60 protein-coding genes (1 of these 60 cut by a window edge) are annotated in these 56620 nt (G+C 59.0%); 19 read left to right on the forward strand and 41 right to left on the reverse strand.

From position 1 onward, the window contains the following. Positions 1-203: 203 nt before the first annotated feature. From ABEA08_RS20115 to zapE, 8 genes are all read right to left on the reverse strand, one after another. Positions 204-680 (reverse strand): ClpXP protease specificity-enhancing factor, encoded by a 477-nt coding sequence (locus tag ABEA08_RS20115; protein ID WP_345337219.1) that lies wholly within the window; start codon positions 678-680, stop codon positions 204-206. Then, positions 677-1306, reverse strand: coding sequence for a stringent starvation protein SspA (gene sspA, locus ABEA08_RS20120; protein ID WP_345337220.1), 630 nt, complete (start codon positions 1304-1306; stop codon positions 677-679). Before sspA ends, ABEA08_RS20115 begins: the two co-directional genes overlap by 4 nt. 97 nt (positions 1307-1403) lie before the next feature. Next, on the reverse strand, positions 1404-2099 hold the full coding sequence (locus ABEA08_RS20125; RefSeq protein WP_345337221.1) for a cytochrome c1: 696 nt from the start codon (positions 2097-2099) through the stop codon (positions 1404-1406). Further along, positions 2099-3310 (reverse strand): cytochrome b, encoded by a 1212-nt coding sequence (locus ABEA08_RS20130; protein ID WP_345337222.1) that lies wholly within the window; start codon positions 3308-3310, stop codon positions 2099-2101. The genes ABEA08_RS20125 and ABEA08_RS20130 overlap by 1 nt, the downstream gene beginning before the upstream one ends. After that, positions 3307-3900: a ubiquinol-cytochrome c reductase iron-sulfur subunit gene (gene petA, locus ABEA08_RS20135; protein ID WP_345337223.1), complete on the reverse strand. Its 594-nt coding sequence runs from the start codon at positions 3898-3900 to the stop codon at positions 3307-3309. The genes ABEA08_RS20130 and petA overlap by 4 nt, the downstream gene beginning before the upstream one ends. Before the next feature lie 359 nt (positions 3901-4259). Continuing rightward, positions 4260-4652: a 30S ribosomal protein S9 gene (gene rpsI, locus ABEA08_RS20140; RefSeq protein WP_345337224.1), complete on the reverse strand. Its 393-nt coding sequence runs from the start codon at positions 4650-4652 to the stop codon at positions 4260-4262. A gap of 7 nt (positions 4653-4659) precedes the next feature. Further along, positions 4660-5088 (reverse strand): 50S ribosomal protein L13, encoded by a 429-nt coding sequence (gene rplM / locus ABEA08_RS20145; RefSeq protein WP_345337225.1) that lies wholly within the window; start codon positions 5086-5088, stop codon positions 4660-4662. Positions 5089-5290: 202 nt separating this feature from the next. Then, entirely contained in the window at positions 5291-6400 is a 1110-nt protein-coding gene (zapE, locus tag ABEA08_RS20150) for a cell division protein ZapE (protein WP_425557391.1), read from the reverse strand. Between the two features lie 124 nt (positions 6401-6524). Here zapE and ABEA08_RS20155 point away from each other — a divergent pair, with 124 nt between their 5' ends. The 4 genes from ABEA08_RS20155 to ABEA08_RS20170 all read left to right on the forward strand — a co-directional run bounded on the left by ABEA08_RS20155 (position 6525) and on the right by ABEA08_RS20170 (position 10291). After that, complete coding sequence (locus ABEA08_RS20155) at positions 6525-6923, forward strand: Z-ring associated ZapG family protein (RefSeq protein ID WP_345337227.1); 399 nt, start codon at positions 6525-6527, stop codon at positions 6921-6923. A gap of 73 nt (positions 6924-6996) precedes the next feature. Beyond that, on the forward strand, positions 6997-8367 hold the full coding sequence (locus ABEA08_RS20160; protein ID WP_345337228.1) for a DegQ family serine endoprotease: 1371 nt from the start codon (positions 6997-6999) through the stop codon (positions 8365-8367). Positions 8368-8481: 114 nt separating this feature from the next. Next, positions 8482-9561, forward strand: coding sequence for an outer membrane-stress sensor serine endopeptidase DegS (gene degS / locus ABEA08_RS20165; RefSeq protein ID WP_345337229.1), 1080 nt, complete (start codon positions 8482-8484; stop codon positions 9559-9561). A gap of 61 nt (positions 9562-9622) precedes the next feature. Next, positions 9623-10291, forward strand: coding sequence for a ParA family protein (locus tag ABEA08_RS20170; protein WP_345337230.1), 669 nt, complete (start codon positions 9623-9625; stop codon positions 10289-10291). A gap of 74 nt (positions 10292-10365) precedes the next feature. Here the strand turns inward: ABEA08_RS20170 and murA are convergent, their stop codons facing one another. Genes murA through ABEA08_RS20205 form a run of 7 tightly spaced genes read right to left on the reverse strand, consistent with a single transcriptional unit; the run spans position 10366 to position 14928 of the window. Beyond that, on the reverse strand, positions 10366-11625 hold the full coding sequence (gene murA, locus ABEA08_RS20175) for a UDP-N-acetylglucosamine 1-carboxyvinyltransferase (protein ID WP_345337231.1): 1260 nt from the start codon (positions 11623-11625) through the stop codon (positions 10366-10368). A gap of 15 nt (positions 11626-11640) precedes the next feature. Continuing rightward, complete coding sequence (locus ABEA08_RS20180) at positions 11641-11898, reverse strand: BolA family protein (protein WP_345337232.1); 258 nt, start codon at positions 11896-11898, stop codon at positions 11641-11643. Beyond that, positions 11879-12214: an STAS domain-containing protein gene (locus ABEA08_RS20185; RefSeq protein ID WP_345337233.1), complete on the reverse strand. Its 336-nt coding sequence runs from the start codon at positions 12212-12214 to the stop codon at positions 11879-11881. The genes ABEA08_RS20180 and ABEA08_RS20185 overlap by 20 nt, the downstream gene beginning before the upstream one ends. Next, entirely contained in the window at positions 12211-12846 is a 636-nt protein-coding gene (locus tag ABEA08_RS20190) for an MlaC/ttg2D family ABC transporter substrate-binding protein (RefSeq protein ID WP_345337234.1), read from the reverse strand. The genes ABEA08_RS20185 and ABEA08_RS20190 overlap by 4 nt, the downstream gene beginning before the upstream one ends. A gap of 12 nt (positions 12847-12858) precedes the next feature. Continuing rightward, a complete protein-coding gene (mlaD, locus tag ABEA08_RS20195) occupies positions 12859-13329 on the reverse strand; it encodes an outer membrane lipid asymmetry maintenance protein MlaD (RefSeq protein WP_345337235.1) in 471 nt (156 codons plus the stop codon). 4 nt (positions 13330-13333) lie between these two features. Then, positions 13334-14116 carry a lipid asymmetry maintenance ABC transporter permease subunit MlaE gene (gene mlaE, locus ABEA08_RS20200; protein WP_345337236.1) on the reverse strand — a complete coding sequence of 261 codons (783 nt, stop codon included), beginning with the start codon at positions 14114-14116 and terminating at the stop codon, positions 13334-13336. Then, on the reverse strand, positions 14113-14928 hold the full coding sequence (locus ABEA08_RS20205; protein ID WP_345337237.1) for an ATP-binding cassette domain-containing protein: 816 nt from the start codon (positions 14926-14928) through the stop codon (positions 14113-14115). Before ABEA08_RS20205 ends, mlaE begins: the two co-directional genes overlap by 4 nt. 159 nt (positions 14929-15087) lie before the next feature. Between ABEA08_RS20205 and ABEA08_RS20210 the strand changes: the two genes are divergently transcribed. From ABEA08_RS20210 to ABEA08_RS20260, 11 genes are all read left to right on the forward strand, one after another. Then, complete coding sequence (locus ABEA08_RS20210; RefSeq protein ID WP_345337330.1) at positions 15088-16050, forward strand: calcium/sodium antiporter; 963 nt, start codon at positions 15088-15090, stop codon at positions 16048-16050. 15 nt (positions 16051-16065) lie between these two features. Next, the gene (locus ABEA08_RS20215; protein WP_345337238.1) at positions 16066-17040 is read left to right on the forward strand and encodes a KpsF/GutQ family sugar-phosphate isomerase; all 975 of its coding nucleotides are present in this window, start codon (positions 16066-16068) and stop codon (positions 17038-17040) included. After that, positions 17040-17594 carry a 3-deoxy-manno-octulosonate-8-phosphatase KdsC gene (kdsC, locus tag ABEA08_RS20220; RefSeq protein WP_345337239.1) on the forward strand — a complete coding sequence of 185 codons (555 nt, stop codon included), beginning with the start codon at positions 17040-17042 and terminating at the stop codon, positions 17592-17594. Before ABEA08_RS20215 ends, kdsC begins: the two co-directional genes overlap by 1 nt. Continuing rightward, entirely contained in the window at positions 17591-18142 is a 552-nt protein-coding gene (gene lptC, locus ABEA08_RS20225) for an LPS export ABC transporter periplasmic protein LptC (protein ID WP_345337240.1), read from the forward strand. Before kdsC ends, lptC begins: the two co-directional genes overlap by 4 nt. 58 nt (positions 18143-18200) lie before the next feature. After that, positions 18201-18728, forward strand: a complete 528-nt coding sequence (lptA, locus tag ABEA08_RS20230; RefSeq protein WP_345337241.1) for a lipopolysaccharide transport periplasmic protein LptA — start codon at positions 18201-18203, stop codon at positions 18726-18728. After that, positions 18725-19459, forward strand: coding sequence for an LPS export ABC transporter ATP-binding protein (lptB, locus tag ABEA08_RS20235; protein WP_345337242.1), 735 nt, complete (start codon positions 18725-18727; stop codon positions 19457-19459). The genes lptA and lptB overlap by 4 nt, the downstream gene beginning before the upstream one ends. Positions 19460-19520: 61 nt before the next feature. Then, the gene (locus tag ABEA08_RS20240) at positions 19521-21017 is read left to right on the forward strand and encodes an RNA polymerase factor sigma-54 (RefSeq protein WP_345337243.1); all 1497 of its coding nucleotides are present in this window, start codon (positions 19521-19523) and stop codon (positions 21015-21017) included. Positions 21018-21037: 20 nt separating this feature from the next. Continuing rightward, positions 21038-21325, forward strand: a complete 288-nt coding sequence (gene hpf / locus ABEA08_RS20245; RefSeq protein WP_345337244.1) for a ribosome hibernation promoting factor — start codon at positions 21038-21040, stop codon at positions 21323-21325. Then, positions 21325-21771 (forward strand): PTS IIA-like nitrogen regulatory protein PtsN, encoded by a 447-nt coding sequence (ptsN, locus tag ABEA08_RS20250; protein ID WP_345337245.1) that lies wholly within the window; start codon positions 21325-21327, stop codon positions 21769-21771. Before hpf ends, ptsN begins: the two co-directional genes overlap by 1 nt. Beyond that, positions 21768-22619: an RNase adapter RapZ gene (gene rapZ / locus ABEA08_RS20255; RefSeq protein WP_345337246.1), complete on the forward strand. Its 852-nt coding sequence runs from the start codon at positions 21768-21770 to the stop codon at positions 22617-22619. Before ptsN ends, rapZ begins: the two co-directional genes overlap by 4 nt. Further along, positions 22597-22881, forward strand: coding sequence for an HPr family phosphocarrier protein (locus ABEA08_RS20260; RefSeq protein ID WP_345337247.1), 285 nt, complete (start codon positions 22597-22599; stop codon positions 22879-22881). Before rapZ ends, ABEA08_RS20260 begins: the two co-directional genes overlap by 23 nt. 9 nt (positions 22882-22890) lie before the next feature. Here ABEA08_RS20260 and ABEA08_RS20265 read toward each other — a convergent pair whose 3' ends face one another. Continuing rightward, positions 22891-23319, reverse strand: coding sequence for a group I truncated hemoglobin (locus ABEA08_RS20265; RefSeq protein WP_345337248.1), 429 nt, complete (start codon positions 23317-23319; stop codon positions 22891-22893). An 88-nt stretch (positions 23320-23407) separates the two neighbouring features. On the opposite strand from ABEA08_RS20265, the gene ABEA08_RS20270 reads away from it, so the two are divergent. Continuing rightward, positions 23408-23680 (forward strand): DUF2845 domain-containing protein, encoded by a 273-nt coding sequence (locus tag ABEA08_RS20270; protein ID WP_345337249.1) that lies wholly within the window; start codon positions 23408-23410, stop codon positions 23678-23680. 15 nt (positions 23681-23695) lie between these two features. On the opposite strand, the gene ABEA08_RS20275 is transcribed toward ABEA08_RS20270, so the two are convergent. Beyond that, on the reverse strand, positions 23696-24175 hold the full coding sequence (locus tag ABEA08_RS20275) for a YehS family protein (protein ID WP_345337250.1): 480 nt from the start codon (positions 24173-24175) through the stop codon (positions 23696-23698). Between the two features lie 218 nt (positions 24176-24393). Here ABEA08_RS20275 and ABEA08_RS20280 point away from each other — a divergent pair, with 218 nt between their 5' ends. Continuing rightward, positions 24394-25854: a methyl-accepting chemotaxis protein gene (locus ABEA08_RS20280; protein WP_345337251.1), complete on the forward strand. Its 1461-nt coding sequence runs from the start codon at positions 24394-24396 to the stop codon at positions 25852-25854. Between the two features lie 128 nt (positions 25855-25982). Here ABEA08_RS20280 and pmbA read toward each other — a convergent pair whose 3' ends face one another. Then, positions 25983-27320, reverse strand: a complete 1338-nt coding sequence (gene pmbA, locus ABEA08_RS20285; protein ID WP_345337252.1) for a metalloprotease PmbA — start codon at positions 27318-27320, stop codon at positions 25983-25985. A 192-nt stretch (positions 27321-27512) separates the two neighbouring features. Between pmbA and yjgA the strand changes: the two genes are divergently transcribed. Next, a complete protein-coding gene (yjgA, locus tag ABEA08_RS20290; protein WP_345337253.1) occupies positions 27513-28025 on the forward strand; it encodes a ribosome biogenesis factor YjgA in 513 nt (170 codons plus the stop codon). A 65-nt stretch (positions 28026-28090) separates the two neighbouring features. Here the strand turns inward: yjgA and ABEA08_RS20295 are convergent, their stop codons facing one another. The 4 genes from ABEA08_RS20295 to ABEA08_RS20310 are packed head-to-tail and all read right to left on the reverse strand — an operon-like array spanning position 28091 to position 32617. Further along, positions 28091-29233: an ABC transporter permease gene (locus ABEA08_RS20295; RefSeq protein WP_345337254.1), complete on the reverse strand. Its 1143-nt coding sequence runs from the start codon at positions 29231-29233 to the stop codon at positions 28091-28093. Next, the gene (locus ABEA08_RS20300) at positions 29230-30285 is read right to left on the reverse strand and encodes an ABC transporter permease (protein ID WP_345337255.1); all 1056 of its coding nucleotides are present in this window, start codon (positions 30283-30285) and stop codon (positions 29230-29232) included. Before ABEA08_RS20300 ends, ABEA08_RS20295 begins: the two co-directional genes overlap by 4 nt. A gap of 2 nt (positions 30286-30287) precedes the next feature. Further along, positions 30288-31262 (reverse strand): HlyD family secretion protein, encoded by a 975-nt coding sequence (locus tag ABEA08_RS20305; RefSeq protein ID WP_345337256.1) that lies wholly within the window; start codon positions 31260-31262, stop codon positions 30288-30290. Next, positions 31259-32617: a TolC family protein gene (locus tag ABEA08_RS20310; RefSeq protein WP_345337257.1), complete on the reverse strand. Its 1359-nt coding sequence runs from the start codon at positions 32615-32617 to the stop codon at positions 31259-31261. The genes ABEA08_RS20305 and ABEA08_RS20310 overlap by 4 nt, the downstream gene beginning before the upstream one ends. Positions 32618-32847: 230 nt before the next feature. On the opposite strand from ABEA08_RS20310, the gene ABEA08_RS20315 reads away from it, so the two are divergent. Continuing rightward, a complete protein-coding gene (locus ABEA08_RS20315) occupies positions 32848-33468 on the forward strand; it encodes a DUF2799 domain-containing protein (protein ID WP_345337258.1) in 621 nt (206 codons plus the stop codon). 491 nt (positions 33469-33959) lie between these two features. Here the strand turns inward: ABEA08_RS20315 and tldD are convergent, their stop codons facing one another. The 19 genes from tldD to ABEA08_RS20410 all read right to left on the reverse strand — a co-directional run. Further along, on the reverse strand, positions 33960-35408 hold the full coding sequence (gene tldD / locus ABEA08_RS20320) for a metalloprotease TldD (RefSeq protein ID WP_345337259.1): 1449 nt from the start codon (positions 35406-35408) through the stop codon (positions 33960-33962). After that, positions 35405-36241 carry a carbon-nitrogen hydrolase family protein gene (locus ABEA08_RS20325; RefSeq protein ID WP_345337260.1) on the reverse strand — a complete coding sequence of 279 codons (837 nt, stop codon included), beginning with the start codon at positions 36239-36241 and terminating at the stop codon, positions 35405-35407. Before ABEA08_RS20325 ends, tldD begins: the two co-directional genes overlap by 4 nt. After that, the gene (locus tag ABEA08_RS20330) at positions 36174-40160 is read right to left on the reverse strand and encodes a YhdP family protein (RefSeq protein ID WP_345337261.1); all 3987 of its coding nucleotides are present in this window, start codon (positions 40158-40160) and stop codon (positions 36174-36176) included. The genes ABEA08_RS20325 and ABEA08_RS20330 overlap by 68 nt, the downstream gene beginning before the upstream one ends. Then, positions 40157-41671, reverse strand: coding sequence for a ribonuclease G (gene rng / locus ABEA08_RS20335; RefSeq protein ID WP_345337262.1), 1515 nt, complete (start codon positions 41669-41671; stop codon positions 40157-40159). Before rng ends, ABEA08_RS20330 begins: the two co-directional genes overlap by 4 nt. Further along, positions 41672-42259 carry a Maf family protein gene (locus tag ABEA08_RS20340; protein WP_345337263.1) on the reverse strand — a complete coding sequence of 196 codons (588 nt, stop codon included), beginning with the start codon at positions 42257-42259 and terminating at the stop codon, positions 41672-41674. Beyond that, positions 42259-42750 carry a rod shape-determining protein MreD gene (mreD, locus tag ABEA08_RS20345; RefSeq protein ID WP_345337264.1) on the reverse strand — a complete coding sequence of 164 codons (492 nt, stop codon included), beginning with the start codon at positions 42748-42750 and terminating at the stop codon, positions 42259-42261. Before mreD ends, ABEA08_RS20340 begins: the two co-directional genes overlap by 1 nt. Next, positions 42747-43568, reverse strand: coding sequence for a rod shape-determining protein MreC (gene mreC / locus ABEA08_RS20350; RefSeq protein WP_345337265.1), 822 nt, complete (start codon positions 43566-43568; stop codon positions 42747-42749). Before mreC ends, mreD begins: the two co-directional genes overlap by 4 nt. A gap of 13 nt (positions 43569-43581) precedes the next feature. After that, on the reverse strand, positions 43582-44625 hold the full coding sequence (locus tag ABEA08_RS20355; protein WP_345337266.1) for a rod shape-determining protein: 1044 nt from the start codon (positions 44623-44625) through the stop codon (positions 43582-43584). A gap of 170 nt (positions 44626-44795) precedes the next feature. Further along, the gene (locus ABEA08_RS20360; RefSeq protein WP_345337267.1) at positions 44796-48248 is read right to left on the reverse strand and encodes a DUF6701 domain-containing protein; all 3453 of its coding nucleotides are present in this window, start codon (positions 48246-48248) and stop codon (positions 44796-44798) included. A gap of 778 nt (positions 48249-49026) precedes the next feature. After that, positions 49027-49503, reverse strand: coding sequence for a hypothetical protein (locus tag ABEA08_RS20365; RefSeq protein ID WP_345337268.1), 477 nt, complete (start codon positions 49501-49503; stop codon positions 49027-49029). Next, positions 49487-50323, reverse strand: coding sequence for a prepilin-type N-terminal cleavage/methylation domain-containing protein (locus tag ABEA08_RS20370; protein ID WP_345337269.1), 837 nt, complete (start codon positions 50321-50323; stop codon positions 49487-49489). The genes ABEA08_RS20365 and ABEA08_RS20370 overlap by 17 nt, the downstream gene beginning before the upstream one ends. Then, a complete protein-coding gene (locus tag ABEA08_RS20375) occupies positions 50323-50856 on the reverse strand; it encodes a type IV pilus modification PilV family protein (RefSeq protein WP_345337270.1) in 534 nt (177 codons plus the stop codon). The genes ABEA08_RS20370 and ABEA08_RS20375 overlap by 1 nt, the downstream gene beginning before the upstream one ends. A gap of 55 nt (positions 50857-50911) precedes the next feature. Then, positions 50912-51331 carry a prepilin-type N-terminal cleavage/methylation domain-containing protein gene (locus ABEA08_RS20380; RefSeq protein WP_345337271.1) on the reverse strand — a complete coding sequence of 140 codons (420 nt, stop codon included), beginning with the start codon at positions 51329-51331 and terminating at the stop codon, positions 50912-50914. 19 nt (positions 51332-51350) lie between these two features. Beyond that, on the reverse strand, positions 51351-51860 hold the full coding sequence (locus tag ABEA08_RS20385; RefSeq protein ID WP_345337272.1) for a type II secretion system protein: 510 nt from the start codon (positions 51858-51860) through the stop codon (positions 51351-51353). Positions 51861-51908: 48 nt separating this feature from the next. Continuing rightward, positions 51909-52526, reverse strand: coding sequence for a prepilin-type N-terminal cleavage/methylation domain-containing protein (locus ABEA08_RS20390; RefSeq protein WP_425557392.1), 618 nt, complete (start codon positions 52524-52526; stop codon positions 51909-51911). Between the two features lie 105 nt (positions 52527-52631). Further along, the gene (locus ABEA08_RS20395) at positions 52632-53066 is read right to left on the reverse strand and encodes a hypothetical protein (protein ID WP_345337273.1); all 435 of its coding nucleotides are present in this window, start codon (positions 53064-53066) and stop codon (positions 52632-52634) included. After that, the gene (locus tag ABEA08_RS20400) at positions 53066-54283 is read right to left on the reverse strand and encodes a type II secretion system F family protein (RefSeq protein ID WP_345337274.1); all 1218 of its coding nucleotides are present in this window, start codon (positions 54281-54283) and stop codon (positions 53066-53068) included. The genes ABEA08_RS20395 and ABEA08_RS20400 overlap by 1 nt, the downstream gene beginning before the upstream one ends. Position 54284: 1 nt before the next feature. Beyond that, positions 54285-56030: a GspE/PulE family protein gene (locus ABEA08_RS20405; protein WP_345337275.1), complete on the reverse strand. Its 1746-nt coding sequence runs from the start codon at positions 56028-56030 to the stop codon at positions 54285-54287. After that, positions 56027-56620: the 3' portion of a hypothetical protein gene (locus ABEA08_RS20410; protein ID WP_345337276.1), read on the reverse strand. 567 nt of this gene lie beyond the right edge of the window; 594 of the gene's 1161 nt are visible here — the last part of the coding sequence; its start codon lies off the right edge, out of view; it ends in the stop codon at positions 56027-56029. The genes ABEA08_RS20405 and ABEA08_RS20410 overlap by 4 nt, the downstream gene beginning before the upstream one ends.

Raw genomic sequence — 56620 nt, forward strand, 5'->3', positions numbered from 1 at the left:
AGCTATGACCACATTGTCGACCAGGTTGCAGATGCTTGGAACAGCTTTCGAAAAGATGCAGAACAAGTGCGGCATCTGTGCAGCAGGGAATGGGCCAGACTGACCAAATAGATAATGGAATTGGTATAAGGGGTCAAAGGGGCTGAAGTCAGACGCAAAAAAGGCGCTCCTAGGAGCGCCTTTTTATCTCAAAAGCCGGACGGTTACTTAACAACCGTTAAGGTGGGTCGACCACTGGGACGTTGAACCTGTGCAGGCTCTGAACCCTCGGCGACCGCAGCCAACTCAGGCTGAAACCCGCGAGGCTCCGCGTCGGACTCGAACTCGGCAATATCATCGACCGCTTCGTCTTCGTACTCAGCCTCAGGCGGGAACACAGTACCCGCGCCATTTTCACGGGCGTAGATCGCTTCTACCGCCGCCATAGGGACATACAATGCGTGGGGTTTGCCGCCAAAACGGGCATTAAACAACACCGCATCATTCCCCAACTGCAGATTGCCAACCGCATGCGGCGCAATATTCAGTACGATCTGGCCATCCTGAATAAACTGAGTCGGCACCTGCACGCCAGACACCTCAGCATTCACCACCAAGTGCGGCGTCAGATCGTTATCCTGCATCCAGTCATAAAACGCCCGCAACATGTAGGGACGGGTCGCGCTCACTTCCTGACTCATACGCCGATGCGCAGCTCACGTTCCGCTTCGGTCAGAGAGGCTTTGAAAGCTTCACGCTCGAAGATCCGGGTCATATAAGCTTTCACTTCCGCGCTGCCACGACCGGCCAGCTCGATACCCAGCGTCGGCAGACGCCAGAACAGCGGGGCCAGATAGCAATCCACCAGGGTGAACTCTTCGCTCATAAAGTAAGGGGCTTCGGCAAAGACAGGACCCAGAGCCAAGATGCTCTCGCTCAACTCTTTACGCGCAGCCGCCGCACCATCACCATTCGCGATACGCTCAGCCAGGGCATACCAGTCGTTTTCGATGCGGTGCATCATCAGACGGCTCTGGCCACGGGAAACCGGGTACACCGGCATCAGTGGTGGGTGGGGGAAGCGCTCATCCAAGTATTCCATGATGATGCGGGCGTTGTACAGTACCAGCTCGCGATCAACCAGAGTTGGAACGCTGTTGTACGGATTCAACTCGGCCAGATCCTGTGGCAGCTGGTTTGGATCCACCTGCATAACTTCAACACCGACCCCTTTTTCCGCCAGGACAATGCGAACCTGGTGGCTGTAGAGATCACTGGCACCGGAATACAGGGCCATGACAGAGCGTTTATTGGCAGCGACAGCCATTGGTACCCTCCGAAAAATTCAGATAGCAGAGACAGCAAAGGGGGGCATCAAGCCCCCGCATTTGCACAAGAAACAGATTGTAACCTGTTATTGGTGATTAGTGTACATCTCGCCAGTATTCGCGCTTAAGCAAATAGGAAAGGATCAGGAAGATAAACAAGAATCCCAGCACCCATTTGCCCATCGCCTGACGCTTAAGCTTAACCGGCTCCGCTGAATAGGTCAGGAAGTTGGTCATATCCAGCGCAAACTGCCGGTACTCCTCATCGGTCAAGCTGCCACCAGTAGCGACGATACTGCCATCCTCCTGCAGCACAGGTCGCCCTTGCAGGCCCTCCAGCACATGCGGCATGCCGACGGCAGGAAAGACCAGGTTATTGACGCCGAAGGGGCGACTCTGATCGACATAGAACGCCGTCAGGTACGAATACAGCCAATCTGAACCTCGCACCCGGGCAACCAACGTCAGATCCGGTGGCGGCGCACCAAACCACTTGGCGGCTTGCTCTTGTGGCATCGCGCTCACCATCAGCTCGCCAACCTTAGTGTCGGTATGGATCAAGGCATTCATCTCGTCGAGGGTAAAGCCCAGATCGTCCGCGACCCGCTCATAGCGCTGATATTGGGTACTGTGACAGCCCATACAGTTGGCCATAAACGCCCGTGCTCCACGCTGAAGCGAGGCCTGATCATGCAGATCGATGTCGGCATGCACTACGTGCGGGTTATTGCCACCTGCAGCGAAACCGAGCGCCGGCAGGCAGGCCAAAATTGCAATGATGAATCTCTTCATTAGCCTGTCACCCTTTCTGGAACCGGTTTGCACTTCTCGTTCTTGCTGTAAACAAACAGCAGCACAAAGAAGCCGAAGTAACCGAGAGAGAACAGCCGTGCCAGGTTGGTTTCCACCGGACCGGCAGGCAATGCGCCCAGCACACCCAAAGCGACAAAGCACACCACAAACTGCGCGATGTTAAGCTTGTGCACCAGACTACGATAGCGGACCGACTTGACCTTGCAGCGATCCAACCAAGGCAGGAAGAACAGCACCACGATCGCCGCCCCCATGCCGATCACACCAAACAATTTGTCCGGCACGGCTCGCAAGATGGCGTAGAACGGGGTGAAGTACCACACCGGAGCGATATGTTCAGGGGTCTTCAACGGGTTGGCCGCCTCGAAGTTGGGTGGCTCTAAGAAGTAGCCCCCGCCCTCTGGCATAAAGAACAGCACATAGCAGAACACGATCAAGAACGCGGCGGTACCAAAGATATCCTTCACCGTGTAATAAGGGTGGAAAGGAATGCCGTCCACCGGCCAACCATCCGGCCCTTTGTTCTTCTTGATCTCAATGCCATCCGGGTTATTGGAGCCCACTTCATGCAGCGCAATGATATGCAGGAACACCAACACCACCAGCACCAAGGGCAAGGCGATCACGTGCAACGCAAAGAAGCGGTTCAGGGTCGCGCCGGATACCACGTAATCACCGCGGATCCACAAGGTCAGATCGTCGCCGATCACCGGAATGGCCCCAAACAGCGAGATGATCACCTGAGCGCCCCAATAGGACATCTGGCCCCACGGCAGCAGATAGCCCATAAAGGCTTCCGCCATCAGCACCAGGAAGATCAGCATGCCGAAGATCCACAGCAACTCGCGCGGCTTCTGGTAAGAGCCGTACAGCACGCCGCGGAACATGTGCAGATAGATCACCACAAAGAACGCCGAGGCCCCGGTGGAGTGCATATAACGCAGCAACCAACCGTACTCAACGTCGCGCATGATGTACTCAACGGAGGCAAACGCGCCTTCGGCACTGGGGACATAGTTCATGGTCAGCCAGATCCCCGTGAGGATCTGATTCACCAGCACCAACAGCGCCAAAGAGCCAAAGAAATACCAGAAATTAAAGTTTTTCGGTGTTGGGTACTGACCGACGTGCTTGTTGTACGTCGCGGTCATGGGGATCCGTTCGTCGATCCAATCAATCACCTTTTTCATGACGCGGTTCCCCCATCGAGCCCGATGACCACCGTGCGCTCATCCACATACTGATGGGGCGGCACCTCCAGGTTCAGTGGTGCTGGCACACCGGCAAACACCCGTCCCGCCATATCAAACTTGGAGCCATGACAGGGACAAAAGAAGCCCGACTGGATCCCCTGCACCTGCTGCTGAAATGAATCTGGCATATAGGTTGGAGAGCACCCTAGATGGGTACACAAGCCAACGGCGATAAAGAATTCTTCGTTGATCGCCCGTGACGCATTCTGCGCATAAGGCGGCTGCTGAGGCTCTTCCGAGTTGGGATCCCGCAACTGGCCATCAAGGCCTTGCAGTTGTTGCAGGATCGCCTCCGTCCGGCGAACCACCCATACCGGTTTGCCACGCCATTCCACGCGTAGCAATTGTCCCGGCTCTAACTTTCCAATGTTAACTTCTACTGGTGCGCCGGCAGCTTTCGCCTTGGCGCTTGGGTTCCATGACTTGATGAAGGGAACCGCAGTAGCGACCGCGCCAACCCCGCCAACGGCCGCGGTGGCCAGGGTCAGAAATCTGCGACGTCCAGTATCGACAGGCGCATTGCTCATCCACTTATCTCCCGTAGGGGTTCTGCGTTTTTGCGTACCTTGGGCTTCTTCTTTTTGCCAACACCATATTTTTGATAGTTAGCCAAGGCCGAGGCGGCCCCATTATATAGAAAAACCAGACGCAGTTCATAGTTTTGCGTTAGCCATTGACCTAAATCACAACAACTAAATCACATTCACAGGGAAACAAGTTGATAAACAGCCCTCCCACAAACAACCAGGAGAGAACATCTCTCTTGTGATAGGTTTTCAGACCTTGCTGGATCGCCAGCTCTTCGCGAGGAAGCGTGACAAAATGAAGGCGAAAAAAAACCCGGCCATAAGGCCGGGTTTTCTGTAAGAACCAAAGTCCCAGCGTATTAACGCTTGGAGAACTGTGGCTTACGACGTGCTTTACGCAGGCCGACTTTCTTACGCTCAACTTCACGAGCGTCACGGGTAACGAAACCAGCTTCGCGCAGAGTTGGACGCAGAGACTCGTCAAACTGCATCAGGGCACGGGTGATACCGTGACGGATAGCACCGGATTGACCAGTGATACCACCACCGGAAACGGTCGCGTAGATGTCCAGTTTACCCAGCATCTCGGTCAGTTCCAGCGGCTGACGAACTACCATGCGAGCAGTTTCACGGCCAAAGAATTGCTCCAAAGAGCGCTTGTTGATGGTGATCTCGCCGGAACCCTGCTTGATGAAAACACGAGCAGTGGAGGTCTTGCGGCGGCCAGTACCGTAGTATTGAGTCATTGGCATATTCCCCTTAGATGTCCAGAACCTGAGGCTGCTGTGCAGCGTGCTTGTGCTCGGCACCAGCGTACACTTTCAGCTTGCGGAACATGGCACGACCCAGAGGGCCTTTCGGCAGCATGCCCTTAACGGCCTTCTCGATGATCATTTCAGGACGACGGTCCTGCAGATCAGAGAAGTTGATTTCCTTGATGCCGCCTGGGTAACCAGAGTGGCTGTAGTACATTTTGTTTTGCGCCTTGTTACCGGTAACGGTAACTTTTTCAGCGTTGATGATCACAATGTAATCACCGGTATCCACGTGCGGGGTGTATTCCGCTTTGTGCTTACCGCGCAGACGACGAGCTACTTCAGTAGCCATACGGCCCAGGGTTTTACCCTCGGCATCAATGATAAACCAGTCGCGTTGTACGGACTCTGGCTTAGCAGTAAAAGTTTTCATCAGATTTGAAACCTAATTTGCAGTTACATATCCGCCCTGCTTAAGTAAGCAAGACTACCGTGTTTGGTCTTCCACCTATCCCTTCGAATAGGACAAGACGCTGGTTTTGGTCGTAAAACGACCGTCCGTAACGTAGGCAGGGCGCGAATTATAATGCAGGGCGATGCAAAAATCACCTGCTTTTTTGTGTTCTTGTCTCTTTTTAAGGGAGGTGCGGGCGCGCCAGATAGTCATGACTCTGCATTTCCGCCAATCGACTGAGGCAGCGTTTGAACTCAAACGCTAACAGGCCGCCGGTATACAGCTGCATCATCTCCACCTCGGCAGAGATGATGAGTTTTACACCGCGTTCATAGAACTCATCGACCATGGCAATAAATCGCCGTGCCACGTCATCGCCGGCATGCTCAGCTCCCATTTGGCGCACCCCGCTCAAGAGCACGGTATGGTACAGGCGGGCCAACTCCATGTAATCACTCTGACTGCGCGGCCCGTCACATAACGCTAGAAAATCCGCCAACAAGACGCCGTCCGCCTCTCTGCGAATGGCAATGGCTCGGCCAAGCAGCTCGATCTCGCCGCCCTGATGGCCGGGCTCTGGCGCCAGTTGTGTGAAGTAGTGATGCAAGTTGGCGTCGGCGGCTTGATCCAGCGGCGCATGGTAGATCTCGGCCTGCTCTAACGTCCGTAACCGATAATCGACGCCACTGTCGACATTCACCACCTCGCAGTGTTGCTTAACCAGGGCGATGGCTGGCAGGAAACGGGCCCGTTGCAGACCATTTCGATACAGCTCGTCTGGCGGAATGTTCGAGGTCGCCACCAACACCACCCCCAAATCGAACAATTGCTCAAACAGGCCACCGAGGATCATGGCGTCGGTAATGTCCGAAACAAAGAACTCGTCGAAACAGATCACCTCCGCTTCGTCGGCCCAGCCCCGCGCGATCAGCGCCAACGGATCTGCCTGGCCCTGCAACTGAGTCAACTGCTGGTGGACACGGTGCATAAAACGATGGAAATGGATGCGGATCTTACGTTGCAGTGGCAGGCAGTCGTAGAAGGTATCGACCAGGTAGGTCTTACCGCGACCGACGCCGCCCCAAAAATAGAGCCCCTTTACCCTTGGTTTGAGTATTGGCTTATTGCCGAGCCGAAACCAGCGCTGCCGCAGACTCGGTTGCCAATCTTGCCGCAGGTTCAGCTCATCATAGAGTCGCTGCAACTGCTGCACGGCGTGCTGCTGAGCCGGATCAAATTGAAAATCGGTACGGGTAAGATCCTGTTCATACCGTTCGAGCGGAGTCGCCATCCTCACTTCCTTGGACAATGCTTATAGCTAGACAAAACCTGTATTCTCGGGCCGCAAGTGTATCATGGCCCAATGAGCCGATGTATATTGAGCCTGTATCAATCAGGGATCTATAGGAGAGTTTATGACCTGGCTACCGAGCCTCTTTTTCTTGTTGGTTGGCATCGGGATCGGCTACGCGATCCGCTGGCACTTCAAGGATGGCAGTAACGATAAGCAGCACTTACAGCGGGAATTGGCTCAGGCCAAGTTCGATCTGGACCAACAACGCCAAGAAGTGGCCGACTACTTTGAGCAGTCCCGTGAGCTGATGTCACAAGTAAGCACCAGCCTGGATAAAGCCAATCAATTTTGGAATAACTCGGCCCAAGGGCTGCTGGGTGAGAACAAGATGGCGCCGCTACCAAGCCACCCACCGCAACTGGAAGAGCATCTCGAGACCATCGAGGCTCTGCCACCCAACGACTACGTCAAAGGCTCACACGGGATCATTAACGAACCGCCAAAAGCTGCCAACGGCTAGGGAACTTTCGTTAGAGTCCTCAGTCGCATAGTTAAGGAAGACCCGCGAAATCATTGCAGGAGTTTGATCGCAAATGAAATTAAATACCCCTTTGTTGTCAGCCGCTGTGCTGTGTGCCTCTCTAGCCGCTGTATCACCTAGCCACGCCGCTTGGCCATCCTCGATTGATGGTCAAGCGTTGCCTAGCCTCGCCCCGATGGTCGAGCAGATCTCGCCTGCCGTGGTTTCGGTGTCTGTCGAAGGCACCCAAGTCGCCCGACAAAACATCCCTGAGCCATTCCGCTTCTTTTTTGGCCCCAACTCGCCGCAAGGACGCGAACAAAGTCGACCGTTTCGCGGACTGGGCTCCGGCGTCATTATTGATGCGAAAAAAGGCCATGTGATCACCAATCACCACGTTATCGACAACGCCGACAAGATCCTCATCAACCTCAGTGATGGCAGAGAATATGAAGCGAAGTTGATCGGTTCCGATCCCGCCACCGATGTCGCGGTACTCAAGATCGAGGCCGATGATCTGACGGCCGTTACGCTGGCCGACTCCGACACGCTCAAGGTGGGTGATTTCACCGTGGCGATCGGCAACCCGTTTGGGCTCGGCCAGACCGTCACCTCCGGCATCGTTTCCGCCCTTTCTCGTGGCCTTGATGGCGACGGCTACCAAAACTTCATCCAGACCGATGCGGCCATCAACTCCGGCAACTCCGGCGGCGCACTGGTCAATCTCAACGGCGAACTGATCGGGATCAACACCGCCATCATCGCCCCCAGTGGTGGCAATGTCGGCATTGGCTTTGCTATCCCGGTTAATATGGTGCAAAACCTGACCAATCAGATCCTCGAGTTCGGTGAAGTGCGCCGCGGTGTCCTAGGGATCATCGGCGGCCCATTGAATAATGAAACCGCGAAGCTGTTCGGCCTCGACACTAAGCACGGCGCCTACATCAGCCAAGTGTTGCCGGATTCGGCTGCGGCCGAGGCGGGGATCGAAGCCGGCGACATCATCACCAGCCTCAATGGTAAAAATATCCGCACCTTCCAGGAGCTACGAGCCAAGATCGCCACCATGGGTGCCGGAGCAACGGTCAAGCTGGGCGTGTTCCGCGACGGCGACCGCAAGACCATCAAGGTCACCCTGAATGAAGCGCCGGGTGAGAACATCCAAGCCAGCATCATCCATCCGGCCCTAGAGGGCGCCAAACTCTCCAGCTATAACGAGGGTGGGATCCGTGGGGTACGTGTCTCTGAGCTGGATGAACGCTCGCCAGCCGCACGCAATGGCCTGCAATCCGGCGATGTGATCATCGGCATCAGCCTGCTCAACCGTGGGCGTGTGCCGGTACAAGAGCTGGGCCAACTTCGGGAGATGCTCAGCGAATACGACGGGGCCTTTGCCGCCACCGTCCATCGTGACGGCAGCAACCTGATGGTGATCCTACGCTGATCTTGCCCAAACTCGAGAGAAGGCGACCATCCGGTCGCCTTTTTTATTTAAGTCAGTCAGTTGTTACCTTTTCCACTCAGAGTTAGGATCGGTCTATCACGGAACTCTTTACTAATGAATATGCTGTCCATGCTGCGATACATCCTCAAACCTGTGCTGATCGGCCTCGCCGTGGCTGCCGTGATCATTGTCACCACGCCCAGTCTGAGGGAGCACCTGCCTCGCCTGGATCGCAGTATCAGTCACGTCGAGCGTGCCAGCTTTGCCAGTGCAGTACGTCGCGCCGCGCCCGCGGTGGTGAATGTCTACTCCCACCGTCAAACCCGGGGCAACTTCAGCCAGTTGGCACCACAAGGGCTGGGCAGTGGCATCATCATGCATGATGAGGGCTATGTCCTGACCAACTACCACGTGGTCAGCGCCGCCGATCAGATCTTCCTCGCCCTGCAGGACGGTCGGTTGGCCAATGCCGAGATGATCGGCTCCGATCCCTATACCGATCTGGCGGTGCTGAAGATCGACGAGGACAACCTGCCGGTGATCCCGCTGGATCTCAGCCGTAAGCCTCAAGTCGGTGATATGGTGCTGGCCATTGGCAATCCCTATAACCTGGGACAAACCATCACCCAGGGGATCATCAGCGCCACCGGCCGCAACGGCCTCAGCTCCAGCTATCAAGATTTCATCCAGACCGATGCCGCCATCAACCAAGGCAACTCCGGCGGGGCGCTGGTCGACGCCGATGGCATGTTGATCGGGATCAACACCGCCAACTACCAGCAGTTAGGCGATGCCGGAGTGGGCCTCAACTTTGCCATTCCCATTGAGCTGGCCTACAAAATCATGGGCAAGCTGATCCGCGACGGTAGGGTGATCCGCGGACACTTGGGACTCAGCGGCAGCCCGGTGAATGCCACCATCGCACGCCTGTTGCGATTACCTGAGGTCATGGGCGTCGCCGTCACTGAGGTCGATGCCAACGGCCCGGCGGCGCGTGCTGGCTTGCGGCCTAACGACGTCCTGACCGCGTTCAACGGCGATCCGATCAGCGGCAGCGACATGTTGATGGACCGCATCGCCGAAACGCCGCCGGGCACTGAGATCAACATGACTCTGATCCGCCAAGGTCGCCGCTTCAGTGTACCGATCACCATCGCCGAAAAGCCCCCGATGAGCACACAACCGAGCCGCTAACTTCAAAACGCAGGATCCGCAGTCGCCTTGCTTAGGCATACGCTTTGTTTGGATCCTGCCCATGTCGACACTCGCTTACGCGACCTCAGTGACGCCCCCGCACGCCGGGTTGATCAGCCTAAAGGCCTACCGAGGGCCCAAGATCCTACTGCTCAATAACAAAGGGGGCGTCGGCAAATCCACCCTGACCACTCAGCTACTGCTGCGGCTGCAACAGCGGGGTCAACATCCGGCGCTGGTGGATTTTGATCCCCAATGCTCCAGCCTACAGTGGGCCGAGCAGCACGGCGCCATCTGGGCCGTCGATGACGACGCGCGGCGGGCCCCGTTGGAGTCGATGCGCCTGCGCGTGCCGGCCAACGCCAGCTGCGTGCTGATGGACTCCCCGGCAAACCTGACGCCGGAGCTGCTGGTGCGGGTGCTGCGATACGCCGATAAGATCCTACTGCCCAGCCAAGCGAATCCAATGGATGTCCGCGCGCTCGGTCGCTTCCTGCCGGAGCTGTTGTTCCATCCTATGTATCGCAGCCGCCAACCCAAGATCGGCGTGGTCGCCAACCGGGTGCAGGATGGCAGCCAAACCGAACTCCTGAAGCGATTCCTCACCCACCTCGATATGCCGCTGCTGGCCGAGCTGCCAGAGCGTAGCCAATATCAACAAGACCATGCTGCCAGCAAGCTCAGTGATAACGGCGTGTGGGCTCGCTTGCTGGAATGGCTCGATCAATGAGCCCCCCGACTGTGAGCGGCATAAAAAAACGCCCGTCGGATGACGGGCGTTTTCGTTAGCATCGGCTCAAAGGGTTACTTAACCCGGACCACATCCGCGCCCAGACCCGCCAGCTTGTGCTCGATCTGCTCGTAACCGCGATCCAGGTGATAGATCCGATCCACTACAGTCGTCCCGGTCGCCACCAAGCCCGCGATCACCAGACAGGCGGACGCGCGCAGATCGGTCGCCATGACCTGAGCGCCTTGCAGCTGCTCGATCCCCTGGATCAGGCAGGTATTGCCTTCCAGATCCATCTTGGCGCCCATCCGCTTCAGCTCAGGGACGTGCATAAACCGGTTCTCGAAGATGGTCTCCGTCACCTTAGCACCGCCACTGGACAGGGCATTCATGGTACAGAACTGCGCCTGCATATCGGTCGGGAACGCCGGGTGTGGCGCCGTTTTGATCGACACAGGCTTCGGCTGACGGCCCTGCATATCCAGGCTGATCCAGTCGTCACCGCGCTCGATCACTGCGCCCGCTTCTTCCAGCTTCAACAACACCGGCTCCAGCGTCTCAGGCGCCGCCTGACGACACACGACCGAACCGCGCGTCGCGGCTGCTGCCACCAGATAGGTTCCGGTCTCGATCCGATCCGGCATGACGTCGTAACGCACACCGTGCAGCTTCTCAACCCCTTCAATGCGGATCACATCGGTACCCGCCCCCGAGATCTTGGCCCCCATGGCGTTCAGGCACGACGCCAGATCCACCACTTCCGGCTCACGCGCCGCGTTCTCGATGTAGGTCACGCCGTCGGCCAACGCCGCCGCCGCCATCAGGTTCTCGGTGCCCGTCACGGAAACCACATCCATCAGGATGGTGGCCCCCTTTAGGCGGCCATTCATGCGCGCCTTAACGTAGCCCTCTTCCACCTTCACATCCGCCCCCATGGCTCGCAGGCCCTGGATATGCAGATCCACCGGACGAGCGCCAATGGCGCAGCCCCCCGGCAAAGAGACATCGGCCTTGCCGTACTTGGCCAGCAACGGCCCCAGCAGCATGATGGACGCGCGCATGGTTTTCACCAGCTCATATTCCGCCACGCAGGTGGTAATGGTGGAGGGATCGATGGTCAACAGGCTGTTGTCCAGATCACTCACGGTGGCACCCAGCTGACGCAGCAGTTGAATGGTTGTATTCACGTCACGCAACACCGGCACGTTGCCCAGTGTCATGGTGTCTTCCGCCAAAACGGCCGCCATCAAGATCGGCAGAGCCGCATTTTTGGCGCCAGAGATGGTGACTTCGCCGGCTAAGGGGCCCGCAGCCCGTACTTGCAATTTATCCACTTAAGCTCCGCCAGATCAGCTAGGCATATTGAAAATCTTTTCTCGTTGCCACTCCGCTGGCGTAAATGCCTTGATGGTCAAGGCATGCAAGGTTCCATCTGTGATCTTATCCATCAAAGGTGCGTAGACCGCCTGTTGGCGCTTCACCTTTGATTGGCCATCAAACCCCTCGCCAACCGCTACAATCGTGTAGTGGCTGCCGTCGGATCTTACGTCCACTTCGGTCAGTTGCAATGCATCCTGCAGTCGCTGTTCAATCTCTTTCAGATCCATCGCTTTTCTCCTCGATGTCGGTGCTTGAGCGCAATTGCTCGCCGTCCAGGCCTAAATCGTACAATGCCATCAATCGACGCAGTGACGCCGGACAATGGCACCAAGCCAGAGCCGCGCCCTGCGGCTGCCGCTGCTGGGTTTCCAGCTCCAGCAACCAAGCCAATCCCGCACTGTCCACCGAATCCAGCGCCTGCAGATCCAAGCGCTGCACCCCCCGCCACTCGTCACGGTGTGCGGCCAGATCCGGCACCGAGTGCAGATCCAGCCGACCTTGCACGATCAGCGTTTGGTCGTCGCGAGTGACCGTCAAGCTCACGAGGCTCCCCTCGCAGGCACCAGCGCCTTGCTACTTTGCTCCGCCAGCATATCACTGACCAGATCAATGCCCTGGCGCCGGATCAGGCCGCCGATCTCCGCCTCTTTGGTCGCCAACAGGCTGACACTTTCGGCGATAAGATCAATCGCTTTCCACTCACCTGTCTTCTTGTTGCGACGGGCTTTGAACTGGACTGAAATCGGAGGCCTTCCGGGCTCAATGATATTCACCCCGACCGTCACGATCTGTTGATCCTTGAGCGGTTGCGCAGGTTGGAAGGCCACGGTTTGATCCGTGTACTCGGTGAAAGCCTGAGCAAAGGTGGCAATCATATACTGCTTAAATACGTCCGTGAACCTCTGAACCTGCTCTTTGCTCAATTGACGGGCTCGCGGCCCCACCACTTTCAGTGCCGCAAAGCGGTGATCCACATACGGCATCAACTCCTGCTCCACGATCAGCTTGAGATGGTCAGGATCGGCGGCGATCAGCGCCTTATCCTCGGCAAACCGGTCAAAGGTGGCCGCCGCAACCTGCTCCACCAAGCGATAAGGATCGCTGCTGTCCACCGTTGCCAGCGCTGGACTGCACCACAGCATTGCCAACCATAACCACACACCCATGCGTTTCATATCACCCACTCCTTATTCACCCTGTCCCACACTATAGAGGAACTGGCCGATCAACTCCTCCAGCACCATGGCACTGCGGGTATCTTCGATCCGATCACCGTCCACCAATAGCTCACCCTCTTCGTCATAAAAGCCGGGGGTCAAGCCAATGTACTGCTCCCCCAACAACCCCGAGGTCAGGATGGAGAGGCTACTGGTGTCGGGAAACTGATCGAACCGAGCATCGATCGCCAGCGTCACCTCCGGCAGCAGCGATTCAGGATCCAAATCGATCGCCAGCACCCGGCCCACCACCACGCCACCGACCTTCACCGGTGAGCGCACCTTCAGACTGCCGATATTCTCAAACCCGGCGTTGAGCCGGTAACTGGGGCCATTGCCGCGCGGATCGATGTCCGCCACCTTTAAGATCAACACCAATAACGCCACCAGACCCGCCAATAAAAAGGCGCCGACGGCCAACTCGATTTTGCGTGAATTCATCCTGTTACCCAAACATCAGTGCAGTCAAAACAAAGTCCAGTGCCAACACCGCCAGTGAAGCATGAACCACGGTTTCGGTGGTGGCCCGGCTGATCCCTTCTGCCGTCGGCATCGCGTCATAGCCTTTGAACAGCGCGATCCAGATCACCACAAAAGCAAACACACCACTTTTAATCAAACAATTGAGAATGTCTTTCTGCCACTCGACCGAGGCATTGAGGATCGACCAAAACGCACCGGGATCGATCCCCTTCCACTCGACGCCGATCAGATGTCCGCCCCAGATCCCGACCGCCGTAAACATCAGCGCCAGTAGCGGCATGGCGATCAAGCCCGCCCAAAAGCGCGGCGCGACCACCCGGCGCAAGGGATCCACCGCCATCATCTCCATCGACGCCAACTGCTCGGTCGCTTTCATCAGGCCGATCTCCGCCGTTACCGCCGAGCCGGCGCGACCGGCAAACAGCAGCGCCGTGACCACCGGGCCCAACTCCCGCAGCAAGCTCAACGCCACCATGGGGCCGAGGCTCTCCTCGGTGCCAAAATCCGCCAGAATGATGTAGCCCTGCAGGCCCAGCACCATGCCGATAAACAGACCGGAGACGGTAATGATCAACACCGACAACACGCCGATCTGGTACAGCTGCTTGATCAGCAACGGCGCCATCTTGGCTGGCTGTGGCCGGGCCAACAAGGCGCCCAGCAGCATCAACAGTGCCCGGCCCAACCCGGCAACCCAGGCGATCCCACCGCGACCCAGCCGGGCCACACTCTGCAACACACTCACTGTAACAACTCCTCCAGATAGTCCGCAGCAGGATGATGGAACCGCACCGGCCCATCGGGTGCGCCCTGTAAAAACTGGCGCAGCTGGGCGCTGTCGAGGCTGCGGATCTGCGCCGGTGTGCCCTGCCCCACCACGCGGGCATCGGCGATCACATAAACATAATCGGCGATCTGCAACACCTCATCGACATCGTGCGATACCACGATGGAGGTCAGATCCAGCGCCTGCCCCAACTCCCGGATCAGCTTCACCAGCACCCCCATGGAGATGGGATCCTGACCGGCAAACGGCTCGTCGTACATCACCAGCTCGGGCTCCAGTGCGATCGCCCGCGCCAAGGCCGCCCGTCGCTGCATACCACCAGAGAGCTCTGCCGGCAGCAAAGACGCCGCCCCGCGCAGGCCGACGGCCTCCAGTTTCATCAACACCAAACGGCGGATCAGGGGCTCGCTCAATTGGGTGTGCTCACGCAGAGGAAAGGCCACGTTGTCAAACACGGACATATCGGTAAACAGGGCGCCGGACTGGAATAGCATGCTGATCCGGCGCCGCTGCCGATACAGCTGTGCCCGCGACAATCGATTCAGATCCTGACCATCAAAATGCACGCAGCCACTGTCGGGCTGCAACTGTGCGCCAAACAGCTTAAGCAGGGTGGTTTTACCGATGCCACTGGGGCCCATAATGGCGGTGATCCCGCCGCGGGGGATCTGCATGGAGAGTCGATCGAAGATGGTCCGTTCGCCGCGACGAAAGACCAGATCCTGCACCTCGATCAAGGGTGAGGATGAGCTATCTGATTGATTTTGCATGTCCTCAACAGACGCCTGACGGCGCCTGGAAACTCCTTTTCTTGGGCCAGCAAGACCCACATAGTACGTGCCAAACAGCCACTTAACAATCTACGCCACTTTTCTTTTCCCCTGGTTCAAGCGACAATGCGCGCCAATGCATTGACCCATGGCACCGGCATGATATTGAATCTGGTTTTATTGTTGCTTGGCCTGGCCTTATTGGTCTGGAGCGCCGACCGTTTTGTCTACGGCGCCGCCGCACTGGCCCGCAATCTGGGGCTACCACCACTGATCATCGGTCTGACCATCGTCTCCATGGGCTCCTCCGCACCCGAAGCCATGGTCGCCGCCAACGCCGCCATCGAGGGCCGACTCGATACCGCCATCGGCAATGTCATCGGCTCCAACATCGCCAACATCACCCTGATCCTCGGCGCCACCGCGCTGATCCGCCCGCTACTGGTGGGCTCCTCTACTCTGATCAAAGAGCTGCCATTGATGTTGGCCGCCACCGTACTGGCCGGCTACCTAATGCACGATCTGCACCTAAGCCGCACCGATGGGCTGATCCTGGCACTGGCGTTCATTTTGGTGATGGGTGTCCTGATCGCCTCAGCACTGCGTACCCGCAGCAGCGATCCCCTTATCGCCGAAAGCGACGACGAGATCCCCAGCGATGTCCCCATGGCCAAAGCCCTGCTGTGGCTGGCCGTCGGCATGCTGCTGCTGCCGTTGGCGGCGGATCTCATGGTCAACAACGCCGTGGTCATCGCCCAATTCTTTGGCCTGTCCGATCTGGTGATCGGCCTGACCATCATCGCCGTCGGCACCAGTCTGCCCGAGTTAGCCGCCTGCCTCGCCGGCCTGGCCAAGGGCGAGGATGATCTGGTGATCGGCAACGTGGTGGGCTCCAACCTGTTCAATATCTTGGCCGTGTTGGCGATCCCCACCCTGATCGCCCCCGGCACCATCGATGCCGCCGCTGCGGGCCGAGACTACTACATTATGCTGGCTACCAGCCTGGCCCCGCTGCTGTTACTCTTGCTCAAACGCAGCCGCAGCATCGGCCGCCTTGAAGGTGGCTTGCTGCTGGTCGCCTTCATTGCCTACCAATTTACCCTGTTTACTCAGGCCGCGTGATCCACAGGAGAGCCGATGTCTACCGCATCACAATGGCATCAATGGGCAAAGCGCGTCATCGATATCGAGACCGCCGCCATCCAACATCTGCACCGCTTCATCGACGACGAATTCGTTGCGGCATGCGAAACCTTACTGGCCTGCAAAGGCAAAGTTGTCGTGATGGGGATGGGCAAGTCCGGTCACATCGGCAATAAGATCGCCGCCACCCTCGCCAGTACCGGCACCCCGGCGTTTTTTGTCCATCCCGGCGAAGCCAGCCATGGCGATCTGGGCATGTTGGCCCCACAGGACGTGGTGATCGCCATCTCCAACTCAGGTGAAGCCCACGAGATCCTCACCCTGATGCCGGTGATCAAACGGATGGGGCTGGCGGTGATCGCCATGACCGGCAACCCGAACTCCAGCATGGCCCAATTGGCACAACACCATCTGTGCATCAAGGTCGAAGAGGAAGCCTGCCCACTGGGTCTGGCCCCCACCTCCTCCACCACCGCCACGCTGGTGATGGGGGACGCCATCGCCGTTGCCTTGCTCCAGGCCCGGGGCTTTACCGCCGATGACTTTGCCCTGTCCCACCCCGGCGGGGCGCTGGGCCGCAAACTGCTGCTGCGTGTGGCCGATCTGATGCACCGCGATGACCGGCTGCCCCAGGTCCGGCAGGATGTCACCATCTCCGCCGCCTTGCTGGAGATCTCCGCCAAAGGCCTCGGCATGACCGCCGTGACCACTGCAGACGACAAACTGAGCGGGATCTTCACCGATGGCGATCTGCGACGCGTGCTGGATGCTAAAGTGGATATTCACAGCACCGCCATTGGCGATGTCATGACCCAAGATCCCGTCACCATCTCCAGTCATCTGCTGGCCGCAGAAGCCCTGCAGATGATGGAATCGCGCAAGATCAATGGCCTGATCACCGTCGATGAGCAAGGCCGACCGGAAGGGGCACTGAATATGATGGACATGCTCAAAGCAGGAGTCTTGTAATGGAGCCGATCGTGACGCTTTACGGCCCGGTCAACGCCGAAGTGATGGAACGCGCCAGCACCATTCGCCTGCTGATCTGCGACGTCGATGGCGTATTTTCCGACGGGCGGATCTATCTGGGCAACGACGGCGAAGAACTCAAAGCCTTCCACACCCGCGACGGCTTTGGCGTCAAAGCGCTGCAACACGCCCAGATCCCGATGGCCGTGATCACCGGCCGCCGCTCGGCCATCGTCCAGCAACGAATGACCGATCTTGGGGTCAAACATATTATTCAGGGCTGCGAAGACAAACTGTCGGCCTTTGAACAGCTCAAGCAACAACTGGCGCTGGAAGACAGCGAGTGCGCCTACATCGGCGACGATCTGGTCGATCTGGCGGTCATGCGACAGGTGGGACTGGCGGTGGCCGTCAATGACGCCCACCCCGCCCTGCTGCCCCATGCCCACTACCGCACCTCATTGCGTGGCGGCTTTGGCGCCGTCCGTGAGCTGTGCGATCTGCTGCTGCAAGCTCAGGGCAAACTGGCGGACGCCAAAGGGCTGTCGGTATGAAACGTGAATACTGGATCGGTCTGATCCTTCTGGCATTGGCCGCGGGCCTGTATTGGCGCAGCGTGCAGCTCGAAGAGCAAGCGCCGGCGTTTGACGCCAGCTCCGAGCCCGACTTCGTTGCGCGCGCCCTGCGCACCCGCAGCTACGACGCCAACGGCCGGCTGGCCGCGGAGATCGCCGCCGACAGCATGCAGCACTATCAGCAAGAGGCGCTGACCGAGTTCGATCAACCGATCTACCTGATCTATCCCGAGGATCAGCCCGGCGTCTGGAAAGTCCAGGCCACCAGCGGCCGCCTGCAGCAAAACCGCTACCTGCTGCTGCAGCAACAGGTGGTGATCACCGCCATCGAGCCGGAGGAGCCGCTGCGCACCATACATACCGATCATCTCACCCTGGATCTGGAAACCATGGTGATGACCTCGGACGCGCCAATCCGGGCCGAAGGCGAGCTCTTTACCCTTAATGCCACTGGGCTCTGGGCCGATCTCAACCACAACAAGATTGAATTACAACACGATGTCAACGCGACCTATCAAGTGCAATAACGGCGCCCAACGCCCGAACGCACCCACCCGCGCGATGACCAATAAGGTAAGTAACCACATGACATGTAAAAAACTTCTGGTTTGGGGCCTGTTGCTGCTGACGCCCGGCCTGCAAGCCACCGAAGCCGACTTCACTCAGCCGGTGACCGTCTCCGCCGATCGCTCCAGTGGCGATTTCACTAACCGCACGCTGGAATACATCGACAATGTGCAGATCACCCAGGGCAGCCTTAAGATCCTAGCCGATCGCCTCACCCTAGAATCCAGTGAAGACAAAAGTCATCAGGTGATGATCGCCACCGGCAACCCCGCCACCTATCAGCAGATGATGGACAACGGCTTGCTTGCCAAGGCGCAGGCCAACGAGATCCGCTATGACATCAATACTCAGGATCTGATCATGACCGGCGACGCCGAGTTGAGCCAGGAAGGCAGCTTGGTGCGCGGCGAAACCATCAGCTATAACGCCCGCCTGCAACGCCTAACCGCGCAAGGCAGCGCCGACGAGCAGATCACCACCATTTTTATGCCGACCGAGCGTAATAACGACGAACAAGAGCAACAGCAAACAGAGCCACAACCATGAGTAAGGTAAGCATTCTCAAAGCCGAACAACTGGCCAAGACCTACAGCGGACGCCAGGTCGTCAAGAGCGTTGGTTTGGAGGTCAAGACCGGTCAGATCGTGGGCCTGCTCGGCCCCAATGGCGCCGGCAAGACCACCACCTTCTACATGGTGGTCGGCCTGGTGCAAAACGACAAAGGCCGGATCAGCATTGATGACGAAGAGATCACCCTGCTGCCGATGCATTCCCGCGCCCGCAAAGGGATCGGCTACCTGCCACAGGAATCGTCCATCTTCCGCAAGCTGACCGTGTTCGATAACCTGATGGCGGTGTTGCAGACCCGTAAGGATCTCAACAAAACCCAGCGGCTGGAAAAACTCGAGCAGCTACTGGAAGAGTTCAACATTACCCATATCCGTGAAAGCCTGGGCATGGCGCTGTCCGGCGGTGAACGGCGCCGAGTCGAGATCGCACGGGCACTGGCCGCCGATCCCCAATTCATTCTGCTGGACGAGCCGTTTGCTGGGGTCGATCCGATCTCCGTGATCGACATTAAGAAGATCATCCAACACCTCAAGTTGCGCGGTCTAGGCGTCTTGATCACCGACCATAATGTGCGCGAAACTCTGGATGTGTGCGAATACGCCTACATCGTCAGCCACGGTGAAATGATCGCGCAGGGCGCACCAGAAGAAGTGCTCAACGACAAACTGGTTCGCTCCGTCTATCTGGGCGATCAGTTCAAACTCTAGTGTTGCTCCCTACCGCCCCAATACAGGGACGCCAGAGACACACAACAAGGATCGGGTACCAATGAAGACCTCCCTGCAACTAAAGCTGGGTCAGCAGTTAACCATGACGCCGCAACTGCAACAGGCGATCCGCCTGCTGCAATTGTCCACCTTAGATCTCCAGCAGGAGATCCAAGAGGCGCTGGAATCCAATCCTTTGCTGGAAAGCAGCGACGAGTTTGAACAACAGACTGAGAACAACGACAACAACACCGATGGCACGGCCAGCGACAACAACACAAGCAGCGAGACGAGCTCGGACGAGGGCTTTGAACCCACCGAGCAAGCCGCCATCGAGACACCCGAGGCCCTGTCTCAAACCGATATGTCCGACGATCTGCCACTCGACAGCACCTGGGACGACGTCTATAGCGCCGCCCCTGCCCCAATGGCCAGCGCGATACGGGACGACGACAGCCAGTATCAAGGCGAAACCAGCATGGATCTGCAAAGCCACCTGATCTGGCAGATGGAATTGACGCCGATGACCGACACCGATCGGGCCATCGCCACCACCATCATCGATGCCATCGACGAGCACGGGTACCTCACCGTCAGTGCCGAGGAGATCCTGGAAGCCCAGGGCGCCGACGAGATCGAGCTGGACGAAGTGATCGCCGTCCTCAAGCGGGTACAACAGTTTGATCCCGTTGGCTGCGCCTCCCGCGATCTGGCCGAATGCCTGCAGATCCAGCTGGCCCAGTTACCCGCAGAGACCCCATGGAAGGCAGAAGCCATTATCCTGTTACAGCAACATATGGATCTATTGGCCAACCGCGACTTTCGTACCTTGCTGCGGCGCACTAGACTCAAAGAAGATGAGTTACGAGATGCCATGGCCTTAATCCAATCACTCACTCCCCGCCCCGGCAGCAGCATCGCCGCCAGCGAGAGCCAATATGTGATACCAGACGTCTCGGTCAGCAAGAAACAGGGGCGCTGGGTCGTGGAGCTCAATCCCGATGCGATGCCAAAGCTGCGCATCAATGAGCAATACGCCGCCCTCAGTCGCGGGGCGCGCAACAATGGCGATAGCCAGTTTGTGCGCGGCCATCTGCAGGACGCAAAATGGTTTATTAAGAGCCTAGAGAGCCGAAACGACACCTTAATGAAAGTGGCCAATTGCATCGTTCAGTATCAACAAGGCTTCCTCGAATACGGCGATGAGGCCATGAAACCTATGGTACTCAACGACGTCGCCGAAGCGGTAGACATGCACGAGTCCACCATCTCCCGCGTCACCACCCAGAAGTACATGCATACCCCACGTGGGATCTTTGAGCTAAAGTATTTTTTCTCCAGTCACGTCAGTACCGACGGCGGCGGCGAGTGCTCCTCGACCGCGATCCGCGCGCTGATCAAAAAACTGGTGGCCGCTGAGAGCCCCAAGAAGCCGCTCAGCGACAGTAAGATGGCACAGCTTCTCGCGGAGCAGGGCATTCAGGTTGCACGGCGTACCATCGCCAAATACCGGGAAGCCCTCTCCATCCCCCCCTCGAACCAGCGCAAAACCCTTTAACGCGCAATGGAGGTCACCTTATGCAGATCAATCTTACCGGGCACCACGTCGACGTTACCGAAGCCTTAAGAGACTATGTGCATGAAAAATTTGAGCGATTGGAACGCCATTTCGACCACATTAACAATGTACATGTGATCCTCAATGTACAAAAATTGCAGCAGATCGCCGAAGCGAAGCTGCATCTGAATGGGGGGGAGGTGTTTGCCACCCATGAACATGAGAACATGTACGCCGCCATCGACGGTCTCGTGGACAAGCTAGACCGACAAGTAATTAAACATAAAGAGAAAATTTCCAGGCACTGATGGAGATAACAACAATACTCTCGCCGGAGCGTACCCGCTGTGTTGCGCCCGGCCTCAGCAAAAAGCGGGCGCTGGAGATGATCAGCGAATTGGCTGCCAGCCAGTGCCCAGAGCTGCCTCAACACGAGCTGTTCGAAAGCCTAATGGCCAGGGAAAAAATGGGCAGCACCGGCATAGGCAAAGGGATCGCCCTGCCGCACGGACGGCTGGGCCGCATCAAACACCCGATCGCCGTGCTGCTCAAGTGCGCTCAACCCATTGAGTTTGACGCCATCGATCAGCAACCGGTCGATCTGCTGTTCGCCCTGTTTGTGCCCGAGCAAGAGCACGCTCAACACCTAGCGACCCTGCGCACGGTTGCCGGCAAACTCAGCCAGAAGGAGCTGTGCCGCGCCCTGCGCAAGACCGAAGACAACCACCATCTGTATGAGCTCGTGACCCAGTGAAGTTAATCATCTTATCCGGCCGATCCGGCGCAGGTAAAACCGTTGCACTGCGGATCATGGAAGATCTGGGCTACTACTGTGTCGATAACCTGCCGTTAGAGCTGTTGCCGCAACTGCTGCGCAGCCAAACCGGCCTCAACAACGAGATCGCCGTCAGTCTGGATATCCGCAACCTGCCCCTGCAGCAGCTGGATATTGCGCGCCTGCGCGCCATGCTGGATAAGGATATCGAGGTTCAGATCTTCTTCCTCGACGCTGGCGACGACCACCTGCTCAAACGCTACAGCGAAACCCGGCGCATGCACCCGCTATCCAGGGACGGTAAGGCGCTGGCCGATGCCATTGCCGAGGAGCGACGCCTATTGGCCCCGCTGGCGCAGGATTGCGATCACCACATTCTGACCGACAACCTGTCGGTGTATCAGTTGGCCGATGAGATCCGCTCCCGCCTGCTCGGCCAGGTCAATCAGGAGATGATGCTGGTGTTTGAGTCGTTTGGCTTCAAATACGGCATGCCCAAGCAGGCCGACTACCTGTTTGATGTCCGCTTCCTGCCCAATCCGCATTGGGAAGCCGAGCTGCGCGCCCACACCGGGCTGGAACAACCGGTGATGGACTTCTTTCTCAAGCACAGCAGCGTGGCCCGCTTTATCGATCACACCGAGCGCTTCTTGCTCAACTGGCTGCCCATGCTCGAACGCAACAACCGCGCCTACCTGACCGTTGCCATCGGTTGCACCGGTGGCAAACACCGCAGCGTCTATGTCGCCAATCAACTGGCACAGCGCTTCCGACAACACAAAGCCAGCGTCCAGATCCGCCATCGTGAACTCAACATCGCAGATTGAACGCACCGTCGAGGTGATCAACAAGCTCGGTCTGCACGCCCGCGCCGCCACCCGGCTGGTCCAATTGGCCAGCCGCTTCGATGCCCACATCACCCTACATCAGGATGAGCAAAGCGCCGATGCCGACAGCGTACTCGGGATCCTGCTGCTGCAAGGCAGTCAAGGCAAGAACGTCACCGTGCGCTGCTGTGGCCCGGACGCGCAGCCCGCCTTGGAGGCGGTCTGTCAGCTGTTCGCGGCGCGCTTCGATGAAAAGGAATGAGCCGCGCCGTTAACCGTGCACGATCTGCGCTTTCATGCTGTAGAGGATAAACAGTACCTCCTCCTGCTCACGCTGGGCCACCCCATTTTTCCCCAACGCCACCAACGCATCATCCAACACCGCCAGAAACTCTTCACCGTCGATGTTCATGCCTCGATGGACTGAGACCATGTCCTGGCCGGTATAACAGGCAGGTCCACCGGCGCCGGTGATAAAGAAGGCGGCCGCCGACTGCTTCAAGCTCGCCAGATCTGAGCCAACAAAACGCGGCGCGATCCTCGGGTTATTGTGGTGCAGTTCGACCAGATCGGATGCGATCTGCGTGATCCCATCCCGCCCCCCGAGACGTTGATACAGAGAGATCATAGCGTGCTCCTCTACGAGTTTGACCACCAGCGAGGTGATCCCTGTCAACAGCATAGACAGCTTGAGTGCCACCGTGCACTCCATCCACCTTGTTGATCCAAACAGGCAACCGACAGTAAAAGAGAACTCGACAGGACGTCACCACAGAGGCGAAAAGGACATGAGGAAAACAGCGATTGGCGCAGGGCTGATACTATTAGCTTGCCAGGCCAATGGGTTAGAAAAGCAGGTGCATTCGGCGCGCTGCGGCACCGATCTGGTCAAGCTGGGCGACAGCAAAAGTACCCTGCTCAACCATTGTGGCAAGCCGTTTGATAGCGACAGTGTGGGCAAGAGCCGCAAGGAGTACCACTACCAACGCAGCAAGACCGGACCGATCACCGTATTCCAGATCCACAAAGGGAAGATCACCGAGATCAGACTGGTACGCTAATCGGCCCGGTGAAACTTACTTGGCCGCTTGCGGGCGGTTTTTCTGCCCCAGACCACGGACAAAGTTGCGCAGCAATTGATCGCCACACTCTTGGTAGTTACGATGATCCGGCTTGCGGAACAGCGCTGATAGCTCCGACTTGGAGATCCGGAAGTTGGACAGCTTGAGGATCGCGATGATGTCATCGTCCCGCAGCTCCAGTGCGATACGCAGTTTACGCAGCACCTCATTGTTGTTCAGGCGGGCGCTGCGCGCCAACAGCTTTGGCTCGCGGCCCTCTTGCACGCCTCGATACTTGATGATCAGGCCATCCAGAAAGGCGGCAAAGGTGCGATCGCGACACTCGATCACCCCATCCTCTTCCTCTTTTTTCAGCATCGGATCCAGCTCTTCCTTGGTGATGGTGTAGTTCATCAAGGCAAACACCGCGATCATATCCGGGTTATTGAATGTGAGGGCATAGCGCAGTTGGCGCAGCAGATCGTTATTACGCATGAAAAGGGCCTGTTATGGAAAAGGATCGGCAAGTGTACGCCTCCAACGCCGCGCCCGCCAGCCGAACTCGCGCAAGTAAGAGATCCGCCCGTGGAAAGCGGGGAAAGCCCCAATGAACAAGGGTCAGATCATGAACTAGAGTTTTTACTCTGACTTCACTTCAAAAGCCGATTAGATTGACGCCCTAAACCATCAAATCACCCGCCAAGGCCCCCTTCATGAACCCCATTGTCTTGTGGCGCCAGCTGTTTATGCCGCGCCAGCACGCCCTCGCCATCAACGAATACCGTTTGCTGGAAAATTTCATGGCATTTTCTCTGCTGGCGTTCGCCACCGGAACCTACAGTCTGCTTAAGTGGGCCAATGCCGATCACAGCGAATTGATCGTATCCTCACTGATGATGATGGGCGGCCAGGTGGCCGGATGCTTGGTGGCGCGCCAAGGTGGCTCGCTGCTGCTGATGCGCATGCTGGGATTTGGCGGCATGCTCTGGCACGCCAGTGCCATGGTCTACTTTGATGGCGGGATCATCGCTTCCACCCAAAAGCTATGGTTGGTCTTGGCGGTGATCGGGATCTTTGTGGTGAGCACGGCCCGACAGGCCTCAGCGTATGCCATTACCGTGCTGGCCATCGCCATCGCCTTCGTCTGGGCCGAAGCCGCCAACTACGCTTTCCCGTCCCATGACTTGACGACGCAGCGCCAACAGTTAGAGGCCTTTAGTGGCCTGCTGCTGCCGCTGGCGATCATTGTGTTTGCGCAAGGCTACACAGCGGTACGCCGAGAAGCCATGCTCGAGCAAACCCAGCAGGCGCAAGAGGCCAGCGCCGTCAGCGCCATGCAGGCCAAAGAGGGCGAGCAAGCGATGCAACAGATCGTCGCGCAAGCCAGCAACAACGTCGAGCAACTGTCACGGATGGCCGAGCAACTGGCGCAGCAGGCCAAAGAGCTGCAGCAGCAAGTGGGGACACTGGGCGATGCCTGCGGCCAGCAAAGTCAGGCCGCTAACCAGCTGTCAGAAGAGGTGACCCATATCCAGGCGGGGATCCAGCATTCCGACCAGTTCGTGGTCGAGCTCAAACAGCGCAGCGCCGCCATCAACCAACAGGCGCAAAACAGCTCAGCCAGCTTGCAGGCCACCACCGATGCGATCACCCGTATCGCCGACAGCAATACCCAGATCCACTCTGTGGCCACCCTCATCACCTCTGTCGCCGATCAAACCAATCTGCTGGCGCTCAATGCCGCCATCGAAGCGGCGCGGGCCGGCGAGCACGGCCGCGGCTTTGCCGTGGTGGCCGAGCAGGTACGCGAGCTGTCGCGCAAGTCCAATGAAGCGGCGGTAGAGATCCGCCAGCTGTTGGATAACAGCCACAAAGCGATGGAGCATGGCCAAAGCGTTATCCGCTCCTCGACCAAAGAGCTGCATGGGATCATTCGCGAGGTGGGCAACACCCAGCAAGAGGTCAATGAGCTGGCCGGGGTGATCGGCGAGCAAGTGGGCGCGATCAAGACCATGGAGCGGGCCAGTCAAAGCATGGCCAGTGGCGTCCAAGACACCCAGCAAGTGGCCCAGGCCGTCGCCACCCAAGGGGAGCAGCTCAACACCCAAGTCGCGACGCTGGAGCAGCTTGCTTCATCGCTGAGCAGCGTGATCCACCATCAGGCGCAGCGTTAAATGCCCTCCGAGTCGATAGACAAACGTCTTTCGACTCAGCCCCGCCCCGTGTCAGCCGTCTCTTCATGACCAACAAAAACGCCCGCCCACTGTCAGTGCAGTGGGCGGGCGCGTCCGACAGGCTCGGCTTAGTTCCCGGCGACCTTCATCGACTCCAGCAAGATAGGACCGGCAGCGATGGAGTGACGCGGATCCAGATCCGAGCCCATCGCCACCATATCGCGATACATGGTCTTGAGGTTACCGGCGATGGTGATCTCGTGCACCGGGAACTGGATCTCACCGTTCTCCACCCAGAATCCAGCGGCGCCTCGAGAGTAATCGCCGGTCACGCCGTTGACCCCTTGGCCCATCAACTCGGTCACATACAAACCGGTACCTAGCTGCTTCAGCATGGCCGCCAGATCGCCGCCATTGCGGCTCACATTCCAGTTGTAGATCCCACCCGCATGGCCGGTGTTGGCCATCCCCAGGCGTCGCGCCGAATAGGCGGTCAGCAGGTAGCTTTCCAGGGTGCCGGCACGAATGATATCGCGATCCCGCGTTGCCACGCCCTCACTGTCAAAGGCCGACGACGCCAAGCCGCCTCTCAGGTGCGGCCGCTCTTCGATATTCAGCCACTGTGGAAACAGCTGGGTACCTAGGCTGTCCTTGAGGAAACTGGCGTTGCGGTACAAGCTGGCGCCGCTGATCGCACTGATCAAATGGCCGATCAACCCAACCGACTGGGCCGCATTGAACAGCACCGGCACGTTGCAGGTGTCGATCTTGCGGGCGCCCAGGCGCGAAGCGGTCTCTAAGCCCGCCTGATGACCGATCGCCTCCGGCGAAGGCAGATCCTCAAAGCGACGCGCCACGCCGTAATCGTAATCGCGCTCCATGCCGTTAGCGTCTTCGCCGATCATCACCGCCGACAAGCTGTGACGGGACGAGGCATAACTGCCGATAAAGCCATGGGTGTTGCCATACACCTTAAGGCTCTCGTGACTGTTAAAGTTACCACCATCGGAGTTGTTGATCCGCGGATCCGCCGCCAGACCAGCCCGCTCTGCTCGCGCCGCGAGCGCCACCGCCTGCTGCGGATCGATATCATGAGGGTGGTACAAGTCCAACTCCAGCGCTGACGTCGGCATCAGTGCCGCCTCTGCCAGGCCATTGTGCTCATCCGCCGTGGTCTGGCTGGCAATGGTGGCAGCGGCCTTGACCGTGGCAGCGATCGCATCCGCAGACAGATCGGAGGTCGAGGCATTGCCTTTGCGGCCATCCCGATAAACACAGATCCCCAGCGCGCCGTCCTTGTTAAACTCCACGGTTTCCACTTCGCCCATCCGGGTCGAAACGGACAAGCCCTGCTGCTTCTGCACCGCCACTTCCGCACTGTCCAGCCCCAGCTGGCCGGCCACGTCCAAGGCGCGGGATACCGCCTGCTCCAATTCTTCGCGCTGCTGCGCCAAACGCTCACTCATCGATGGGATAGCTCTATGATTTAGGTCGAAGCCACAGGATAGCAAAGTCACTGGTACGGTGGCAGCTCAAACCGACGCCACGGGGCGATATCCATCAGAATTCTGGTCGAGCCCCGCTCAAGCCTGTTAGAATAGTGGGTTCGGCGGCATCAGCCCGCCGCTCGGTGTTCGTTTTAATGGTGGAGAGCCTGCATGGCCAAGTACGACGACTTTGATGACGATTTCATCAGCAAAACCCAGCTGAAGCGCGAAGCCGAAGCGCCACAAAAGCTCGGCCTGGAGCTGCTCAAGCTCAATAAAAATGAGCTGGCGAAGATCCCCATGGATGAAGACCTAGCGGACGCCTTGGCGTTGGCCCAACGGCTGCAAGGCAAGAAAGAGGCCTACCGCCGTCAGGTTCAGTTTGTCGGTAAACTGATGCGGACTCGGGATACCGAGCCGATGCAGCAAGCGCTGGATCTGATCACCAACAAGCACAATCAGGCCAATGCCCGCTTCCATCGAATGGAGCAGCTGCGCGATCAGCTGATCAGCGGTGGCAACGACGCTCTGCAAGCCGCGCTAGCCGAGCACCCTGCGCTGGCCGGTGAAGTTCAGCGTTTGCGCCAACTGATCCGCCAGGCCATGAAAGAGCAAAGCCAGGAAAAGCCGCCCAAGGCCGCCCGCGAGCTGTTCAAGCTGTTGCGCTATACCCTCGACGACTGAGCCAGCCTCAGCGAAAAAAAGCGAGCCAGTGGCTCGCTTTTTTATTGGGCTCCCGCCGATACCAATCAGACTCGGGCCGATGCCAGCTTGCGCTGCCACAACGCCAGCGCGATCGCGCCCCAGCCCAAGGTCAGTAACCACAAGATCCGCTGCAGATCCGCCAACGCCGAGAGCGGTGCCGCCATCTGATTGAGTTGGATCATCGCCTGCATCATCGGCTGAGAAGGGATCAACCCCCACAACGCCAGCCAGGGTGCCGGCAGACTCTCAACCGGCCAGACAAAGCCCGCAGTGAACAACAGGGGCATCGACACCAACACCATCATCTGGCTTAGGCTATCGCGGTGCCGGAACAGCAAGCCCAAACTGACAGCCAAGAAGAAACTTGCCAAGAAGAAGGGCAGCAGCAGGCGCCACAGCGCCGGCAACGCCGCCAACAGCGTCACCTGGTACATGGCCAGGGCGGGCCCCAAATACCAGCACGCGGCCAGCAGGAAGGGGGGCAGCAACAGGCTGGCCTGCACTGCCAAGATCTGCCAACTGCGACAGCGCTGCCAACGACCGGACTGCCGATGCTGGCGCACCGTAGCAATGCCGACACAGATGATCATCACCTGATGCAAGATCAATACAAACAGGCCCGGCAACACATAATCCAGATACCCCATCTTCAGGTTACTGGCGGGCACCATATTGATCTGCAAGCCCGGATAACGATCGCCATAGGCCGCCGCGGTATGACCATGCTGCAATTGACGCTGCAGCCGGATCTCACCGCTCAGCGCCGAGCTGGCCTGCACCACCTGCTCGGCAATGGTGCCGTAGGACAGGAAATAATGCGCATCCGCGGACACCACCACCGTCGCAGGCACGCCACGGCGGATCTGCTGCTCGAATTGGGGCGGGATCAACACCAGGCCCTTGCTATCGCCAGCCCGTACCTGACGCTGGGCTTCAGCAATGCTCTGCTCCGTCGCGCTAAAGCGGATCCCCGGGCTGGCCTGAAGCGCCCGCACCAACTGCCGACTGGTCGCACTGTTGTCTTGATCCAACAGCAACACAGGTTGAGCACCCGCGACCTGATGCAGGTAGGGCAAGGGGTACAGAAACACATACAAGATCAGACCGGCGAAGAAGGTCAACAACACCGGGCGATCAGACAACAGCGCCCTTGCCTGCTCGTGCCATAGCGCACGCCAATCGCTCATACCGCCTCCCGCTGGAATCGCCAGATCAATAAGCCCATCACCGGCAACGGCAACAGCATAGGCCAAAGACTCAGCCAATCCGCCGTCCCGATCCCACTGTAACTCTGCAACAGCGGCATATAGTGGCTACTGGGGATCCACTGGGCCCACCACTGGGCCGCCCAAGGCATGTCCCCCTCCGGCATCGTCACGCCCATATAGGTCATCGCCGGGGTCAAAAACGCCGCGCCGGTACTCACCAGCTGCACCGCTTCCTTGCCGGTCCGCACCAGCAGCATCGCCACCGTTGCCAGCGGCACCATCAAAGGCAGCAGCCCCAGCCATGGCAACATCAATCCCGCTCCGGACGGCAGCCCCAACAGCGGACGCATCAGCCAAAGCCCGGCCCCACCCCAGAGCCACATCCACAGCATCACCGGCACCAACCACCTCATCGGCGCATGCCCTGGCGGCGGTCGTTGCAGCAGATTGAGCAGCGCAAACAGCACCAACACCTGCCACACCGACAGCGCCAGCGGTGGTACCAAAAACGCCGCATAATCCAAGCTCTGGTTATTCTCGGCCGTCAGCTGCACCCTAATGGGCGCCAGCTGCGCCGCTTGCGCCGGCAGCGGCACCCCTTGCGCGGTCAAAGACAGAGCCGCTTGCTGTTGCAGCTCCGAGCCCAATGCCTGCTGTAACGGCGCCGACAAGCGCCGCGCCAGCAGCAGATATTGGCCGTTATAGCGCACATCGATCGTCGCCCCCTGCTGCCGCCGCAGCGCGGCGCCAAACCCTGCCGGGATCTGCACCAAGGCGTAGATCTCGCCGGTGGCCAAGGCCGTCTGCGCCGCCTTTTCATCAGCAAAGCTGTGCAGCGTGATCACCGGACTGGCCTCGAGCTGCCGCCCCAATTGGCGCGACAAGGGGATCTGCTCCTGATCGATCCAGCCCACCGGCAGCGCCACCGGCAAACGGGCCGCAAACACGCTATACAGCGCCGCCACCAACACAGCCGGCGCCAGCAGCAGGATAAACGCCTGCCAAGGATCGCGACGAAGCCAACGCCACATCGTTACGGCGCCTTATACAAGGCGGTCATCCCGGCACGCAGGCCGTCGATCGGCGTCACCGGTCGCAGCTCGACCTCAAAGGTCCGCAGATCGTAATCTTGACCGCTCTCGGTGGCGCGCCAAGTGGCAAACTCACCCTGCACCGCCCGATAGCTGATCTCAAACGGATAGGACGCCTGCAGCGCCGGCAGATACAGCTCAACCTGCGTGCCCTCGACAAACTGACTGAGCCTGTCCTCGCGCACCTGAAACAGCGCCCAGGCATCCTCCATGTCGATCAGGCTCATCACCGGGAATCCCTGTGGCACCAGCTCGCCCTGATGCAAGGCGACCTGATTGATCTCGCCTCTACGCGGCGCGCGGATCTGCATATCGTTCAGCACCGCCTGCACTTCCGCCAGTTGCGCCTGCGCCGCATCGGCCTGGCCTTGAGCAGCCTGCCGGGTCTCGCTGCGGGCCCCCTCTTCGGTCATGCGATACAGCGCTTCGGCCGCGCTGGCCTGATGTCGGGCCGCCTGCCACTGGGTGTCGGCTTCATCGCGTTTTTGCCGTGGGATCACGCCTTCATCAAACAACACCTGTACGCGCTGATAGGTCGCCTCGGCCAAGGCCGCAGCGGCTTTGGCGCGCTGCCAGTCCTCAAAGGCCGCCTGGATCTGCTGTTTGCGTGCACCGCTGTCCGCCTCTTGGCGCATCGCATCCGCAGCGTTGGCCCCGGCCTGAGCCTGACGAAAACGGGCTTCCAACTCCGGACTGTCCAGACGATACAGTTCATCACCGGCCTCCACTTGGGAGCCACGGCGCACCTTCAACTCCACCAAGCGACCCGCCGCCTTGGAGGAGATCTGATATTGGCGCGCCTCGATCTGCCCCTGCAGCCACACCGGCTCCGGCTCATAGGCGGCTTTCATCGCATACATACTGGCGCCAAGCAGGATCAAGATCCCCAGTAACAGCAACAAGGTTCTGGTTTTCATTGTTCGATCTCCTGCCATAACGAGCCGCTTCGCTCGATAAATTGCGTCATCTGTCCGGCCAGGGTCATCACCTGAGCCGACGCAGTTAGATAATGATATTGCGCCTGGGCCTGACCCAATTGGGCCGCCAGCAGGCTTTGATCCGCGTCCACCAGCTCGACGGAGGTCGCCAGTCCCTGCTGGAACGCCAGTTGACGCAGTCGACGGTTTTCCGATGCCAACGCGATACTGGAGGCGTAGGTCTCATACTCAAACGCCGCCTGCTCCATCGCCTGATACTGAGAATCGAGCAATAAGCGCAGATCCTGCTCGGTCTGGGCGCGACGGTGGCGCACCTCCAGCTCGGCGCTGCGCGCCGCCTGCAAACGACCGGAACGGCCATCATTGGTCACGATCGGCATGGTAAAGCGCACGCCGACAAACCACTCCGGCTCGAGCTCAGACAACACGCTGCTGTCCTCCGCCAGGGTGTAGCTGCCAAACAGCCCCAGCTCCGGCTTGTAACGCCCCTTTTCCGCCGCGATCGCCCCTTTGGCCTGACGTTGCTTGGCATCGAACAAGCGCAGCGCCGGGTGGGCACTGAGCATGTCACGACGCAATGGCGCGATCTCCGGCAGCGCCAGCGTCGTCGCACGATAAGCCCGCGGTTGGCTGTCATTGAGCTGCAGTAGGCTGTCGAGGGCCTGCTGCGCCAACTGAACCTGGCGCTGCGCCGACGCATACCCCAGCCGGGCTTGATCAAATGCCACCTGGGCATTGAGTCGCTCCACCTCGGCGATCTGACCCTGCTCCGCCAGCAGATCCGCATGGCGCTGATGGGTGCGACGTGCCGAGACCTGCGCCTCACGCAACTCGGCATTGCGCTGCGCCAGCAACACGCCGTAGTAACGCTGCACCAACAGATTGAAGCGCTCCCGCCGCTGGATCTCCACCTGCTGACGCTGGGCATCCAATTCGGCGTCTTTCACTGCCTGCGCCGCCTGGATCCGGCCTCCGGCGTAGATCGGCCACGAGCCGCGCAGTGAAGTGCGATAGATCTCGCGCTCGGTCAGATCCAAGCTGGGGACGCTGATCGGTAAGCCCGGCACCAAACCATTCACATCCAGCCCCAAGGGCTTCTCCATATTGAGGTAGGTTGCCCCCAGCGACAGGCTCGGCCCGCCGAGCGCACCAGCCGCCCGACGCTCAGCTAAAGCCCGGGCTTCAACCTGGCGCTCCGCCGCCAGCAATGCACTGGAATCATCCACTTGCTGCCAGGCTTGAGCCAGGCTGATCGACTCCGCGCTCACCGGCCCGATCAGACCCATGGAAAGCAGCATGGCCAGTAGCCGCCGCCGATAACCGTGTTGCTTCATCCGCTTCTCTCATTTTCAGTCCGACCGCAAGGATCGGAGCACAGCGATAGAGTATATACTCTAATATACTAACAGGTGTTTCCGTTACTAAAAAGTGTGGCAGAGAAAATAGGAAGTTACAGAGAGGAGAAAAGATCCCACTGCGCTTCACAAAGCGCCATAGCGCCCTTGCCAACCATTGCCCGATCCTTACACTGACCATCATTCAACCGATTAGGGATCGTCCCACCATGCATCACACACTGAGACTGGCCGTCCTCGGCCTTTCCCTAAGCCTACTTGGCGGCTGCGCCACCATGAGCGAACAGGAATGCCGCACCGCCAACTGGCAGTTGATCGGCTTAGAAGATGGCGTTAATGGCCAGCCTTTGACGCGACTCGGCGATCGTCACAACGCCTGCAGTAAGCATGGGGTGATCCCAGATCAATCCGCCTATCAACTGGGCTTTGATGAAGGCGTACGCCGTTATTGCACCCCGGCCAATGGCTATGAACAAGGCCTGAAAGGCAATACCTACCATCAGGTTTGTCCGGCCGATCTGCATGACGCCTTTGCCGAGCAATACCGACAGGGCAAGCGACGCTATGAGGTGCAGCGCGATCTGGCCCGCTTCAACGACCAGATCGAGAGCCAACAAAGCGACATTCATCGACTGGAGCGCGAGATCGCGCAAAAAGAAGCCGAGCTGGAGCGCCCACTGCTGCCGGAATTGCGCCGCGCCCAATTACGCACCGAGATCAAACAACACAAAGCGTCGATCCAACAACGTGAGAGCGAGCAACGTAAGACCAAGCGCCTCAAGACACTCAAGCAGGTCGAACTCGCCGCGCTGGTGATCCCCCGTTTCTGATCGGTCGCAACACACGGCCGGGCATGGCACAGGCTCAGATCATGTCAGACCCCAACCACCAAGCGGACGCCCGAACCAATTAAAAGGGCTGTGTCTTAAGTAATTGTTGAAGCTGTAAGATGAAGTTCGAGGTCTACGCCGCATTTAAGCCGCCTAGTGCAGCGCCGAGCGTTGGTGTGTGGAGGCAGACCGGGAGCTGAACGGAGCCCTTTTTGAAAGCGGCTGGCCGCTTTTGTCGTTGAAAAAGGGCGACTTTCAGCGTGTCTGCTGGAGCGCACCATAAGCGAGGGGACAGCGAAACGCAGCGGTAGGGGGAGTGCAGAGGGGCTCGCCCCTTTGCTTGCCGTCGCCAACGCGACTTGGCGAGTGAGGTCGATGCAATAGGCTGAGATATAAAACGAAAACTTCGACTAACAGTTAACTCACACACAGCCAATAAAAGGCCCCGGCGCACTGAGTGTGCCGGGGCCTTTTATTGTCATGGCTGTCCCTTACTGGGTGCCGCCCACCGTCAGTCGATCCAGTTTCAGCGTCGGCTGGCCGACGCCCACCGGCACGCTCTGACCATCCTTACCACAAACACCAACGCCCTGATCTAGAGCCAGATCGTTGCCCACCATGGAGATGGTCTGCATCGCTTCCGGGCCATTGCCGATCAAGGTCGCACCCTTCACGGGTCGAGTCAGTTTGCCGTTTTCGATCAGGTACGCCTCAGAGGCTGAGAACACGAACTTGCCGGAGGTGATATCGACCTGGCCGCCACCAAAGTTAGGGGCGTAGATCCCTTTATCGACCGACGCGATGATCGCCTCGGGATCATGCTGGCCGGCCAACATATAGGTATTGGTCATGCGCGGCATCGGCAGGTGCGCATAGGATTCACGGCGACCGTTACCGGTCGGCGCCACACCCATCAAGCGCGCGTTGAGCTTGTCCTGCATGTAACCTTTGAGAATGCCATTCTCGATCAGCACATTGTACTGACCCGGCGTGCCTTCATCGTCGATGTTAAGGCTGCCACGGCGGCCACTCATAGTGCCGTCATCCACGATGGTGCAGTGCTCGGAAGCCACCTTTTCACCAATGCGACCGGAGAACAGGCTGGAGCCCTTACGGTTAAAGTCGCCCTCCAGGCCGTGGCCCACCGCTTCGTGCAGCAACACGCCAGGCCAACCGGATCCCAAGACCACCGGCATCTCACCGGCCGGCGCATCCTCTGCCTCCAGGTTGACCTGGCCCTGGCGCACGGCCTCGCGACACAGCTCAAAGCCTTTGAGCTTGCCATCGCTGCCCAGCTCTAACAGAGAGTCGTAGCCATAACGCCCGCCCATGCCCGCCGAGCCCCGCTCGCGACGCTCGCCTTCGGTCATGATCACCGAGCAATTGAGTCGCACCAAGGGACGGATATCCGCGGCAAAGGTACCGTCGGAGGCCGCCACCATGATCTCCTCATACACGCCACTGAGGCTGACCACAACTTGGGTCACCCGAGGGTCCAGCTCGCGAGTATAGGCGTCCATTTCGCGCAGCAGCGACAGCTTGGCCTCGGCCGCCATGGCGTTGATCGGATCCACCCCGGCATAGCGCTGAGGGGCTTGCTGGCGGGCCAAGGCCCGCACCTTACCGGCACCGCCGCTGGCGGCGATCCCGCGGGCCGCCTCGGCCGACTGTTTTAATGCCAGCGGGCTGATCTCATCGGCATAGGCAAAACCGGTTTTCTCGCCATCGATGGCGCGCACGCCGAGACCCTGCTCGATATTAAAGCTGCCATCTTTGACGATGCCATCTTCCAGCACCCAGGTTTCATGACGGCTGGCCTGCAGATAGATGTCGGCGTAATCCAACTTGTGCTGATGCAGATCGGCCAGCGCACGCTCTAGCGCTTCTGGGGTTAACGCTGCTGGCTCCAGCAGCGATGCGGTTACAGTGTCAAAGCTCATGCGCCCTCTGTCTTATTTGGTATCAGCAACGCCGCATCGATGGCGCGCTGGTGTTGCTGGACCGGGATCGCTGCCCGGGCCTGCGAGATCAATTGTGGATCCAGCTTAACACTGATCAAGCCTTCCCCTTCGTTCTGTTGCGCTAGGAGCCGACCCCAAGGATCAACCACCATGCTCTGGCCCCAGGTACGCCGCCCATCGGCATGCTGACCCCATTGGTTAGCAGCCAACACAAAACACTGGGTCTCGATCGCCCGCGCGCGAACCAACACCTGCCAATGGGCCTGCCCGGTTTTCTGGGTAAACGCACTGGGCAGGGCGATCAGCTCCGCCCCAGCCTCTGCGAGTCGTTGAAACAGCGCAGGGAAGCGCACATCGTAGCATACGGCGAGCCCCAAGCGTCCGAACGGGGTATCGATCACCACCGCCTGTTCGCCCGGGCAGGTATCGCGGCTTTCTCGGTAACGCTGACCGTCGCCCACCCGGGCGTCAAACAGGTGGATCTTATCGTAACGCCCCAGCAACTGCCCCTGCGGGCCGTACAGCAGTGACGCCGCATAGGCCCGGCCATCTTCCGCTTGCACCGGTAAGGTGCCCGCGAGCAGATACAGCCCCAGCTCGCCGGCAAGCTGAGCCAGCGCCGTTTGCCACGGGCCGCCCTCAACCTCCGCCTGCGCGGCCCAATTGCCTGAGGCCATATGCAGGCAGGCTTCCGGCAGGATCACCAGTTGCGGCGTGGTCGCCGCCGCCAACGGACTCAGCCGCTCACGGATCCGGCTCAGGTTGTGGCTCGGCTCGCCCTGACTGTTGAGCTGGAGCAGATGGATCTGCATCGGTTTCCTCTCCATGGAATTGTTGCGCCTCCAGCGCGTCGATTAGCGCTTCTTGGATCGCCTCGGCTTGGGCCTCCACATCCTCACTGCCCAGCTCGGCCTGTTGCGCCTGCTCCGGCAGTCGGATCTCCCGACTGGTGCGGCTGATTTCCTCCAATTGAGGATCCTCCAGCGTGCCACTCAAGTGGTAGCGCAGCTGCGTGATCACCTCGATCACCGGCTCGAGGATCTTCGACACCGCAAAAGCACCGAGCCCTACGGTCCAAGCGCCAGTGCTGAGATACACCACCGCCGGGACACTGGAGGTCAGCGCCGGCGAGAAGCTGATCTGATAATCCAGGGTGCGCTGGTTCAAATCGGTCCAGCCATTGACTCGCATGGTGCCGGCCGTCGCGTCCATCACGCTGTCTTCGGTGTGCAGCACGCCATCATCAAACTGTACCGTGCCACTAAAACGATTGAAATGCAGGCCACTGGAAAATACGTCGGTAAAGTCCAGCGACAACCGCCGCACCAAGGATTCCAGACTGAACAGCGACAACAGCCGCGCGCCCCGATCGGACACATCGCTGAGCTTGCCGCTGCCCATGCGATAGCTGAGATCGCCATCCAGGTTCGCCTTGGCAAACTCCCACGGCGCCCCCGCCCACTCCAGGCGGTACTCCAACGCCAGATCGGCATCGTCGATCACCGGCGTCATCTGCATCACCTCGGCCAGCTCGCCAATATCCGGACTGCTGAACTCACCCACTAGCCGGGTACGACTGAACTCGCCCTCAGGCCGCCAAGTTCCCTGCGCCTTGAGTTGATGCTCGCCCTGACCCACGTTGAGCTGCTCAATGCGATACAGGGGGCCGTTGCCGTAGCCTAGGAAGCGCACCTCACCGAGATCGAGATCGTTCACCTGCAGCTTCGCCACCGAGACATCCAGTGCCGGCAGATCGGCAATATCCTCCGCCAAAGCGTAGCTCGCCAGCTCCGCCTCGACGCCGTCCTCCTCATCGTCAAGCAGCAGGTGCAAGCGCTCGGCATTGAGTTGGATCCCAAGCTGATCCTCACCCTGACCGATCAACGCCTGACCCATCACGTTTTCGGCGTCGATCTGCACCCCCCAGCCATCACGGTTTGGGCTGGTGACGATCCGGCCCGCCCCAAACGACTGACCCAGCAGCGACAAAGCGTCACTGTCGATCTGGATCTTGTCGATCGCGGGCAACAGCGGGCGTCGCGTGCTCTGCTCTGTCGCGGGCGCATCGGCAAAGGCCATCACCAAGGGTTGGTAGTCCCCTAGGTTGATCCGGTCGGAGCGCACAGAGATCAGAGCAGTCGACAGATCCGGCAAAGCGGCCTGGGCCTGCTCCAACGCCAGATGATAACGATCAAATCCGGCGCCGCCGTCATAGCTCATATCACCAACAAACTGCAACCGATCTTCAAGGGTCAGGAACACCTCGCTGCCCTCGGCATCACCACTGAGCGCCAGGACGGCGTTCAACGGTTGCTCGACCTCTTTCGCCAGAGGCGTCGGCAGCGTGAGGGCCAACCCGACCAGATCAGAGCGGAGCTCCGCAGTGTAATCAAAGTCCTCATCGTCGATCCGCAGCGAAACCCGACCATCCAGGCCGATCCCGCCGATCATAAAAGGATCCAACGGGGTGCTCAGTAATGGCGGGAGGCGGCTCATCTGCCAGCGACTGCTCAGATCGATGTCGATGCCATAGCCATCGTCACGACTCTCAGCCAGCAGGGCCAACTCGGTCGGCTGGTTGTAGATCCGTGCCTGCAAGCCGCTGATCTCGAGGCGATCATTCAAAAAGCGCAGCTCACCGCGCACCTGCTCCAAGTCGAGATCGAGCGGCTGCAGATAAACCGGGGTATTCCAAAACGCCAGGCGACCGTGGATCTCATCCGGCTGCTCCGTCACCTCGGCGCCAAGAAAGAAGCGCATATTCAGTGACAGCGGCACCGCATCCTGGATCTGCACCAACTCCAGCGTGGTCCCGATGGTCGGGCCCAGGAAGGTCCCGGCCAGCACCCGCTGCGCCTTGTCGGGATCAGCCAGTAAGCTGCCGTCGATCTCCAGGGTGGCGGTGCGATCCAGCTGGGGAATGGCGATATGCACCTCTTCCAATGCCACCCCGGCCAGCTTGGCCTCATTGACCCGAATATCCATGCGCGCATTGTCAAAGCGCGCGGTCAGGTGACCGTCGGTGACCGCCGGCCACTCGTCGAGAAAATCAAACGTTACCTCATGCATGTCAAAACCCGCCAGGAAGCGGCCTTGACCGGCAGCATAGGGGTATTGATCCAAAGCCCCGTGCCAGAGGATCTGTGCGTTGTCACTTCGGCCCGCTTGCAACGCGTCGGCCAGATAGTCGGCCAGAGGCGCACCCATGGCCCCGCGGGGCAGGTAACGCCCCAACGCCGCGGCCTGGTCCAGGGCGACATTGCCATACAGCTGCAACTGCGGCGCCCGCTCCGGCTCCAACCCCAGCGTTGCCTGCAATTGGGCGTTCAGATCGCCATTGGCCAGGGCCAGCTCGGTCAGCCGGACTTGCCAGCCCTCGCGCAGCGGGAAGCCCTCAAGCTGCAACGCGAAGCGCTCCAACTCGAGCGGCGCAATAAACTGGCTCGGCCAATCCAATGACAGGGCCTGAGGCGGTAATTGGGCTCGAAACCAGCCCTGTTGCACATGAAGCGATCCTGACAGGGGGGACACCCCAGGCAAGGGGCCGCTCTGTTGCCAGCCGATATCCTGCAGCTGCACGCTGCCGAGCCATTCGCCTTGATCCTGTTGCAACCGGAATGGACCGATCTGCCCTTGCGCATCGGTGCCTGCGAGCGCCTCCAGCATCTGCGGCTCCAACCCGGGGATCAGTGCCGTTAACGGCTGCAATCCCCACAGTGGCAGCTCACCCAAGCGCAGATCCCAAGTCCCGGTACGATGGCGCAGCGCAAACTCGGTATCAGGCCAATGCTGATCGTCACTTTCCAGCTGCAGCCGATGTGCCGTGAGCAGGCCCCCCTCCGCGCCGGGCTGCCACACAAACTGACCTTGATGGACCGCGATCTTGTGCTCTCGCTCCAGCTGCCAGCTGAAGTAGCTGTTATCCAACTGCACCTGCACCTGGCCCAGTGCGTCGTTGTCGATGCTAGCCCACGCCTCCAGATCCAGCACCCCTTGATAGGGATGATCCCCCAAGCTAAAACGACGAGAGAGCCAATCCCCCAGATCCAACCGCTCCGCATTGACGTAGATCTGCCCCTGCAAGCGGCCATCGGCCTGGCTATTGAGCTCCAGCGCCAAGGTCAGCTGCTCATCATCGCGCTGCGCTTCGTCCAGATAGATCAGGCCCTCGCCCAGATGACGATCGCCCCGATTGCGCCAATTAAGCTCCGCCAGATGGATAGGCTCCAGAGCTCGATCCTGCACCGCCACATGCGCGACCAGATCGCGGATCTGCAGATCGCCCAGTTGATGCAGCATCAGCTCACGCAACGGCTGCAGATCCCGCTGCGATTGCGCTCGCTCACCACTGAATGCCAGATCGAGCTCAACGCCTTGGATCCGTACCAGCTCGATCTGCGGACTCAACTGCAACACGCTGGCCCAAAAATCCAGTTGCACCTCGAGCCGCTCGATGTTCAAGGCCAGCGGCAGTCCGGGCTGCGCCGGGAGGTACAGTTCCTCTAAAGAGAGCTGAGGACCGCCACCGTGCCAACCGGCGCCCAACTGCGCCAGCTCAAGCTCCAAGCCGGTCTGCTGCTCAGCCCAGCTCACCAGCTCAGTGCGGATCCCATCCAATTGCGGCAGCAGGCTGCGCACCAGGCTGATCACCAGCGCCAGCACCACCAAGGCCGCGGCCAAGCTATACCAGCACCAGCGCCCAAAGCGCTGGCACAGTTGGATCAGACTCACATCATCACCACATCAAACTTATCTTGCGCGTACAGCGGCTCAGGCTTGATCCGCACCCGCTTACCGGTAAACACCTCAAGCTCCGCCAAGCTGTGGGCCTCATCGCCCTCCAGCAGCGCCTGTACCGCCGGCGCCACATACGCCACGAATTCATCCACATCGTAAGCCCGGTCGACCCGGATGATCTCCCGATACAGCTCGTAGCAAACGGTTTCTGGCGTCTTCAGTTGGCCGGTGCCACGACAGGATGGGCACTCACCACAGAGCACATGCTCCAGGCTTTCACGGGTGCGCTTGCGGGTCATCTCAACCAAGCCCAGCTGCGACAAGCCGCTGATACTGGTCTTCACCCGATCCTGGCCTAACGCCAGCTCCAGCGAATGCAGCACCCGCTGCTTGTGCTCTGCTGTCACCATATCGATGAAATCGATGATGATGATCCCGCCCAGGTTACGCAGCCGCAGTTGACGGGCGATCGCCTGGGTCGCCTCCTGGTTGGTGTTAAAGATGGTTTCTTCCAGATTACGGTGGCCGACAAACGCGCCGGTGTTGATATCGATGGTGGTCATCGCTTCGGTCTGATCGATGATCAGATAGCCGCCGGATTTGAGCTCCACCTTGCGCTGCAACGCCCGCTGGATCTCGTTCTCGACGTCGAACAGATCGAAGATCGGGCCCTTGCCTCGATACAGCTCCAACGCGGGCTGCACATCCGGCATAAACTCGGACACAAAATGCTGCAGCTGTTCAAACACCATCTGTGAGTCGGTCTGCACCTTATCCAAGGTCCGTGCCGCCATATCCCGTACGATCCGCAACGGCAGCGAAGGCTCTTCATACAAGCGCTGCACCGTTTTACCTGAGCGGCGCCGGCGCTCCATCACCTTCTTCCACACTCGGCGCAAAAACGCAGCGTCATGGGCCAGCTCGACCTCGCTGGCGTTTTCCGCGGCCGTACGGATGATGTAGCCCCCATCGCTGTCGACAAACTGGCCGACGATGTTCTTGAGCCGATCTCGCTCCGCCGGATCCTCGACCCGCTGCGACACCCCCACATGCGCCGAGCCCGGCATAAACACCAGATAACGGCTGGGCAGGGTAATGTCCGTAGTCAGACGGGCGCCTTTGGTGCCCAGGGGATCCTTCACCACCTGCACCATGATGTCCTGGCCCTGACGCACCAGCGAGGCGATGTCCTCGCTGCGGAAATGCTTGGCTTCCGCATCGTCAACGCACTCGGTGTGCGGCACGATGTCCGACGCGTGTAGGAACGCCGCGCGCTCCTGGCCAATATCGACAAACGCCGCCTGCATCCCCGGCAACACCCGGGTGATCTTACCGCGGTAGATGTTACCGACGATGCCACGGCGGGTACTGCGCTCGATCTGCACCTCCTGCAGCATGCCGTGCTCCACCAACGCCACGCGGGTTTCTGTGGGTGAGGTATTGATCAGCAGCTCTGCGCTGACTCCATGTGTCTGTGCGATCCGACCACCGTTTCCCTGAGGCATCTACTTCCGCTCCGCAATCATCTGTTCTATCAATTCTCGGGTCTCGACCAGGGGCAGACCGACCACGGCGGAATAGCTCCCGTCGATGGCACGGACAAAATTGCCGCCCAGCCCTTGGATCCCATAACTGCCCGCCTTATCGGCCGGCTCACCCGTGTCCCAGTAGGCGGCGATCTGCGCATCGCTTAACGCGCAGAAGATCACCTGCGTGATCACCAACTTAAACTCGAGCCGCTCACCATCGCTCAGCGCAACCGCCGTCAACACCCGGTGGGCTCGACCGGACAAACGGCGCAGCATCGCCTCACCATCGGCCTTATCAACCGGCTTGCCCAGCACCTTGCCATCCTGCACCACAATGGTGTCCGAGCCCAGCACCAAAGGTGCCGTCTCCGCCTGCGGAGCCAGCAATGCCTGGCCCGCCAATGCCTTCTCCTTGGCCATCCTTACAACGAACTGCGCCGGGGTCTCCCCGGCGCGCATAGTTTCATCAATATTCGGGGCGACCAGTTCAAACTGATACCCCAGCTGCGTCAGCAGCGCCTGCCGTCTTGGCGACGACGAGGCGAGACAAAGTTGTGCCTTCATTATCGTATTTTAAAGCTCCGACGTACCCGCCCCAACATCCAGAACACCCAAGGCCAAAGCAGGGGTGAAACCAATGCCGGTTGCAGATATTCCCAATCGATCCGAACCCCGGGGTTATTGAGGTATTCCGCCCAATACACCACCAGGTGCAACAGCACCGACAAGGAGGCGATCACCAGCATCTGCTGGATCACCGAAAAGTGGCGCAGTTTCTGATACTGCAAAGCGATCAGGTAGGCGCAGATGGACATGCCCAAGCCGCGCACCCCCAAGGTGCCACCCACCAGAATATCCAGCAACACCCCGACCAGGCAAGCCGACAGGATGTTAAATCGGTGCGGCATGGTCAGCACCCAATAGGCCGCCACCAGCAAGACCCAATCCGGCCGCCAGCCCTGTAACAGCTGCGGCAGAGGCATCACCTGCAACAGCGTCGCGAGCAACAGACTGAACCAGATAAAGCCCCGCCCGGAGGCACGTTCAACGCTCATCGTGACTCCTCATCATTCCACAGCAACAACAGATAACGGATCCGATCCAAATGGGCGATCGGCTCCGCCTTGATCAAGGCAAAAGTCTGGCCCTCTTGGCGCTGAACATCGGTGATCCGCGCCACCGGGTAGCCCTCAGGAAAGCGCCCTCCCAGACCCGAACTGTTGAGCAGATCGCCCACCTGCACATCGATATTCATCGCGATATGGGGCACTTCCAACTCACCGGTATGGCCGCTGCCGTGCACCACAGCACGCACGTCATTGCGCGCATTACGCACCGGAATGGCGTGGGTCAGATCCGAGATCAACAGCACCCGCGCATTGGCCTGGCTGACTTCCACCACTTGGCCCACAATGCCGTTGTTGTCCAGCACAGGCTGGCCCTGATAGACCCCGTGCAACGCGCCCTTGTCGATCAACACCAGATGCTTAAAGGGATCCTGATCCACCGCCATCACCTCCGCCACCATACGGCGGGAATCGGAGCTGGTCGGGGCATCAAGCAGGGTGCGCAAACGCTGATTTTCCTGCTCCAGATGCTCCATCCGCTGCAAGCGTTCGCTCACCAACACCTGGTTCTGCTGCAGCTGACGATTGCGCTCCAGCAGTTGGCTACGCGTCGCCAAGTTGCTGGTCATGCTGTCGATGGCCATTGACGGCAACGCCGCCATATACTGAATAGGGCTCACCAGTGTCGCCAGTGCGGTTCGCACCGGCGCCAACTGATTATTGAAGATGATCAGGCCCAGAGAGAACAGCACCGCCATGGCTAGGCGGTACTGGGGGGAGAGACCTCGAAGAAAGAAAGGCTTCATGCCTTAACAGCCCTTACTCGTCGGAGAACAGATCACCACCGTGCATGTCGATCATCTCCAGCGCCTTGCCGCCGCCACGGGCAACACAGGTCAGTGGATCATCCGCAACAACCACCGGGATCCCGGTCTCTTCCTGCAGCAGGCGATCCAGATCCTTCACCAGCGCACCACCGCCGGTCAGCACCATGCCGCGCTCGGAGATATCCGATGCCAGCTCTGGTGGGGACTGCTCCAGCGCGGTCATCACGGCGGAAACGATACCGGACAGCGGCTCTTGCAGCGCTTCCAGGATCTCATTCGAGTTCAGGGTAAAGCTGCGCGGCACACCTTCCGCCAGGTTGCGGCCGCGGACTTCGATCTCACGCACCTCATCGCCTGGGTAGGCGGAGCCGATCTCGTGCTTGATGCGCTCAGCGGTAGCTTCACCGATCAGGCTGCCGTAGTTACGGCGCACGTAGTTGATGATGGCGTCATCAAACTTGTCACCACCGACGCGTACCGAGGAGGAGTACACCACACCGTTCAGGGAGATGATCGCTACCTCAGTGGTACCGCCACCGATATCAACCACCATAGAGCCGGTCGCTTCCGATACCGGCAAGCCAGCACCGATCGCCGCCGCCATTGGCTCGTCGATCAGGTACACCTCACGCGCACCCGCACCCATGGCGGACTCACGGATGGCACGGCGCTCAACCTGGGTAGAACCGCAAGGCACACACACCAGCACGCGCGGGCTCGGACGGAAGACGCCGTTGTTATGCACCGACTTAATAAAATGCTGCAGCATCTTTTCGGTAACGTAGAAGTCCGCGATCACCCCGTCTTTCATCGGGCGGATCGCCGTAATATTACCTGGGGTACGACCCAGCATCTGTTTCGCGTCATGACCGACCGCTGCCACACTCTTAGGGCCAGAAGCACGCTCCTGGCGGATGGCAACCACGGAGGGTTCATTCAACACGATCCCCTGCTCTTTTACATAAATCAGGGTGTTAGCAGTACCCAAATCAATTGAGAGGTCGTTGGAAAACAGACCACGAACTTTTTTAAACATGTACCAGACCCGTAAATTGAAACTGAGGGAGAGGGGAAATTGCAGCCACTTTACCAATGCCCCCTGATCCAGACAAGCCGCATCTGCACTGGCTTGCGGCTCAATGGAGCAAAGCTGGCGCTGGCTCTCATCCTTGGTCGACTTCCACTCAAGCGGATAGCGACGCCAGATCAGCGCGTTAAGATCTCCCGTCGATAGATCACCTTGTCATGACCACGAAAGCGACCAAATGTGAGCGTAGCTTGGGGATCACATAAAGGATCGGTTGCGCCGCAATCGGTTCGGCCCCAATACCAGCGTAACCAGGGCATCGCTTCCAGCGCCTGCTCAGCGTCCACTTCCCCACTATGTCCTAAAGGCGACACAGCAAACTGGCCGACACCGCCAACCAATGATCCCGCCCCGGTAGCCGCCAGCACAGGGTCCAGCGACAATTGTTCGGCCGCAACAACGGTACAGCTATCCAGCAGATTGCGGCTGTAATGGCTGCCATTAAAATACTGCGCCTCAACTGGCACGTTGAGTGATTGGGTCTCAGTGCCATAGACGCTGGTGAGCTTGAGCCGACCATCCAACAAAGCCGTGCCGGTCACCTCGGCGATCTCATAGCCCAAGCAACTGCGATCGGTCCAGGTGGACTTAACGCAAATACCATCACGATCCGTTAGCCCGCCAGATGCAAACATCAGTGACAGATCTGCCTCAAATCGAGATGTCGGGGTGGGCTGGCGCGAATACTGCAGCTGCACATCGGCCAATTGCAGCGAGCGCGCATCCACATCGGCAATAACCTGGCCCGCGCCATCGCTGGTTTCAGCTACGCTCCCCTGATCATCGCTGTAGCTGCGCGGCAGGCTGGAGTTATCCAACCGCCAGAAATCACCGATATAGTTGTTGGTGATCCAATTGCCCTGGGCATGGCCCTGTACGGTAAGCGTGGGATCCAGCCCAGCAGCGAACCCCAAAGGCTGTTCTAAATAGGAAAACTCTCCACAAAATGGCTGCAATAATGGCGCATTGTCCGCGACGCTTAGGTAGGAGGGGGTAAACCGGCCAATGGGATCGGACGAATAACCGTCGATCTGCCGTCCAAGATAAGACACCGTGCCGGTGGGCAGCTGCCACTGGAAGATCCCCACCTCACTGACACTCAATCTTTGTTCCACCACACCATTGTCGGCAGTAGAAAAGGCAAAAGAGGTCGAACCGGTGCTGCTTTCGGTGCCGGGGCTGGGTAGCAGTAGCTTCGGCAGGACCCCAATGCCGCTGTGCTCAAAGTTGTTGGCTAAAGGATTATCGGAAAACTCGGTGTCATTGTCGCTATCCCAACAAACCGCGCGCATCTCGAGATCAATGTTCTCACCCGCTTGGGCAAACGCATCGCAGCTCGCGTCCGCGGCCGTACACGCCCCGGAACGATTGTTGTTGGTTCGGTAAGCTGTAATATGAAAGCCTGCGGGAGCCACCATCAGGTGAGTTCTGCCGGACAGCTCAATCACCTCGCCTCCCTGCTGCAGAGTGGTCGATGCCGTCACCTCAATTTGACCCGCGTCGCTGTATTCATAGTTCAGCTCTGCGATGCCATCGGCATCAAATTGCACATCAAGTTGCTGAGATTGACCGTGACGCAACTCCAATCGTTCCAATTCAAATATCGGTTCACCAGCAGGATCCGCCGGAGCAATGGCGCTCAAGCCAAAGTCCACCGTTCGAGTACTGCCTCCAAGATCAATACATTGATCCGGATTACTGGGGTCCGACTGCACCGCCCGCACTGATAAGCTTTCTTGCGGACGCTGGCAAGTCGGCAGCCCCCCCTCCAGCACCAAGCCACTGGAAGCATATTGGATGGCGCACGCACTCTGACTAACTTCGATATTATTGACCAAACAGCTCACAAGTCCGCTGGTTTGCGGGTCGATCCAAACCTGAGTGGGCGTTACCGTATTAGAAGACCACAGATCCAACGTAACACTACCAGTAAAGGTGACGCTGTCCTCCGCTCCTCCCGCCCAGCCAGAGCTTGGTGTTAACTGCACCGTCACCGGCTCAGTCATTAAGCGGTTACAGCTGCGATCTTTACAGGCCAATAAAGTAACCGGCTCACCAAGACACGTTATCCCTTCACCATCGTGTTGGATCTGGAAAAAGTTGGTGGTCGCCGCCGGTTCACCAATCACCACAAAGCTGACGGTCTCGTAGACGTGGTTACGCTCATTATCATTGGCTTGATCCTCGTCGATGCCAACGGAAAATCTGTTGGTTTCAACCACACAACTTCGGGCCCAGCCACCATTATTGCCCCGCCGCAGGGTTTTATTCATCAGTAGCATTGGCGGCAGTTCAAACTCAAAATCTTCTCCAGTCTCGGGATCCAATCCATAAGAGCGAAAGTACTCGCACTGCTGACTTAAGCTGCGCGCCCCATTGTCGACGTGGTTTTGGGTGACGCCAGACTGAAACCGCAAGACCTCATCATTAATCACCACTTCACCACCGCCAGTCACCGCGATCCAGCCCACGGTTTCCGCCACCGGATTGCTCACAGTCAGTTCGCTGAACTCCAAGGTCATCTTAGCCCCTGAAACTCCGGCCTCGGTCGGGAAGGTCGTCAAGAAGCTGTTGTTATTGTCCGTCAGCCGCTGAGTTAATACCGCTGGGGTGGTATTAAATGGCGCCAAATAATTAAAGCTCTCATAGCCAGGGTTACCGCCGGACGTCCGTCGCCCCTGGTACCGGTCGGTCACCACTGTGCCAGCTTGCAAGGTCACCACAGGGTTGCCTTCAACATCATTAAGCACATGATGGCCCGGGCTGGCGATCAAGTAGGGCACCGAGATCATCGGATTAGGATCGTCAACGTTGTTATTGCGCTTCGGCGGGATCGCAACCGTCAGCAATGCATGATCGTCGAACACCTCGACCTGAACGCTGCCCGGCCCATTGCTGCTCAAGCTGCCATTAAAGCTCGGTGTCACCACCACGATCGGCGCAACATCGCCACTATAGCCAGTAAAATTCAATCGGGTCTGACCGGAACTGAGATCGACCTGCCCCACTCGAAAGTAACTGTCACTTGGTGGCTCAGGAGTAACACCACATCGCGCACTTCCATCCAGCTCTGAGCCATTTCCGAACCGGATCTCCCCCCCTGCTGAAAGCGCCCCCAAGACATAACTCGACGCGCCCAAATTCACATTTTGCTGCGCATAAACATGCCCCGCCAAAGTCGAACCATTGCCCAAGCCAAGATCTTCATAGATCCAAAGATCCAACTGCTCTGGATCGCCACCAACCGCAACACCGGTTGCATTTACAAAACTGGTAGAGCCGAGTGTCATCTGCCTCACAAATAGCTGAACATCACCATTTATCTGGATACTGGCCTGATGATTAAGCGTGATCTCATCAATCCAATATCGCCCGGCGCCCAAGGCGACGGTGCCATTCAAGTCCAGAATCAGCCGATCAATGTAATAGGTTCCTGTCCCGACCAGATCGATTTGGGCATCACCAACAGTGATCTCGCCAAAAGAAAAACCATCGGCATCACTCAACGTTAATTGACCCGTTGCTAGCTGCAGATCCGGCGCATCAACAGCTGGAACTCTGAAAGTTGGCAAGGTCCAGTTCTGTGCTAATTCACCGGAAATTTGACAGCTAACGCCATCGCAACGAAACGTATTCCCAAGCCTGATCTGATCTTGCGAGCTATAACCCAAAGCGCCGGAGTCCGTACCCAGCACCTCGCCCTGATCTTCGGAATAAAAACGTGAGGAAGTCCCGATACCACTAACAGAGGTCGGAAAACGCGCCGTACACTGTTCAAGGAACAATGGGAGCTCCGCCAAAACGCCATTGGTGTCACCCTCTGTCGATGTACAGTCGAACCATTCCTGTTCATTCACTTCGCCATCAGACATGGCACAAAGATTGGCTTTATTGCCGTTATAACTGACCAAAGTGGTAGAAACATTGCCTGTTACATTCCAAACGAACTTCCGAGAATTGTTGTTATTACTGTAATTGACATAGTGAACAACGGAATTGCTGTTATTGATAAGTACCGCGTCCGTGTTGGTTAGCAACACCTCGCCATGTACCGACTCCAGCGCTACGTCAGAGAGCACCAGCCAGCTATTGGCTGTGTATGTTCCTGAGAATTCGTAAATGTTCTCAGTCAAATTAGCGCCGTTTCCTGAGACGGTTCGTAACGCCCAGTCTGAGACCGTAATGTCATTAGGAAAATACAACTCGACATAACCCGCATCGGCGTTTATTTCATTGATCCGAACGGCCAATGCATCCGTAGCACTTGGATTTAAGGTGTCACCAGGCGCCCCAAATAGCGGCATCACATGAAGCATGGCTAGCAGCAACACGAGCGACTTACAGTAGCCTCTAATCATACGCCAGCACCTCGATAACACGCCGAGCGGCGATGGCCTGTGCCCCACAGGTTGCGTCCGCCTCGATGGCGAAGCGATGCTCAGCATCATCATCCGCCGCCGCAGCCCGATAGGTGCACGCCAAGGCCACCGTGCAGCCATAAAAGCCAGTGTGGTTTGCCAACCCCTCGCCCGGCGCTAGGGCAAGGGCTCCGGCTCGGGTAGAAACGGCATCGCATGCGTCTCTGGCCTCGTCACTGGCCTCGTCACTTCGGTTAAGCACCCGAGCCAAGCCAAAATCGATACCGGACTGGGCCGCGCTCCAGGCGCGGGTAGCGTTGATCTCCAAGCCCACATTGGTGGTTTCCTGATTGAGCACCCGCAGCAGCGCCAGACTGAGCAACATCATCACCGTCAGGATAAACACCGCGAGGATCAGCGCCGAGCCGCGCTGACGACGCACCGCGCGGGCATTAAGGTACATTTTCAAGCTGCACCTCCTGAGCAAAGCGCTGATCCAACGTTCCCTGCGCCAACCACCATTGCAGTCGCACCGTATTGTTGCGCTGCTGCCCCGGCGCGGTTTCGACAAAGGGGCACTGGGGATCGCTCGCGCCGTTAACGGCACAATCGGTCAAACGATTCTGCAGCCCCTGCGCCATCAGCACGCCATCGCGTTGCAAGGTCCCATCGTTACTGACACACCACGCCACCTCGCCCTTGGACAAGAAATAACGCTGGCCGGTGGAGTAGGCCAAGGCTTCGATGGGACGATCCAGCTCGATCGCCGCCAGCTCGCCATTGAGCACGACCGAGTCGATGGCAAACTCATGGCGCACATACCCCTCCAGCAGGCTTAGGGTGACGGCCGTGCCCGCGCCATCAAAGTCAGGGCAGATCTGGTGATTGTTGCTGTCATCGCCATCAAGGCAGAGCTGATCGTTGCTGTCGCCGTCGCAGCAATCCGGCGGATAGGCCAGCAGGGTGGTCGCGTCACCCGGCAGCGGCGCCGCCAGATAACGTTCGGCCCGCAAAATAGGCAGGAAACGGATGCAACTCTGCGCCGCTGCACCCGGGCTATTGCTGATCGTCACTGAGCCGGGCACCGCGTCGCGCAGCTCTCGGCTGAGTCGCTGCGCGCCATAGCGCACCTCGCCCAGATGGCGCTGCCACAGCTGCCCGTCGACGTAGATCTGGGTGCCGCGGGTAATAAATCCTGTGACGCCGATGGCCAGCACTGACAACACCAAGATCACCAGCACCAGCTCGACCAGGGTAAAACCCGCGGCCTGCCACCGCGCGCGCGCCATCAGAAGTTGCCCCGCAGCTGGGCAAACGCGAACGACTCGCCATTGGCCGCCTCAACCTCCAGCGTGATCAACTTACCGGCCCCTAGCCAGCCCGCCGGGGCGCTGCAACCGACGCCGATCCGCAGCCAGAAGCCGGCGTAATCCTCGCCGGGTAACAGCTCGTTCGCTGCCCGGCTAAAGCCATCGAAACGATCCAGCAGCAGCCAACTGCTGGGATCCACTGGATCCGCCGCTGCCGCCGCACATACCGAAGCGGAGCCACTGCAGCAGGTCAATGTCGCGATCTCGCCGCCGCCGGGCGGGGTATTGATATCAAGCCGCCGCCCCGCCAACTCCGCCAACACCGCCTGCCCCAACTGTGCCGCTTTGGCCCGCTGCACGCCGGAGCCGGCCCGCTCTGCCAGCGGAAACAGCAAGGTCGCCAGCAGCACCAAGGCAATGCCCAGCACCACCATGCCAACGACCAATTCGATTAAGGTAAAGCCACCACGGCGGCCGCATTGTCGAGACAACGACGGCCGGGACTGGGGCAAAAGTATTCGGGGACGGGGGGATAAGAGGGAGAAGGGTGATAACGCACGAACCCGCTCAGCAGCCATGGACATAACCCTCGGAGCCAATGCAGATCGCCAGGCTGCTCTGGCCCAGCAACTGCAACTGACACCCACCAGAGCAGGCCGACACCGGCCGGCCGCGCTCATCCAGCTCTAGGGCAAAATTTCTATTGCCAGCCAGGGTTAGGCTCACGCCGTCCAGTTCATAGGCCGCCTGACTCGCGCAATCGCCCTGCAAACCAAACTCGGCAGCATCAGCCTGAAAGCGACAATCCTGCCCAGCCAGACGAAACTGCTGCAACGCCCGCAGCTCCGCCAGCAGCGCATCACGGGTCACCTCGGTTTGAAAGGCCGACGGGCCGATAAACTTGGGCGCGGCGTAAAGGGCAAGGATTGCCACCAATAACAGGGTGACCACCAGCTCGATCAAGGTGAAGCCTCGTGGCTCCGACATCACTACGGCAAGGCGCTAATTAACAACCACCGTCTGCAACATTATAACTCGGCTTAGATGAGCTAGTTGCTTGGCTATACTCAAGCCAGCATATTTTGCCGTTGTCGACACTTGCTTTGTATCCTGTTGGGAAAACCACTACATCAACATCTGAAGGGAATACCATATCACCGTCTTCCCCGCCTGATTCTATTACAGTGAAGTCCTCATCAACGACATCCAACACAGCAGCAACAGAAGCCGCATCGCCCGCCACATATCCAAACACTACATTGGCACCTTCAATTGCCTCACACCCTTCAGTTGCAGCCCCATCGACACAATCAACGCCTTCAAAACCACCAATTGCCGCTTTTGAGTAAACCAGCGAGTTAGCCCCTTGCAAGGCGGCCTTCGCCCCTTGCAAAGTCGAGGCACGTGCATCGCCCTGCAGGTTAATAAACTTCGGCGCTGCCACTACCGCCAAAATGCCCAGGATGATAATCACCACCACCAACTCAATTAAGGTAAAGCCTTGTTGTTTGTTCATACTGTCCATCCTTGTCTCTTGCACTTGTGTTTTAAACTACGAAATAAATCAGTTATTAAAGCTGACCACCTGGCCGGTGCCAGCGTTATAAATAAAGCCTTTTCCATCCGTATCCGGGTTAGGGTTCGCCGGGGCCGGAATGCCGGTGTTGTCATTCAGGGTAAGCGTGCTCACTAGGGTATAGACGCAGCGACTCAGGCCGGTGACGGTACCGCCATCCGGTGTCACCGCACTGCCACCACCGCCGCGCACCGTAACGTAATAGCGCGCCTGACGGGCATCAAAGCCCTGCTCTACCGCAGCTGGGGGGCTCTGTAAGATAGTATTGAAAGCGTCGAGGCAAGCAGCCGTAGTCATCGCATCCGCATCGTCACCGCCGGAGGGGTAACCAAACTGGTTGACGGTCACCTCGGTGCCGGACATCAGGATCTCACCATCATCGGGCCGATTATCCACCTCCCACTGCGCCCGGGCGATCCCCACTGCCGAGGCAAAGCCACCGCCAACCCCTTCACTCGACGCCCGCTCCGCTTCGTCGGTGAGGTTGATAAAGCGCGGCAGCGCCACCGCTGCCAAAATGCCGACGATCACCACCACGATCACCATCTCGACAAAGGTAAAGCCCGCTTGTCGTTGTCCCAGCCGCTGTTGCATCGTCTGTTGCATTCGCTACTCCTTGTTCAACACAGTCCACTTAAAACAAGTTAGTTCAACGTACCGCATAAGTTGCGGGAATGTTTAGATTTTGCCGTTAATTTTCCATCGGATCCACTAAAGATTTGTTATCACCGAACCTGTGGCTGGGTAATAGGTCAAGATCCCGCCCCCTTGCAGTCCATATTCACAATGCAGCCCCTCAACAAAGCGCGGCGGCGTCGGCGCCAACAGCGCCAGACTTTCCGGCCCCAGCAACTGTCGCCACAAACGCAAACATCCTCCGGTCGGCTGCGGCCAACCAAGGGCATTCGACTCGAGTCCCAGCTCCTCACGTCTTGCTGCTGGCGCCGAAGCCGAAGTCTGCCGCAACATCCACCGCGCATGGGCATTGTTAATGGCCTGACGAAACTGGACGCCAACCAGACTGGGGCTCAGCAAAGCGCGCTCCTTAGGCCAGGTGCCCTGCCCCAGCAGGATCACCAACAACAGCAAAAACAGCGCCAGACTCAACCAGAGCTCCAGCCGCGCCTGTCCTTGCGGCAAAGCCATCAGCGCCCCTGCGCCGCACTGAACAGATCCCACATTGGCAGGTAGATCCCCAGTGCCAGGATCAGCACCATGCCCGCCACAAAGATCATCAAGATCGGCTCGATCTTGGCGGTCATCGCCTTCAGCTCGTAGTCCACCTCGCGATCATAAAATTCCGCCAGATCATCCAGCAATTCATCGGTTCGACCGGTCTCCTCCCCCACCGCGATCATCTGCAGTACCAGCGGATTAAACTGACCCGACGCCGTGGCGGCCCGATGCAGGCTATCCCCGGCTTCGATCTGCCTGCGCATCTGCCGAATATGTTGACCGACAAACCGGTTATCGACGGCGTCGGACACCAGTTGCAGCGCTTGATTCACCGCTACACCGCCGCGCAGCATCATCGCCAGCGCCCGGCCAAACCGGCTCAGGGTGGCCCGCTGCACCAGCGAGCCCACCAGCGGCAAGCGCAGTTTGAGTCGATCCCAACGCAGCGCCCCTTGCTCGGTGCTGCGATACCACAGCCACCCCACCACCGCACCGACGAGCAGCAACAGCAACAGGGGCCAAAAATGGACAAAGAAACTGGAGGTGGCGATCAATACCTGCGTCGGCCAGGGCAGCTCAGCCCCAAACTGAGAAAACATGTCGGCGAACTTGGGGATCACCAAGATATTGAGCACTACCATCGCCACCGCGATCACCAAGATCACCAAGATGGGGTAACGCATCGCCGCACTGACGCGCCGACGGGTGTCCTGCTCCAGCTCTAGGTGCTGGTACAACCGGGCGAAAACCGCATCCAGGTTGCCGGTGTTTTCCCCCACATGCACCATGGCGACGTACATCTGGGAAAACACTTTTGGATGGGCATTCATCGCCGTTGATAGCGGTCGGCCGGACACCAATTGCTCGCGTAGATCCAACAGGGTGGCCCTCATCAATGGATGGGACTGGCTTTCCGCCAAGCCGCTTAACGCCTGCAGCAGCGGCACGCCGGAGCGGGTCAGCGATTGCATCTGCCGGGTAAACAGCATCAGCACCGTCATCGGGATCCGCCGTTGCAGCAGCTTGGCCAGATCCAAGTTGTTACTGGCACGAAACGGCTCCAGCGACAGCGGAATGATCGCTCGCCGCATCAACTGCTCCGCCGCCGCGCTCTCAGAAGCGGCCTCCAACTCGCCGGTCACCAGGGTGCCGCGTTCGTCCCGGCCTCGATACCGATACTGCGCCATCTCAGTGCTCCTCCGCCTGCTGGCTCAGGGCTTGGTCGTTGTCGCCGAGATCCTCCGCCAGCCGCATCGCCTCCGCCAGGGTGGTGATCCCCTCCAGGGCATAATCCAGCGCCGCCAAGGCCAATGGCCGAAACCGGGGGCGGGCCTTGACGGTCTTGGCGAAGTGGCGTGGATCTTCCGTCAGCAGCGCCTCGACTAAATCGTCATCAAACTCCAGCAGCTCATACACCCCGATCCGGCCGCGATAGCCGCTTTGGTTGCAGCGCTGGCAACCGGTACCACGCCGATAGGCCCCGTCCGCGAGGGCCTCGCCCCCGACGTGGCGCAGCCAGGCTTTCTCGGCCGCCGACAGCGGATGCGGCTCCTCACAGTGCTGGCAGATCCGCCGCACCAAACGCTGCGCCACGATGGCCCGCAACGCGCTGGCCACCAGATAGGGCGCGGCGCCCATGTCGATCAAACGCAAAGTCGAGCTGATCGCGTCGTTGGTGTGCAGCGTCGACAACACCAAGTGGCCGGTAAGCGCGCCACGCAGGCCGATCTCCACGGTTTCCTGATCCCGCATCTCACCCACCATGATGATGTCCGGATCCTGCCGCAGCGCGGTGCGGAGGATCCGGGCAAAGTCCAGCTCGATCTTGCTGTTGACCTGCACCTGACTGATCCGCTCCAGCCGATATTCCACCGGATCTTCCACCGTGATGATCTTGTTGTGCGGCTGGTTCAGCTCATTGAGCACCCCGTACAAACTGGTGGTTTTACCCGAGCCGGTGGGGCCGGTGATCAGGATCATGCCGTGCGGCCGCCGGATCTGCGCGCGCAGCCGAGCGATCAACGCCGCTGGCATGCCAGTTTGCTCCAATTCCAGCAGGCCAGCGGCGTGATCCAGCAGTCGCATCACCACGGTTTCGCCATACTGGGTCGGCATGGTCGAAACCCGCACATCAAAGTCGTGACCACGTGCCTGGATCTGAAAACGGCCATCCTGCGGCAGGCGTTTCTCCGAGATATCGAGCTCGGCCATCAGCTTGATCCGCAGCACCAGCGCATTGCTGATCCGAAATTCATCCAGAGTATGCTCCATCAACTGGCCGTCGACGCGATAGCGGATCCGCAGCAGCTTCTCGTCCGGCTCGATATGGATATCCGAGGCGCGGACCTGCACCGCATCATCGAAGATACTCTGCAGCAGCCGTACCACCGCCGCATCGCTGTCGGCGGTGTCGCCCAGCACACTGCTGAGACTGAACTCCTGTGTATCGCCATACTCCTGCTCAAGCTCACCGGCCAGCGAGGCGATCCGACCCGTTTCCCGGTACAGGTTGTCGAAGGCATCCATCAACTGGCTGTCGGTGGCGGCCGCCAGCTCCAGCCGACGCGGCGACAGCAAGGTTTCCAACGTATCCTGCGCCGACAGATCGGCCGGATCGCTCATCGCCACCGTGACGCTGTGATCATCCGCCTCCACCACCAAGGCGCGATATCGCCGGGCATGCACCTCCGGCAGCAGATTAACGGTGCTGGCGGTGATCTGCAGCCGGCTGATATCTAACACCGGGATCCCGAGCTGATGGGCCAAGAAAGACAACAGCTGAGACTCAGAGATAAACCCGAGAGCGACCAGGGCCTTGCCCAACTTGCCGCCCTGCTCGCGCTGTCGCTCCAACGCCAGCTGCAGCTGACCGTTGCTGATCACCCGCTCTTCAACCAGCAGATCGCCCAATCGTTGCTTTAACGCGACTTTCACCCTTGCTCTCCCAATGCTGCGATCCGCCGACGGGCATACTCGATGGCGTCGGCGTCCAACCGCGTGTCCGCCATCGCCGCCCGATACGCCTGGATGGCCGGTTGGTATCGTTGTAGATATTCCAGACTAAAACCCAACCCAAGCCACCAGTGCCCCTGCAACGGCTGTTGCTGCAGCAATAGCTGCCAATCCGAACTGGCTAACTCATGCAGCTCAAGCTGCTGGGCCAGGCTTGCCCGCTGGCTGCGCCACACTGGCTCAAGGGCCAACGCCTGCGACGCCAGCAAAGCCTGCTGGGCCAAGGCCCGCTCCGAGCGATGCCACTCATGCTGCGCCAAGCGCACCCGATAACCGGCCTGTTGCGGAAAACGCTCTATCGCCGCCTGCAACGCCTGCCGCTGCGCCGCACCCGCCAGGGTATCGACATAGCGCAGGCGCGCCGGATGATGGCTCGGATCCCACTGCAGGAGCTGGCGCAATGCGTCCGGCGCCTGTGGATCTTGCTGCCACAGCTGGGCCGCTTGCTGGGTCGGCGTTAGGGCCGAGGGTTGCGCCTGCCAAGCAGGCTCAGAGCGACTCGGAGACGAAGG

The sequence above is a fragment of the Ferrimonas pelagia genome, from assembly GCF_039543565.1.
GTDB lineage: Bacteria > Pseudomonadota > Gammaproteobacteria > Enterobacterales > Shewanellaceae > Ferrimonas > Ferrimonas pelagia.

What these genes read in the sequence shown, in the direction of transcription:
- ABEA08_RS20115 (WP_345337219.1), bottom strand. Translation starts at nt 680, where the DNA reads ATGAGTCAGGAAGTGAGCGCGACCCGTCCCTACATGTTGCGGGCGTTT.
- sspA (WP_345337220.1), bottom strand. Translation starts at nt 1,306, where the DNA reads ATGGCTGTCGCTGCCAATAAACGCTCTGTCATGGCCCTGTATTCCGGT.
- ABEA08_RS20125 (WP_345337221.1), bottom strand. Translation starts at nt 2,099, where the DNA reads ATGAAGAGATTCATCATTGCAATTTTGGCCTGCCTGCCGGCGCTCGGT.
- ABEA08_RS20130 (WP_345337222.1), bottom strand. Translation starts at nt 3,310, where the DNA reads ATGAAAAAGGTGATTGATTGGATCGACGAACGGATCCCCATGACCGCG.
- petA (WP_345337223.1), bottom strand. Translation starts at nt 3,900, where the DNA reads ATGAGCAATGCGCCTGTCGATACTGGACGTCGCAGATTTCTGACCCTG.
- rpsI (WP_345337224.1), bottom strand. Translation starts at nt 4,652, where the DNA reads ATGCCAATGACTCAATACTACGGTACTGGCCGCCGCAAGACCTCCACT.
- rplM (WP_345337225.1), bottom strand. Translation starts at nt 5,088, where the DNA reads ATGAAAACTTTTACTGCTAAGCCAGAGTCCGTACAACGCGACTGGTTT.
- zapE (WP_425557391.1), bottom strand. Translation starts at nt 6,400, where the DNA reads ATGGCGACTCCGCTCGAACGGTATGAACAGGATCTTACCCGTACCGAT.
- ABEA08_RS20155 (WP_345337227.1), top strand. Translation starts at nt 6,525, where the DNA reads ATGACCTGGCTACCGAGCCTCTTTTTCTTGTTGGTTGGCATCGGGATC.
- ABEA08_RS20160 (WP_345337228.1), top strand. Translation starts at nt 6,997, where the DNA reads ATGAAATTAAATACCCCTTTGTTGTCAGCCGCTGTGCTGTGTGCCTCT.
- degS (WP_345337229.1), top strand. Translation starts at nt 8,482, where the DNA reads ATGAATATGCTGTCCATGCTGCGATACATCCTCAAACCTGTGCTGATC.
- ABEA08_RS20170 (WP_345337230.1), top strand. Translation starts at nt 9,623, where the DNA reads ATGTCGACACTCGCTTACGCGACCTCAGTGACGCCCCCGCACGCCGGG.
- ABEA08_RS20180 (WP_345337232.1), bottom strand. Translation starts at nt 11,898, where the DNA reads ATGGATCTGAAAGAGATTGAACAGCGACTGCAGGATGCATTGCAACTG.
- ABEA08_RS20190 (WP_345337234.1), bottom strand. Translation starts at nt 12,846, where the DNA reads ATGAAACGCATGGGTGTGTGGTTATGGTTGGCAATGCTGTGGTGCAGT.
- mlaD (WP_345337235.1), bottom strand. Translation starts at nt 13,329, where the DNA reads ATGAATTCACGCAAAATCGAGTTGGCCGTCGGCGCCTTTTTATTGGCG.
- ABEA08_RS20205 (WP_345337237.1), bottom strand. Translation starts at nt 14,928, where the DNA reads ATGCAAAATCAATCAGATAGCTCATCCTCACCCTTGATCGAGGTGCAG.
- ABEA08_RS20210 (WP_345337330.1), top strand. Translation starts at nt 15,088, where the DNA reads ATGATATTGAATCTGGTTTTATTGTTGCTTGGCCTGGCCTTATTGGTC.
- ABEA08_RS20215 (WP_345337238.1), top strand. Translation starts at nt 16,066, where the DNA reads ATGTCTACCGCATCACAATGGCATCAATGGGCAAAGCGCGTCATCGAT.
- kdsC (WP_345337239.1), top strand. Translation starts at nt 17,040, where the DNA reads ATGGAGCCGATCGTGACGCTTTACGGCCCGGTCAACGCCGAAGTGATG.
- lptC (WP_345337240.1), top strand. Translation starts at nt 17,591, where the DNA reads ATGAAACGTGAATACTGGATCGGTCTGATCCTTCTGGCATTGGCCGCG.
- lptA (WP_345337241.1), top strand. Translation starts at nt 18,201, where the DNA reads ATGACATGTAAAAAACTTCTGGTTTGGGGCCTGTTGCTGCTGACGCCC.
- lptB (WP_345337242.1), top strand. Translation starts at nt 18,725, where the DNA reads ATGAGTAAGGTAAGCATTCTCAAAGCCGAACAACTGGCCAAGACCTAC.
- ABEA08_RS20240 (WP_345337243.1), top strand. Translation starts at nt 19,521, where the DNA reads ATGAAGACCTCCCTGCAACTAAAGCTGGGTCAGCAGTTAACCATGACG.
- hpf (WP_345337244.1), top strand. Translation starts at nt 21,038, where the DNA reads ATGCAGATCAATCTTACCGGGCACCACGTCGACGTTACCGAAGCCTTA.
- ptsN (WP_345337245.1), top strand. Translation starts at nt 21,325, where the DNA reads ATGGAGATAACAACAATACTCTCGCCGGAGCGTACCCGCTGTGTTGCG.
- ABEA08_RS20270 (WP_345337249.1), top strand. Translation starts at nt 23,408, where the DNA reads ATGAGGAAAACAGCGATTGGCGCAGGGCTGATACTATTAGCTTGCCAG.
- ABEA08_RS20275 (WP_345337250.1), bottom strand. Translation starts at nt 24,175, where the DNA reads ATGCGTAATAACGATCTGCTGCGCCAACTGCGCTATGCCCTCACATTC.
- ABEA08_RS20280 (WP_345337251.1), top strand. Translation starts at nt 24,394, where the DNA reads ATGAACCCCATTGTCTTGTGGCGCCAGCTGTTTATGCCGCGCCAGCAC.
- pmbA (WP_345337252.1), bottom strand. Translation starts at nt 27,320, where the DNA reads ATGAGTGAGCGTTTGGCGCAGCAGCGCGAAGAATTGGAGCAGGCGGTA.
- yjgA (WP_345337253.1), top strand. Translation starts at nt 27,513, where the DNA reads ATGGCCAAGTACGACGACTTTGATGACGATTTCATCAGCAAAACCCAG.
- ABEA08_RS20295 (WP_345337254.1), bottom strand. Translation starts at nt 29,233, where the DNA reads ATGAGCGATTGGCGTGCGCTATGGCACGAGCAGGCAAGGGCGCTGTTG.
- ABEA08_RS20300 (WP_345337255.1), bottom strand. Translation starts at nt 30,285, where the DNA reads ATGTGGCGTTGGCTTCGTCGCGATCCTTGGCAGGCGTTTATCCTGCTG.
- ABEA08_RS20305 (WP_345337256.1), bottom strand. Translation starts at nt 31,262, where the DNA reads ATGAAAACCAGAACCTTGTTGCTGTTACTGGGGATCTTGATCCTGCTT.
- ABEA08_RS20310 (WP_345337257.1), bottom strand. Translation starts at nt 32,617, where the DNA reads ATGAAGCAACACGGTTATCGGCGGCGGCTACTGGCCATGCTGCTTTCC.
- ABEA08_RS20315 (WP_345337258.1), top strand. Translation starts at nt 32,848, where the DNA reads ATGCATCACACACTGAGACTGGCCGTCCTCGGCCTTTCCCTAAGCCTA.
- tldD (WP_345337259.1), bottom strand. Translation starts at nt 35,408, where the DNA reads ATGAGCTTTGACACTGTAACCGCATCGCTGCTGGAGCCAGCAGCGTTA.
- ABEA08_RS20325 (WP_345337260.1), bottom strand. Translation starts at nt 36,241, where the DNA reads ATGCAGATCCATCTGCTCCAGCTCAACAGTCAGGGCGAGCCGAGCCAC.
- rng (WP_345337262.1), bottom strand. Translation starts at nt 41,671, where the DNA reads ATGCCTCAGGGAAACGGTGGTCGGATCGCACAGACACATGGAGTCAGC.
- ABEA08_RS20340 (WP_345337263.1), bottom strand. Translation starts at nt 42,259, where the DNA reads ATGAAGGCACAACTTTGTCTCGCCTCGTCGTCGCCAAGACGGCAGGCG.
- mreD (WP_345337264.1), bottom strand. Translation starts at nt 42,750, where the DNA reads ATGAGCGTTGAACGTGCCTCCGGGCGGGGCTTTATCTGGTTCAGTCTG.
- mreC (WP_345337265.1), bottom strand. Translation starts at nt 43,568, where the DNA reads ATGAAGCCTTTCTTTCTTCGAGGTCTCTCCCCCCAGTACCGCCTAGCC.
- ABEA08_RS20355 (WP_345337266.1), bottom strand. Translation starts at nt 44,625, where the DNA reads ATGTTTAAAAAAGTTCGTGGTCTGTTTTCCAACGACCTCTCAATTGAT.
- ABEA08_RS20370 (WP_345337269.1), bottom strand. Translation starts at nt 50,323, where the DNA reads ATGGCGCGCGCGCGGTGGCAGGCCGCGGGTTTTACCCTGGTCGAGCTG.
- ABEA08_RS20380 (WP_345337271.1), bottom strand. Translation starts at nt 51,331, where the DNA reads ATGTCGGAGCCACGAGGCTTCACCTTGATCGAGCTGGTGGTCACCCTG.
- ABEA08_RS20385 (WP_345337272.1), bottom strand. Translation starts at nt 51,860, where the DNA reads ATGAACAAACAACAAGGCTTTACCTTAATTGAGTTGGTGGTGGTGATT.
- ABEA08_RS20390 (WP_425557392.1), bottom strand. Translation starts at nt 52,526, where the DNA reads ATGCAACAGACGATGCAACAGCGGCTGGGACAACGACAAGCGGGCTTT.
- ABEA08_RS20395 (WP_345337273.1), bottom strand. Translation starts at nt 53,066, where the DNA reads ATGGCTTTGCCGCAAGGACAGGCGCGGCTGGAGCTCTGGTTGAGTCTG.
- ABEA08_RS20400 (WP_345337274.1), bottom strand. Translation starts at nt 54,283, where the DNA reads ATGGCGCAGTATCGGTATCGAGGCCGGGACGAACGCGGCACCCTGGTG.